Source organism: Aeromonas sp. QDB03, from assembly GCF_027707985.1.
In the GTDB taxonomy this organism is placed as follows: Bacteria; Pseudomonadota; Gammaproteobacteria; order Enterobacterales; family Aeromonadaceae; genus Aeromonas; species Aeromonas hydrophila.
The window spans coordinates 57,672-114,561 of the sequence record NZ_JAPCJG010000009.1 but is presented as its reverse complement, the minus strand read 5'-3'; the positions used below and the strand labels follow the sequence as shown (position 1 = coordinate 114,561).

Annotated in this window: 54 protein-coding genes and 1 pseudogene (2 of these 55 only partly in view); 24 read left to right on the top strand and 31 right to left on the bottom strand. The window is 61.9% G+C overall.

The window, feature by feature from the left end; translation table 11 throughout:
* Positions 1–475: the 3' portion of a DMT family transporter gene (locus PG900_RS18880; RefSeq protein WP_270832038.1), read on the top strand. Its footprint begins 440 nt before the window's first position; the window shows 475 of its 915 coding nt (coding positions 441–915); the start codon falls outside the window, past its left edge; the stop codon is at positions 473–475.
* A 35-nt stretch (positions 476–510) separates the two neighbouring features.
* Here PG900_RS18880 and envZ read toward each other — a convergent pair whose 3' ends face one another.
* Entirely contained in the window at positions 511–1,821 is a 1,311-nt protein-coding gene (envZ, locus tag PG900_RS18875; protein WP_043126612.1) for a two-component system sensor histidine kinase EnvZ, read from the bottom strand.
* A complete protein-coding gene (ompR, locus tag PG900_RS18870; RefSeq protein ID WP_005307934.1) occupies positions 1,818–2,537 on the bottom strand; it encodes an osmolarity response regulator transcription factor OmpR in 720 nt (239 codons plus the stop codon). The genes envZ and ompR overlap by 4 nt, the downstream gene beginning before the upstream one ends.
* Before the next feature lie 236 nt (positions 2,538–2,773).
* Here ompR and greB point away from each other — a divergent pair, with 236 nt between their 5' ends.
* The gene (gene greB, locus PG900_RS18865) at positions 2,774–3,247 is read left to right on the top strand and encodes a transcription elongation factor GreB (protein ID WP_011704309.1); all 474 of its coding nucleotides are present in this window, start codon (positions 2,774–2,776) and stop codon (positions 3,245–3,247) included.
* A 269-nt stretch (positions 3,248–3,516) separates the two neighbouring features.
* Positions 3,517–5,823: a Tex family protein gene (locus tag PG900_RS18860; protein ID WP_270832037.1), complete on the top strand. Its 2,307-nt coding sequence runs from the start codon at positions 3,517–3,519 to the stop codon at positions 5,821–5,823.
* A gap of 55 nt (positions 5,824–5,878) precedes the next feature.
* On the opposite strand, the gene PG900_RS18855 is transcribed toward PG900_RS18860, so the two are convergent.
* The 4 genes from PG900_RS18855 to bioH all read right to left on the bottom strand — a co-directional run bounded on the left by PG900_RS18855 (position 5,879) and on the right by bioH (position 8,121).
* Complete coding sequence (locus PG900_RS18855; protein WP_011704307.1) at positions 5,879–6,157, bottom strand: hypothetical protein; 279 nt, start codon at positions 6,155–6,157, stop codon at positions 5,879–5,881.
* 95 nt (positions 6,158–6,252) lie between these two features.
* Positions 6,253–7,050: a putative metalloprotease CJM1_0395 family protein gene (locus PG900_RS18850; protein ID WP_270832036.1), complete on the bottom strand. Its 798-nt coding sequence runs from the start codon at positions 7,048–7,050 to the stop codon at positions 6,253–6,255.
* A gap of 1 nt (position 7,051) precedes the next feature.
* Positions 7,052–7,285, bottom strand: coding sequence for a flagellar biosynthesis protein FlgE (locus tag PG900_RS18845; protein ID WP_270832034.1), 234 nt, complete (start codon positions 7,283–7,285; stop codon positions 7,052–7,054).
* A gap of 71 nt (positions 7,286–7,356) precedes the next feature.
* Positions 7,357–8,121, bottom strand: a complete 765-nt coding sequence (bioH, locus tag PG900_RS18840) for a pimeloyl-ACP methyl ester esterase BioH (protein ID WP_270832032.1) — start codon at positions 8,119–8,121, stop codon at positions 7,357–7,359.
* Positions 8,122–8,157: 36 nt separating this feature from the next.
* Here bioH and PG900_RS18835 point away from each other — a divergent pair, with 36 nt between their 5' ends.
* Together PG900_RS18835 and nfuA are read left to right on the top strand one after the other, a co-directional pair.
* A complete protein-coding gene (locus PG900_RS18835) occupies positions 8,158–8,886 on the top strand; it encodes a ComF family protein (protein ID WP_270832030.1) in 729 nt (242 codons plus the stop codon).
* An 80-nt stretch (positions 8,887–8,966) separates the two neighbouring features.
* Complete coding sequence (gene nfuA, locus PG900_RS18830; RefSeq protein WP_011704302.1) at positions 8,967–9,545, top strand: Fe-S biogenesis protein NfuA; 579 nt, start codon at positions 8,967–8,969, stop codon at positions 9,543–9,545.
* Between the two features lie 83 nt (positions 9,546–9,628).
* On the opposite strand, the gene gpsA is transcribed toward nfuA, so the two are convergent.
* From gpsA to PG900_RS18815, 3 genes are read right to left on the bottom strand one after another with little or no spacing between them, the layout of a single operon-like run.
* Positions 9,629–10,633, bottom strand: a complete 1,005-nt coding sequence (gene gpsA / locus PG900_RS18825) for an NAD(P)H-dependent glycerol-3-phosphate dehydrogenase (protein ID WP_039215255.1) — start codon at positions 10,631–10,633, stop codon at positions 9,629–9,631.
* A gap of 2 nt (positions 10,634–10,635) precedes the next feature.
* Positions 10,636–11,106, bottom strand: coding sequence for a protein-export chaperone SecB (gene secB, locus PG900_RS18820; RefSeq protein ID WP_011704300.1), 471 nt, complete (start codon positions 11,104–11,106; stop codon positions 10,636–10,638).
* Positions 11,107–11,153: 47 nt separating this feature from the next.
* Positions 11,154–11,585 (bottom strand): rhodanese-like domain-containing protein, encoded by a 432-nt coding sequence (locus tag PG900_RS18815; protein WP_005307875.1) that lies wholly within the window; start codon positions 11,583–11,585, stop codon positions 11,154–11,156.
* Between the two features lie 325 nt (positions 11,586–11,910).
* Here PG900_RS18815 and gpmM point away from each other — a divergent pair, with 325 nt between their 5' ends.
* Both gpmM and envC read left to right on the top strand, forming a co-directional pair.
* Positions 11,911–13,440, top strand: a complete 1,530-nt coding sequence (gene gpmM / locus PG900_RS18810) for a 2,3-bisphosphoglycerate-independent phosphoglycerate mutase (RefSeq protein ID WP_041217283.1) — start codon at positions 11,911–11,913, stop codon at positions 13,438–13,440.
* Positions 13,441–13,449: 9 nt separating this feature from the next.
* Complete coding sequence (gene envC, locus PG900_RS18805; protein WP_113995361.1) at positions 13,450–14,799, top strand: murein hydrolase activator EnvC; 1,350 nt, start codon at positions 13,450–13,452, stop codon at positions 14,797–14,799.
* A 121-nt stretch (positions 14,800–14,920) separates the two neighbouring features.
* Here envC and PG900_RS18800 read toward each other — a convergent pair whose 3' ends face one another.
* Positions 14,921–15,571, bottom strand: a complete 651-nt coding sequence (locus PG900_RS18800) for a Qnr family pentapeptide repeat protein (protein WP_077095830.1) — start codon at positions 15,569–15,571, stop codon at positions 14,921–14,923.
* 90 nt (positions 15,572–15,661) lie between these two features.
* Here PG900_RS18800 and PG900_RS18795 point away from each other — a divergent pair, with 90 nt between their 5' ends.
* Complete coding sequence (locus tag PG900_RS18795) at positions 15,662–16,669, top strand: substrate-binding domain-containing protein (protein WP_270832028.1); 1,008 nt, start codon at positions 15,662–15,664, stop codon at positions 16,667–16,669.
* A 97-nt stretch (positions 16,670–16,766) separates the two neighbouring features.
* Here PG900_RS18795 and PG900_RS18790 read toward each other — a convergent pair whose 3' ends face one another.
* The 3 genes from PG900_RS18790 to PG900_RS18780 are packed head-to-tail and all read right to left on the bottom strand — an operon-like array spanning position 16,767 to position 19,731.
* Positions 16,767–17,408: a bifunctional 4-hydroxy-2-oxoglutarate aldolase/2-dehydro-3-deoxy-phosphogluconate aldolase gene (locus tag PG900_RS18790; RefSeq protein ID WP_270832026.1), complete on the bottom strand. Its 642-nt coding sequence runs from the start codon at positions 17,406–17,408 to the stop codon at positions 16,767–16,769.
* A 20-nt stretch (positions 17,409–17,428) separates the two neighbouring features.
* Positions 17,429–19,225, bottom strand: coding sequence for a phosphogluconate dehydratase (gene edd / locus PG900_RS18785; RefSeq protein WP_270832024.1), 1,797 nt, complete (start codon positions 19,223–19,225; stop codon positions 17,429–17,431).
* The gene (locus PG900_RS18780; protein WP_270832023.1) at positions 19,222–19,731 is read right to left on the bottom strand and encodes a gluconokinase; all 510 of its coding nucleotides are present in this window, start codon (positions 19,729–19,731) and stop codon (positions 19,222–19,224) included. The genes edd and PG900_RS18780 overlap by 4 nt, the downstream gene beginning before the upstream one ends.
* 245 nt (positions 19,732–19,976) lie before the next feature.
* Here PG900_RS18780 and gntU point away from each other — a divergent pair, with 245 nt between their 5' ends.
* From gntU to PG900_RS18760, 4 genes are all read left to right on the top strand, one after another.
* Positions 19,977–21,317 carry a gluconate transporter gene (gene gntU / locus PG900_RS18775; RefSeq protein WP_045528700.1) on the top strand — a complete coding sequence of 447 codons (1,341 nt, stop codon included), beginning with the start codon at positions 19,977–19,979 and terminating at the stop codon, positions 21,315–21,317.
* 146 nt (positions 21,318–21,463) lie between these two features.
* A complete protein-coding gene (gene pssA, locus PG900_RS18770; RefSeq protein WP_016349097.1) occupies positions 21,464–22,813 on the top strand; it encodes a CDP-diacylglycerol--serine O-phosphatidyltransferase in 1,350 nt (449 codons plus the stop codon).
* A gap of 179 nt (positions 22,814–22,992) precedes the next feature.
* Positions 22,993–25,062 (top strand): ATP-dependent DNA helicase RecG, encoded by a 2,070-nt coding sequence (gene recG, locus PG900_RS18765; RefSeq protein ID WP_270832021.1) that lies wholly within the window; start codon positions 22,993–22,995, stop codon positions 25,060–25,062.
* Between the two features lie 142 nt (positions 25,063–25,204).
* Positions 25,205–27,271 (top strand): AsmA-like C-terminal region-containing protein, encoded by a 2,067-nt coding sequence (locus PG900_RS18760; protein WP_270832019.1) that lies wholly within the window; start codon positions 25,205–25,207, stop codon positions 27,269–27,271.
* Between the two features lie 62 nt (positions 27,272–27,333).
* On the opposite strand, the gene PG900_RS18755 is transcribed toward PG900_RS18760, so the two are convergent.
* Positions 27,334–28,242: a bifunctional GNAT family N-acetyltransferase/hotdog fold thioesterase gene (locus tag PG900_RS18755; RefSeq protein WP_011704289.1), complete on the bottom strand. Its 909-nt coding sequence runs from the start codon at positions 28,240–28,242 to the stop codon at positions 27,334–27,336.
* Between the two features lie 295 nt (positions 28,243–28,537).
* Between PG900_RS18755 and PG900_RS18750 the strand changes: the two genes are divergently transcribed.
* Positions 28,538–29,215, top strand: a complete 678-nt coding sequence (locus PG900_RS18750) for a spermidine synthase (protein WP_270832018.1) — start codon at positions 28,538–28,540, stop codon at positions 29,213–29,215.
* On the opposite strand, the gene dtd is transcribed toward PG900_RS18750, so the two are convergent.
* The 4 genes and pseudogenes from dtd to typA all read right to left on the bottom strand — a co-directional run bounded on the left by dtd (position 29,204) and on the right by typA (position 32,720).
* A complete protein-coding gene (dtd, locus tag PG900_RS18745; protein WP_270832016.1) occupies positions 29,204–29,641 on the bottom strand; it encodes a D-aminoacyl-tRNA deacylase in 438 nt (145 codons plus the stop codon). The genes PG900_RS18750 and dtd overlap by 12 nt on opposite strands.
* Before the next feature lie 80 nt (positions 29,642–29,721).
* Positions 29,722–29,853 (bottom strand): annotated as a pseudogene (locus PG900_RS18740) (virulence factor BrkB family protein); the annotation flags it as partial.
* A 9-nt stretch (positions 29,854–29,862) separates the two neighbouring features.
* Positions 29,863–30,735: a virulence factor BrkB family protein gene (locus tag PG900_RS18735; RefSeq protein WP_017410593.1), complete on the bottom strand. Its 873-nt coding sequence runs from the start codon at positions 30,733–30,735 to the stop codon at positions 29,863–29,865.
* Between the two features lie 173 nt (positions 30,736–30,908).
* Complete coding sequence (gene typA / locus PG900_RS18730) at positions 30,909–32,720, bottom strand: translational GTPase TypA (protein WP_011704285.1); 1,812 nt, start codon at positions 32,718–32,720, stop codon at positions 30,909–30,911.
* Between the two features lie 351 nt (positions 32,721–33,071).
* Here typA and glnA point away from each other — a divergent pair, with 351 nt between their 5' ends.
* The 5 genes from glnA (at position 33,072) to add (ending at position 38,861) form a co-directional block, all read left to right on the top strand.
* A complete protein-coding gene (glnA, locus tag PG900_RS18725) occupies positions 33,072–34,481 on the top strand; it encodes a glutamate--ammonia ligase (RefSeq protein WP_011704284.1) in 1,410 nt (469 codons plus the stop codon).
* A 91-nt stretch (positions 34,482–34,572) separates the two neighbouring features.
* Positions 34,573–35,154 (top strand): DUF4124 domain-containing protein, encoded by a 582-nt coding sequence (locus PG900_RS18720; protein ID WP_270832014.1) that lies wholly within the window; start codon positions 34,573–34,575, stop codon positions 35,152–35,154.
* Between the two features lie 80 nt (positions 35,155–35,234).
* Entirely contained in the window at positions 35,235–36,290 is a 1,056-nt protein-coding gene (gene glnL, locus PG900_RS18715) for a nitrogen regulation protein NR(II) (protein ID WP_011704282.1), read from the top strand.
* A gap of 9 nt (positions 36,291–36,299) precedes the next feature.
* Positions 36,300–37,718, top strand: coding sequence for a nitrogen regulation protein NR(I) (glnG, locus tag PG900_RS18710; protein ID WP_010635441.1), 1,419 nt, complete (start codon positions 36,300–36,302; stop codon positions 37,716–37,718).
* 141 nt (positions 37,719–37,859) lie between these two features.
* Positions 37,860–38,861 (top strand): adenosine deaminase, encoded by a 1,002-nt coding sequence (add, locus tag PG900_RS18705; protein ID WP_270832012.1) that lies wholly within the window; start codon positions 37,860–37,862, stop codon positions 38,859–38,861.
* 68 nt (positions 38,862–38,929) lie between these two features.
* Here the strand turns inward: add and hemN are convergent, their stop codons facing one another.
* The 4 genes from hemN to PG900_RS18685 all read right to left on the bottom strand — a co-directional run bounded on the left by hemN (position 38,930) and on the right by PG900_RS18685 (position 42,804).
* The gene (gene hemN / locus PG900_RS18700) at positions 38,930–40,303 is read right to left on the bottom strand and encodes an oxygen-independent coproporphyrinogen III oxidase (RefSeq protein WP_270832011.1); all 1,374 of its coding nucleotides are present in this window, start codon (positions 40,301–40,303) and stop codon (positions 38,930–38,932) included.
* A 26-nt stretch (positions 40,304–40,329) separates the two neighbouring features.
* Positions 40,330–40,770 (bottom strand): DUF2489 domain-containing protein, encoded by a 441-nt coding sequence (locus PG900_RS18695; RefSeq protein WP_016349087.1) that lies wholly within the window; start codon positions 40,768–40,770, stop codon positions 40,330–40,332.
* 11 nt (positions 40,771–40,781) lie between these two features.
* A complete protein-coding gene (gene yihI, locus PG900_RS18690) occupies positions 40,782–41,360 on the bottom strand; it encodes a Der GTPase-activating protein YihI (protein ID WP_270832010.1) in 579 nt (192 codons plus the stop codon).
* Positions 41,361–42,186: 826 nt separating this feature from the next.
* Entirely contained in the window at positions 42,187–42,804 is a 618-nt protein-coding gene (locus tag PG900_RS18685) for a c-type cytochrome (protein ID WP_016349084.1), read from the bottom strand.
* A gap of 142 nt (positions 42,805–42,946) precedes the next feature.
* On the opposite strand from PG900_RS18685, the gene yihA reads away from it, so the two are divergent.
* Positions 42,947–43,597 (top strand): ribosome biogenesis GTP-binding protein YihA/YsxC, encoded by a 651-nt coding sequence (gene yihA, locus PG900_RS18680; RefSeq protein ID WP_029302461.1) that lies wholly within the window; start codon positions 42,947–42,949, stop codon positions 43,595–43,597.
* A gap of 791 nt (positions 43,598–44,388) precedes the next feature.
* On the opposite strand, the gene PG900_RS18675 is transcribed toward yihA, so the two are convergent.
* The 9 genes from PG900_RS18675 to PG900_RS18635 form a co-directional block, all read right to left on the bottom strand.
* Positions 44,389–44,649: a DUF1488 domain-containing protein gene (locus PG900_RS18675; RefSeq protein ID WP_016349082.1), complete on the bottom strand. Its 261-nt coding sequence runs from the start codon at positions 44,647–44,649 to the stop codon at positions 44,389–44,391.
* Positions 44,646–45,467: a shikimate dehydrogenase gene (gene aroE, locus PG900_RS18670; RefSeq protein ID WP_139705519.1), complete on the bottom strand. Its 822-nt coding sequence runs from the start codon at positions 45,465–45,467 to the stop codon at positions 44,646–44,648. Before aroE ends, PG900_RS18675 begins: the two co-directional genes overlap by 4 nt.
* 108 nt (positions 45,468–45,575) lie before the next feature.
* The gene (gene hemF, locus PG900_RS18665) at positions 45,576–46,484 is read right to left on the bottom strand and encodes an oxygen-dependent coproporphyrinogen oxidase (RefSeq protein WP_270801306.1); all 909 of its coding nucleotides are present in this window, start codon (positions 46,482–46,484) and stop codon (positions 45,576–45,578) included.
* 94 nt (positions 46,485–46,578) lie between these two features.
* Positions 46,579–47,139: a Sua5/YciO/YrdC/YwlC family protein gene (locus PG900_RS18660; protein ID WP_270801304.1), complete on the bottom strand. Its 561-nt coding sequence runs from the start codon at positions 47,137–47,139 to the stop codon at positions 46,579–46,581.
* A 136-nt stretch (positions 47,140–47,275) separates the two neighbouring features.
* Complete coding sequence (gene purE / locus PG900_RS18655) at positions 47,276–47,779, bottom strand: 5-(carboxyamino)imidazole ribonucleotide mutase (RefSeq protein ID WP_016349078.1); 504 nt, start codon at positions 47,777–47,779, stop codon at positions 47,276–47,278.
* Between the two features lie 74 nt (positions 47,780–47,853).
* On the bottom strand, positions 47,854–48,411 hold the full coding sequence (locus PG900_RS18650) for a DNA topoisomerase family protein (RefSeq protein WP_017410581.1): 558 nt from the start codon (positions 48,409–48,411) through the stop codon (positions 47,854–47,856).
* Positions 48,412–48,466: 55 nt separating this feature from the next.
* A complete protein-coding gene (locus PG900_RS18645) occupies positions 48,467–48,940 on the bottom strand; it encodes a DUF494 family protein (RefSeq protein WP_011704269.1) in 474 nt (157 codons plus the stop codon).
* The gene (dprA, locus tag PG900_RS18640; RefSeq protein ID WP_270832009.1) at positions 48,933–50,048 is read right to left on the bottom strand and encodes a DNA-processing protein DprA; all 1,116 of its coding nucleotides are present in this window, start codon (positions 50,046–50,048) and stop codon (positions 48,933–48,935) included. Before dprA ends, PG900_RS18645 begins: the two co-directional genes overlap by 8 nt.
* 1 nt (position 50,049) lies before the next feature.
* The gene (locus PG900_RS18635; RefSeq protein ID WP_039214794.1) at positions 50,050–51,138 is read right to left on the bottom strand and encodes a LysM peptidoglycan-binding domain-containing protein; all 1,089 of its coding nucleotides are present in this window, start codon (positions 51,136–51,138) and stop codon (positions 50,050–50,052) included.
* A 108-nt stretch (positions 51,139–51,246) separates the two neighbouring features.
* On the opposite strand from PG900_RS18635, the gene def reads away from it, so the two are divergent.
* From def to PG900_RS18610, 5 genes are all read left to right on the top strand, one after another.
* A complete protein-coding gene (gene def / locus PG900_RS18630; protein WP_011704266.1) occupies positions 51,247–51,759 on the top strand; it encodes a peptide deformylase in 513 nt (170 codons plus the stop codon).
* Positions 51,760–51,771: 12 nt separating this feature from the next.
* Entirely contained in the window at positions 51,772–52,716 is a 945-nt protein-coding gene (gene fmt / locus PG900_RS18625) for a methionyl-tRNA formyltransferase (RefSeq protein WP_270801295.1), read from the top strand.
* 56 nt (positions 52,717–52,772) lie between these two features.
* Positions 52,773–54,065: a 16S rRNA (cytosine(967)-C(5))-methyltransferase RsmB gene (gene rsmB, locus PG900_RS18620; protein ID WP_124252680.1), complete on the top strand. Its 1,293-nt coding sequence runs from the start codon at positions 52,773–52,775 to the stop codon at positions 54,063–54,065.
* A gap of 147 nt (positions 54,066–54,212) precedes the next feature.
* On the top strand, positions 54,213–55,589 hold the full coding sequence (trkA, locus tag PG900_RS18615; protein WP_011704263.1) for a Trk system potassium transporter TrkA: 1,377 nt from the start codon (positions 54,213–54,215) through the stop codon (positions 55,587–55,589).
* Between the two features lie 96 nt (positions 55,590–55,685).
* On the top strand, positions 55,686–56,890 hold the 5' portion of the coding sequence (locus tag PG900_RS18610; protein ID WP_011704262.1) for a TrkH family potassium uptake protein. The gene runs 238 nt beyond the window's last position; the window shows 1,205 of its 1,443 coding nt (coding positions 1–1,205); the start codon lies at positions 55,686–55,688; its stop codon lies beyond the right edge, outside the window.

Here is a 56,890-nt window from a genome sequence, read left to right as displayed (position 1 = left end):
TGTATTCGGTCTGCAGTTCGACAGCCCCCTCGGCGTCACGCTGGCACTGGTGTCGACCCTGATCTGGGCCGGCTACTGGATCCTCAACACCCGCAACCAGGGTGACCCCATCGTCAGTCTGCTGCTCGGCTTCCTCATCAGCCTGCCCTTTATCGTCGCGGCAACCTGGCTGCTCTCGGACTTTGCCATGACCGCCTGGCAGGGCTGGGCCGGTGCCATCTACGTGGGGTTGTTTGAGATGGGCTTCGGCTTCGTGCTCTGGCTGATGGCCCTACGCCACGCCACCAACACGGCCCCCATCAGCAACCTCATCTTCATCTCGCCGTTTGCTTCGCTGGTGCTGCTCAACCTGCTGATCGGCGAGACCATCCACCCGGCCACCCCCATCGGGCTGGCGCTCATCGTCGCCGCCCTGCTGATCCAGCAGCTGAAATACGGCAGGCGCTACCGCAAGACCAGCGAGCCGCAAGCCTGACATGCGAAGGGCGTATCCACGGATACGCCCTTCGTTCAATCAATCCACTCCAGCGGCTGGTTCTTGGGCAGCCGGATCTCCACCAGCAAGCCCCCCAGCTCGGAGCGCCCCAACCTGATGGTGCCATGATGCTGGGACACGATCTTGGCGACGATGGCCAACCCCAGGCCGCTGCCGCTGCCGGTACGGGCCTCGTTGCCCTGAGTGAAGGGCTTGAGCACCCGGTAATAATCCTGCTCCGGAATGCCGGGGCCATCATCCGACAGACGCAGCCGCACCCAGTGGCCATCATCCTTGAGCTCGGCCTGCAGCCGGCTCGCACCGTAGCGCAGCGAATTGCCCGACAGGTTGTTGAGGATGCGGCGAATGCTGATGGGGTTGCAGGCCACCCGCACCGCCTCGGTCGGCAACTCGAGCTCCACCTCCAGTCCCTGATCGGTCTGCACCAGCAAGCTGTCGTGGATCAGCTGGGTCAGGTCGATCTGCTGGGTATCCAGCCCCTCGTCCGGCCGAATGTAGTCGATGAACTGATCGATGATGCCATTGGACTCGTCAATGTCCGCATTGATGCTCTCCTTGAGGTACTCATCGCCGGAGGACATCATCTCGGTCGCCAGCCGGATACGGGTCAAGGGGGTGCGCAGATCGTGGGAGACGCCCGCCATCATCAGATTGCGCTCCTCGATCAGGCCCTTGATGGAGCTCGACATGTGATTGAAGGTGCGAGTCAACCGACGCACCTCCCGTGAGCCCTGCTCCCCCAACGCATCGGGGAAATTGCCGCGCGCCACCGCCACGGCCCCCGCTTCCAGATCCTCCAGCGGCCGCACCAGCTGGCGGGCAAAGCGCCAGGCGGCGAACAGGGTCACCACCAGCAGCACGCTCATGTAGAGGATCAGCGGTTCAATATCGTCGTCCTCGATCTCGGTCAGCGGGATGCGCACCCACACCTTGTTGGCCTGGGGCGGCTGGATCCAGATGATGTAGTGATCCTGGATCTCGACCCTGACCTTGGTCTTGCCCCCCAGCTCGCGGCTGATGCTCTCCTCCAGATAGGTGTAGGGCTTGGACTCGTTGAGCCCGTGCTGCTCCGCCTCGGTCTGGGTATAGATATCGCTGCCGGTCGCCACATAGACCAGCGCCTCGGCGTCTTCACTCAGCGCCAGCTGGTTGCTCTCGACCGGGAAGATGAGCTTGACCTGGTTGGCCAGCAGGTGGCTGATCTGCTTGACGGTCGGCGCCAGCAGATAGTTGTAGAAGGTGGCATAGGAGACAAACTGATAGACCACCAGCACGGCGGCCAAAAACCAGAGCATGCGGGAGAACATGCTGCTCACTTTCTTCATTCGCCGTCACCGTCCGGCACGAACACATAGCCCAGACCCCAGACAGTCTGCAGATAACGGGGCTGCGCCGGGTCCTGCTCCAGCAGGCGACGCAGGCGGGAGACCTGCACGTCGATGCTGCGCTCGGTGGCGGTATATTCACGACCACGGGCCAGGTTCATCAGCTTGTCGCGGGAGAGAGGCTCGCGCGGATGGCTCACCAACACCTTGAGCACGGCGAATTCACCGCTGGTCAGCGCAACCGGGTCACCATCGCGGCTCAGCTCGCGGGTCGCCAGGTTGAGCTGGTAGCTGCCAAAGCTCACCACCTTCTCGGCGGTAGAGGGGGCCCCCGGCAACTCGACGGTGTGCCGACGCAGCACGGCGCGGATCCGGGCCAGCAGCTCACGGGGGTTGAACGGCTTGGGCAGGTAATCATCGGCCCCCATCTCGAGCCCGACGATGCGATCCACCTCATCCCCCTTGGCGGTCAGCATCAGCACCGGGATCTGGTTGCCAGCCTCGCGCAGGCGGCGGCAGATGGAGAGGCCGTCTTCCCCCGGCAGCATCAAATCCAGCACCATCAGGCTGAAGTTCTCACGGGTCAGCAGGCGGTCGGCCTGTTCGCCATTGGCGACGCCCCGAACCACGAACCCCTGTTCGGTCAGGTAGCGCTCCAGCAGGGAACGTAATTTCAAATCATCGTCGACGACCAGAACCTTGTATTGCTGACTCATTGCTTGCCTCTCCTCTCGATATGCTGCCAATACTAGAGCTCGGGCTCGTAACGGCCAAGCCTAAATATGTTACCGGTTATTGCCCATTCAGCCGATTTTACGCCCCTTCACCCCGCGTCTCATCACTCAGGCATCCCCTCAGACGCCCCAGTTTTTGCTCGACAGCAAGGCGACAACGGATAAGATCTGCCGAGCCATAAGAGGCTCATCAGCCCCACTGACACAGGTAACGACCGATGAAGACCAAGCTGATCACCCGTGAAGGCTACAACAAGCTCAAACAGGAGCTCGATTTCCTCTGGCGCGAGGAGCGCCCCGAGACCACCCGCAAAGTGGCCTGGGCGGCCAGCCTCGGTGATCGCAGCGAGAATGCCGACTACCAATACAACAAGAAACGGCTGCGAGAGATCGACCGGCGGGTCCGTTACCTGCGCAAGTGCCTCGAGGAGCTGGGGATCGTCGACTACTCCCCCGCCCAGGAGGGCAAGGTCTTTTTCGGTGCCTGGGTCGAGGTGGAAAACGAGGAGGGAGAGACCAAGCGCTTTCGCATCGTCGGCTATGACGAGATCTTCGAGCGCAAGGATTACATCTCCATCGACTCCCCCATGGCCCGCGCCCTGCTCAAGAAAGAGGTGGGGGACGAGGCCATAGTACGTACGCCAGTCGGTGACGCCTGCTGGTACATCAATGAGATCAGCTATCCCAAATAAGCCAGCGCCGGCCCAGACGGCCAAATCGGCTGACGAGGCCAGGATGGACCGAGCATGTCCGCCCACCGGGTATGACAAGCGTCGTTTTAGCCGGGGTGGCATCCCGCTGCCCGACCCCATATAGTGCTCACACCCGGCGCCTTGCGGCGCCAACCGGCCCGCGCGGCAGTGGTCCGGCTGGTACCTTGAGTACCGCCAGGACAGACCCCCTGCCCGGCGACATCGCCTCGCGCCTGCCCGTTGACCAGGACCCGACCAAGAGACCCTCGATGCAAAGCCACGTAATAGAACATCAGATTGCCGATGAGTTGAATGCCCGCCCGGAGCAGGTGCAGGCCGCCGTTCGCCTGCTGGACGAAGGCGCCACCGTCCCCTTCATCGCCCGTTACCGCAAAGAGGTGACCGGCGGTCTGGACGACAACCAGCTGCGTACCCTGGAGAGCCGCCTCGGCTACCTGCGTGAACTGGCGGATCGCCGCCAGGTGATCCTGCGCTCCATCGAAGAGCAGGGCAAACTGACCCCCGAGCTGGCCCGCGAGCTGAACGACGCCGACAGCAAGACCCGACTGGAAGACCTCTACCTCCCCTACAAGCCCAAGCGGCGCACCAAGGGGCAGATGGCCATCGAGGCGGGGTTGGAGCCTCTGGCCGGCCTGCTGCTGAGCGACCCGATGAAGGATCCCGAGCAGGAGGCGGTTCGCTTCCTCAATGCCGAGCAGGGGATCACCGACGGCAAGGCCGCCCTCGACGGTGCCCGCTACATCCTGATGGAGCGCTTCGCCGAGCAGGCCGACCTGCTGGAGAAGCTGCGCGACTACCTGTGGCACAACGCCACCCTGCGTGCTCGCGTGGTGGCCGGCAAGGAGCAGGAAGGGGCCAAGTTCAAGGATTACTTCGAACATGACGAACCGCTGCACAAGGCCCCCTCCCACCGGGTGCTGGCCATGCTGCGCGGTCGCAACGAGGGGATCCTCAACCTGGCGCTGGTCGCCGGCGACGATGAGGGTGCCAGCCCCTGCGAAGGGATCATCGCCCATCACCTCAGGCTCAACCTGCAACACCGTCCGGCCGACAAGTGGCTGCAGGGGGTGGTGAGCTGGACCTGGAAGATCAAGCTCTCCTTACAGATGGAGACCGAGCTGATCGGCCGCATCCGCGAGTCAGCAGAAGACGAGGCGATCAAGGTATTCGCCATGAACCTCAAGGATCTGCTGATGGCAGCGCCGGCCGGCATGCGCTGCACCATGGGGCTGGATCCGGGTATCCGCACCGGGGTCAAGGTGGCGGTGGTCGATGCCACCGGCAAGCTGGTCGATCACGCGACCATCTATCCGTTCGAACCCAAGCGCCAGGTTGACCAGAGTCTCAAGACCCTGAGCGAGCTGTGCCAGAAGCACAAGGTCGAGCTCATCAGCATCGGCAACGGTACCGCCTCGCGGGAAACCGACCGCCTGGTGAGCGATCTGTTCGAGCGCTACCCGGCGGCCAAGGCGCAGAAAATTGTAGTGAGCGAGGCGGGGGCCTCGGTCTATTCCGCCTCCGAGCTCGCCTCCCAGGAGTTCCCGGATCTCGATGTCTCCATTCGCGGCGCCGTCTCCATCGCCCGCCGGCTGCAGGATCCCCTGGCCGAGCTGGTCAAGATCGATCCCAAGAGCATAGGTGTCGGCCAGTACCAGCACGACGTCGGTCAGAGCCAGCTGGCCCGCCGACTCGATGCGGTGGTCGAGGATTGCGTGAACGCGGTCGGGGTGGATGTGAATACCGCCTCGGTCGCCCTGCTCAACCGGGTTTCCGGCCTCTCCCAGACCCTGGCCCAGAACATCGTCGCCTACCGGGACGAGAACGGCGCCTTCCAGCATCGTCAGCAGTTGCTGAAAGTGAGCCGACTCGGGCCCAAGGCATTCGAGCAGTGCGCCGGCTTCCTGCGCATTCGTGGCGGCAGCAATCCGCTGGACGGCTCGGCGGTGCACCCGGAATCCTACCCAGTGGTGGAGCGGATCCTCGCCAAGCTGGAGCAGACCGTGGACAGCCTGCTCGGCAACAGCAGCCTGCTGCGCACTCTCAAGCCCGCCGACTACACCGATGAGCAGTTCGGGGTGCCCACCGTCACCGACATCATCGGCGAGCTGGACAAGCCAGGCCGCGACCCGCGCCCCGAGTTCAAGACCGCCACCTTCAAGGACGGGGTGGAGAAAATCAGCGATCTGGTGCCCGAGATGGTGCTGGAGGGGGTGGTCACCAACGTCACCAACTTTGGCGCCTTCGTCGACATCGGCGTCCATCAGGACGGCCTAGTGCACATCTCCTCCCTGACCGATCGCTTCGTCAAGGATCCCCGCGAGGTGGTCAAGGCCGGCGACATCGTCCGGGTCAAGGTGCTGGAGGTCGACGTACCGCGCAAACGCATCAGTCTGACCATGCGTCTGGATGAAAAAGCCGGCCAGCCAGCCCGCAAACCGGCCGAGCCGCGCCACACCGGCAACGCCAAGCCGAAGCAGGCACCGCGTCAGAGTCCCCCGGCCGATGGCGCCATGGGCAACGCCTTCGCGGCCGCCCTGTCGAAGCTGAAGAAATAAGTCCCCAGAATGCAAAAAGCCCCGCGAGGGGCTTTTTTGTCGCTGTTGCTCGGCCTCATTGGGCCAGCGCAGCCAGAATGGCGTCAGCCTCCCGATGGGCTGCCAGCACTTCCCGCAGCCGGTTGAATGCCTTGCAGGCCTCTTGTGGATACTTGCCATAGGAAACCACGCCGGTATGGCTCCAGCCTGCCGCCAGCATCACTTTCTTCTTGAAATGGGTGCCTTCGGTGCCGCCCCCGCCAAGCTGCATCAAGAACTGCTCCATCTGGAGGTGCGGCGGCGGTACACGGGAGAAGGTGGCAAAATCTTCCGGTTTGACTTCATCAAAGTGCATGACAACTCCTGTGAGCGTGGATGGGATTACCCCTCAGATTAGTTGCAAATGCCTGCTCGCGAGGGAAAAAACCGGGCTGAAATACGCTGGAAACCTCAGACACTCAGGCTCAGGTTCTGCTGGGCCGCAGGCTTGACTGCCTGCTGATAACGCTGGGCGATGACCTGGTTGCGCTGCTCCATGTAGCCGTTCAGCACGCCCGTCTTGGCGCTGCCATCGGCAGCCAGGGCGGTATCAGGGTCGGATGAGAGCAGCGCCTTGCGGGCCTGTGCCTCCTTGGCCGCAGCACTTCTGGCTACGCTCAGATCCTGAGCGGAGGGCTCGGCAGGCGCCAGTGCGGCGGCCCGCACCTGTTGCATCTTGGCGATGGTGGCTCTGGGATCGCCGGGGATGGTCCCGATGTCGATGGAGACGCCACCGCCGGTCGCGTAACGCTTGCCATCCGGCCCCATGGCGAATTCATAGGTAGGGCTGCCGGCATACTGACCACCGGTGCTCTGGTGCGCCTGCTCGTGAGTGCGCACCTCCTGATCCCTGTCGGCCAGCTCCTTGACCTGCAACTCCTGCTTCTGCTGTTGCTCCTGCTGCTTGGGATCCTGCTGCTTGTTGCGCTGACCGTCCTCACCGGCGGCCTCGACGAAGCGATTGTCGATCGCCGCCTGCGGGTTGCCGGTCTGGGCACCGTCTCGCGCCTGCTGGGAAGTCTGATTGGGATTGGCCTGGCTGGCTCTGGACTTCTCTTTCTGGGAACCGACTTCGGACTCGGCGTTGAAAGCCTCGCTCTGACGGCTCTGGGGGATGAGTGCCGCGCGACGATTGTCAGTACGTGCCGATTCCGTCTGCGGTTGCAGCTGGTTGGGAATGATGGTCGGCAGACTGACATTGATGTTCATGTCACACCCGGATGTCGATCAGGGTTCCCACCATGTCGCTGGCGGTCTGGATCACCTTGGCAGAGGCGCCGGCCTGCACCTCGGCCACCTTGAGATTGACCAGCTCGTCGGGCAGCTGAACCTTGTCACCGCTCGGGGTGTTGAGCCTGGCGATCTGGCTGGACGCCTTGTCGGCGATCTGCTCCGCACGCTGAAAGCCTTGCACACCGCTGTTCAATGCTGAATCTATACGCATGACAACTCTCCTCTGACACTGGATTAATTATCCGTCACGCCAGAGGATTAATGAAGCAAATTGGCTATTTTTCAACCTACAAAATGTTCAATGATTTCAATGAACTGTTGTGGATGGGAAATAAAGGGTGCATGTGAGGCCTTTTCCAGCACCACACTGCAGCTGCTTGGGTAACGCTCGTCCAGCAGAGGGATGGACGCCTTGGGCACCAGCGAATCCAGCCGACCGTAGACTCGCAGCCAAGGCAGGCTCAATGGTGTCAGTTCATCGCGCAGATCGACCTCGGCCAGCAAACCGAGTCCGGCCTCCAGCGCGGCCAGCTGGGGAGCGGGCCGCTCCGCCAGCCAGTGGCGCAACTGACGGATGTCGTCCCTGGCATGTTCGCTACCCATAGCCTGGATCGCCAGGAAGCGTTCGATGGTCTGCTTGAAGTCCCCTGCCAGCATCTGGTTGAAACCGGTCAGCACCTTGGGGACGATCCCCGGCCATTCGTCACGGGCCATGAAACAGGGGGAGCTGGCCACCGTAATGAGGGAGAGCAGTCGCTCGGGATGGCTCAAGGCCAACTGGCTTGCCACCAGGCCACCGAGGGACCAGCCCAGCAAATGGCACCGCTCCGGCAGGATGGCTGCCACCTGTTCAGCCAGCCAGGGCAGACTGTACTCTACCTCGCCCGCCAGCGGACTGTTGCCAAAGCCGGGCAGATCCACCAGATGGACGCGATAGCGAGACGCCAGGGCCGGCACAATGCCATGCCAGACCGCGCCATTCATTCCCCATCCGTGCAACAGCACCAGATCGGGCCCCTGACCAAACCGCTCAACCGACACGCTCATCTAGACTCAGATCCTGTTCACTCTGTTGGGGTCAGCATGTTAAAGCGGCTGCTCGCCAAAGCAAGTCCGATCCTCGGCCGCCACGCCGACTGGCAGGGCAACTGCCTGCTCTGCCAGCAGCCTTGCGATGTTGACCCCTTGCTGTGCAGCTGGTGCCGGCAGGCCCTGCAGCAGGCTGACCACACCTGCAGCTTGTGTGCGGCCCCCTTGCCGACATTGCATGAAGAACGTCTGCCGATCTGCGGTCGCTGCCAGCGCAGGCCGCCGCCATGGGAGCGGCTGCAGGTCATCGGTGACTACCGGCCACCCTACCCCATGCTGCTCCCCCGGCTGAAGTATTCCGGCCAGATCCTGCTGGCCCCGCTGCTCGCCCGGCTGCTGGCCGATCATCTGGATCTCAGCGAGCCGCCAGAGACCATCATTCCGGTGCCCTTGCACTGGTGGCGCCAGTGGTGGCGCGGCTTCAATCAGGCGGAAGAGATAGCCCTCGCTCTCAGCGAGCTGACCGGCATTCCTTGTGACAACCGCCTGCTGCGCCGGCTCAGGGCAACCCCGCAGCAGGCCAAGCTCAGTGCCGGCCAGCGGCGGCGCAATCTGCGCGGCGCCTTCCAGATCAGGCCCCACGCCTACCAGCATGTGGCGCTGCTTGATGATGTGGTCACCACGGGCGCGACCGCCGGCCATCTCACCCGTTTGCTCCATGAGAGCGGAGTCACAAAGGTGGAAGTGTGGGCCGTCTGTCGTACCCTCAAGCATCTCAAGTAACCATCGGCATGCTACCCAAGCCTTGCCAAGAGAGTTATCATGAATACCCTAGTCGTACACTCAGGTTTATGAGGATAGTGATGATCAGCATTTCCGACACCGCCCAGGCCCATTTCCGTAAACTGCTGGAAAAACAGCCTGATGGCACCAATATCCGGGTGTTTGTGGTCAATCCGGGAACCCAGAATGCCGAGTGCGGCGTATCATATTGCCCACCCGACGCGGTCGATCCGGAAGATCAACACCTGCCCTTCAGCGGCTTCGACTGTCTGGTCGATCCCCTGAGCGCACCCTTCCTGGTGGATGCCACCATCGATTTCGTCACCGATCAGATGGGCTCCCAGCTCACCCTGAAAGCCCCGAACGCCAAGATGCGCAAAGTGGCTGACGACGCTCCGCTGATCGACCGTATCGAGTACGTGTTGATGTCCGAGGTGAACCCCATGCTGGCCGGTCACGGCGGCAAGGTCACCCTGGTCGAGCTGACCGAGGACAAGCTGGCCATCCTGCAGTTCGGCGGCGGTTGCAACGGTTGCTCCATGGTCGACTACACCCTGAAAGAGGGGATCGAGAAGCAGCTGCTGGAGAAATTCCCGGGCGAGCTCAACGGCGTCAAGGATGCCACCGAGCACCAGCGCGGCGATCACTCCTACTACTGATTTGCTGCCCTTGTCGCAAAGACATGCGGCAAAGAAAAGGCCCCGCCAGTTGGCGGGGCCTTTTGCATTCTGCGGCGAGCGGATCACTCGTCCTTCTTGTCTCGCGACAGCAGGGCGATGGCCGCCTCTTTCGGATTCTTGCCTTCGTACAGCACCTTGAAGATCTGCTCGCAGATGGGCATCTCGACGCCACAGCGGGCCGCCAGCAGATGCACCTCCTTGGTGTTGCGATAGCCTTCCACTACCTGACCGATCTCGGTCATGGCGGTGTTCACATCCTTGCCGGCCCCGAGGGCCAGCCCGAAGCGCCGGTTGCGCGACTGGTTGTCGGTACAGGTCAGCACCAGATCCCCGAGCCCCGCCATCCCCATGAAGGTCTTGGCGTCGGCCCCGAGCGCGGCGCCCAGGCGCTGCATCTCTACCAGGCCCCGGGTGATGAGCGCGGTCCTGGCATTGGCGCCAAAACCCAGCCCGTCGGAGAGACCCGCACCGATGGCGATGACGTTCTTGACCGCCCCGCCCAGTTGCAGACCGATGAAATCCGGATTGGTATAGACCCGGAACGAACGGCCACAGTGCAGCAGCAGGGAGAGATCGTCGGCGAAGTCGTCGTGGGTCGACGCCACCGAGATGGCGGTCGGCAGACCGGCGGCCAGCTCCTTGGCGAAGGTAGGGCCGGAGATGACCGCCAGCGGCATCTCGTCACCCAGCACCTCGCGCGCCACGTCTTGCAGCAGGCGGCCGCTGTCCGGCTCCAGCCCCTTGGTGGCCCAGGCGATACGGGTATCCGGGCGCAGGAAGGGTTTGACCTGGGCCAGCACCTGGCCGAACACATGGCTCGGCACCACCAGCAGCAGCACCGGGGCAGCTTGTACCGCCTGTTGCAGATCGGCGGTCAGCTGCAGATCGGCAGGGAAAGGGACATCAGGCAGAAAAGCCTTGTTGCAGCGGTCTTGTTCCAGCTCGGCGACATGGGCAGGGTCGTGACCCCACAGCAGGGTCGGATGACCGTTGCGCGCCAGAGAAATGGCAAGAGCGGAGCCATAAGACCCCGCCCCCAAGACCGAGATAGCGATCTGGTCGGCCATTATCAGGCTTCCGCAGTCGCCTGCTGGGCCTGTGCCTGCGCCATGTGCTGGGCAAACAGGGCATCGAAGTTGACCGGTGCCAGGTTCAGCTGCGGGAAGGAACCCTTGCTCACCAGGTTGGACACCGCTTCGCGAGCATACGGGAACAGGATGTTCGGGCAGAAGGCAGCCAGGCAGTGAGCCAGTTGCGGCTCCGGCAGGTTGCCGATGGTGAAGATACCGGCTTGCTGAACTTCACACAGGAAGGCAGTTTCGGTTTCCAGCTTGCAGGTCACGGTCAGGGTCAGCACCACTTCATAGACGCTGTCGGCCAGGATGTTGGTCTTGGTATCCATGTCCAGCTTGACGTCCGGCTGCCATTCTTTCTGGAAAATGTGCGGGGTATTCGGCGCTTCGAAGGAGACATCCTTGGTGTAGACGCGCTGGATGTGGAATTCCGGTTGTACTTCCTGGTTGTTGATCTCTTCAGCCATTTTGTTTGATTCCTTTTTATGAAAATAGGTGGGCGCAGGCCCTTAAATCAGCGTTTTTTGGTCACCGGCAGATTCTCTGCACGCCACTGGGCCATGCCACCGCTGAGCACATACACCTGCTTGAAGCCGGCTTTGCTCAATTGGCGACCCGCGCCACCAGCGGTCATCCCCGACTCGCACACCACTATGATGGGGGCATCTTTATGCTTTTCAACCGGGCCCAGATTATTGCTCTGGATCTGGCTGAGCGGCAGGTGCTGGGCACCGGCCAGATGGCCCTTGGCAAACTCTTCCTGACTGCGAATATCCACCACGGTGGCGTTTTCACGGTTGATCAGCAGGGTTGCGGTGTGGTTGTTCACCGACTTCACCGGAGAAAAACGAGCACGCACCGTGGTGTAAACCAGGGTGCCTGCCAGGCCGAACCAGGCTGCGGTCAGCAGCGGGTTGCGGGCCGCAAAATCCAAATACTCTTGCATCTTCTACTATCCAGGGACCAAGACAAGTGCCCGAGTATACATGGGGACCCAGCCAAGATCAGCCATCTTGGCGGCAAAGCGGGAGCGGGCTCCCACCAGACGGGGACGGGGGAAAGTGGCGGCATAAAAAGTGGCATTCGGCCCGCCAGGGGGAGGATTCGTCGAGTGGTGCGACAAGCCGGCGACAAAGAAGAAACAGCTCGGCAACAGCGTGTGGCCCCCGCCGGACGGGGCTTGGCTATCAGGTGACTATTTCGGCAGATGTAGTAATATTACGCTAGTTTCACTTCCCGCAATTCATTCCTATCCGAGAGGACATAGCCTTATGTCAACAGCTAAGAAACCTTTGGTTCTGGTCATCATGGACGGTTGGGGCTACAGCACCAAGCAAGAGCACAACGCCGTCGCTGCCGCCAAGACTCCCAACCTCGACCGTCTCGCCCGTGACTACACCAGCACCCTGATCTCCGGCTCCGGCCTGGACGTGGGTCTGCCTGATGGTCAGATGGGGAACTCCGAAGTGGGCCACGTCAACATCGGCGCCGGTCGCATCGTCTATCAGGAACTGACCCGCATCTCCAAAGACATCCAGGACGGCGACTTCTTCCAGAACGTCGAGCTGGCCAAGGCTGTCGATGCTGCCGTGACCAAGGGCAAGGCCGTACACATCATGGGTCTGATGTCTCCGGGTGGCGTGCACAGCCACGAAGAGCACATCATGGGCATGATCGAAATGGCCGCCAAGCGTGGCGCCGAGCAGATCTACTTCCACGCCTTCCTGGATGGCCGTGACGTGCCGCCGCGCTCCGCCCAGTCCTCCATCGAGCAGTTCGATGCCCTGTTCGCCCGTCTGGGCAAGGGTCGCTTCGCCTCCATGATCGGCCGTTACTACGCCATGGACCGCGACAACCGCTGGGATCGCGTGCAGCAAGCCTATGACCTGATGACCCAGGGCAAGGGTGAGTTCACCGCCGACAGCGCCAGCGAAGCCCTGGCCGCCGCCTACGCTCGCGACGAGAACGACGAATTCGTCAAAGCCACCCGCATCGGTGCCGCCGCTCCCATGCAGGATGGCGATGCATTGATCTTCATGAACTTCCGTGCCGACCGTGCCCGCGAGATCACCCGCGCCTTCGTCGACAGCGACTTCACCGGCTTCGCCCGCACCGCCACCCCGGCGCTGAACTTCGTGATGCTGACCGAGTACGCGGCCGACATCAAAACCGCCTGTGCCTACCCGCCGACCGCGCTGGTCAACACCCTGGGTGAATGGCTGGCCAAGCAGGGCAAGACCCAGCTGCGCATCTCCGAAACCGAGAAGTACGCCCACGTCACCTTCTTCTTCAACGGCGGCGAAGAGGCCTGCTTCACTGGTGAAGATCGCGAGATCGTCGCCAGCCCGAAAGTGGCCACCTATGACCTGCAACCGGAGATGAGCTCCGAAGAGCTGACCGACAAGCTGGTCGGCGCCATCAAGAGCGGCAAGTACGACGTCATCATCTGCAACTACCCGAACGGCGACATGGTCGGCCACACCGGCGTGTTCGACGCCGCGGTCAAGGCCTGTGAAGCGGTCGACCACTGCATCGGTCGCGTCACCGAGGCGCTGGCCGAAGTGGGTGGCGAGTGCCTGATCACCGCCGACCACGGCAACGCCGAGAAGATGATGGACGAAGAGACCGGTCAGGCCCACACCGCCCACACCAATCTGCCGGTTCCGCTCATCTATTTCGGTCGCAAGGCCGAAGTGGCTGAAGGCGGCAAATTGTCCGATCTGGCCCCCACCATGCTGACCCTGATGGGTCTGCCGGTACCGCCGGAAATGACTGGCAAGCCCCTGATGATTCTGAAATAATCCTTCCCCATGCGGGGATGCGAAGTTATTTCAACCAAAACCAGTCGCGTCGGCCTGTTGGCCGGCGCGCTGTTTTTTTGCCTGTCGTTCGGGCCGGCCACGGCCCGGGCTGCCAACCAGCAGCTCGGTGCCATGCAGTCCCAGATCAAGGAACAGCAGCAGACCATCAAGCTCAGCAAGCAGGAGCTTGCCAAGCTCAACACCCAGCTCAAGGCTGATGAGCAGGCCATCTCGGCCGCCGCCGCCAAGCTCGAGCAGACCAAGCAGCAGCTCAGAGAGAACCAGCAGAAACTGGTGGGGCTGCAGCAGGACAAGCTGGATCTGGAACAGCAGGCCAGCCATCAGAAGCAGTTGCTGGCCAAGCAGGCCGAGAGCGCCTTCACCGCCGGCAACCACGATTACCTCAAACTGCTGCTCAATCAGCAGGATCCGGCCAAACTGAGCCGCTCCCTCGACTACTACGACTACCTCAACAAGGCTCGCATCGAAGCCATCGAGGCGCTGCGTGCCACCCGCACCAAGCTGGCCAAAAACCAGCAGGCCACCAAAGAGACCGAAAGCCGGCTGCAAAGCCTGCTGAGCGAACAGCAGCAACATCACCAGAGCCTGCTGGCCAGCCAGCAGAGCCGCGCCAAGGTGCGCAACCAGCTGCAGCAATCGGTACAGGATGACGAGCAGAAGCTGAGCAAACTGGTCAAGGCGGAAAAAACCTTGAAGGCCCGGCTGGAAGAGCTGCGCCGCCAGCGGGAAGAGCAGGAACGGCGCGAACGGGCCGAGCGGGAACGCCTCGCCAAGCTGAAGGCGGAGCAGGAGCGGCAGCGCAAGCTGGCAGAGCAGCGCCGTGCTGAACAACAGCGGCTCGCCGCCCAACAGAACAAGGCGGCCCAGCAACAGCAACCGACCGAGGAAGTGGCCAGCAGCAAACCCGAGCGAGGCTCTGGGATCAGCAGCGCCGGCTATTACAGCGGACTCAAGACCAATGGCAGCCTGCGCTGGCCGGTGCAGGGCCCCATCCTCATCGCCTACGGCTCGCCGCGCACCGCCGAACTGAAGTGGAAAGGCACCCTGATAGGCGCCAGTGAAGGTACCCAGGTCAAGGCGGTGGCACCGGGCCAGGTGGTCTACGCCGACTGGCTCGACGGCTTCGGCATGCTGCTGGTGATCGATCACGGCCGCGGCTACATGAGCCTCTACGGTCACAACCAGTCGCTGCTGCGCCAGGTGGGCCAGAACGTGGAACAGGGTGAACCGGTGGCGCTGGTCGGCGACAGTGGCGGCCAGGACAGACCCGGCCTCTACTTCGAGATCCGCTATCAGGGCGAGGCGATCAACCCCACCAAGTGGCTGGCCAAGCGCTGATCACTGCCACCCGACCACCAACCTGTCATCCAGAAAAGCCTGCATCATGCAGGCTTTTTTGAGCGCCGCCGGCAGCGGGCAAGACGGCGGATGACGAAAACTTACCTCTTTTCCTGCCGGCTTAGGGGAAGACGATCAGCCCGATCTGCTCCAGCAAGGCCTGCTGCTGATCTTCGTTGATCTGTACCCCGTCCAGATTGACCCGCCGCAGATCCAGCCCCGGCAGATCGCACTGGCGCAGGTCACAACCCTGCAGGTTGACGCTGGCCCAGTCTATTTGGCCAAACTCGGATCCGCTGAGATCGGAGCCCGCCAGCGAGGCACCGAACAGGTTGGCCCCCTGCCAGCGATTGCCGCTCAATTCACATTGCTCCAGCAGGCACCCTTCGAAATTGGCGTAACTGAAGTTGTTGCCGGTCAGGTGCGCCTCGCAGAAGTAGCTCTTGACGGTGATCTGGTTGGCAAAGCTGGCGCGGGAGAAGTTGATCCCCAGCGCCTGACAGTCGCGCAGCTCCAGCCCCAGACATTGGCTTTGGCTGCAGTCGGCCATGGTGAGATCGCAGCGCAGAAAGCTGGCCTCGCGCAGATCGCAGCCCTGCAGCAGGCAGCTCTGCTCGCTCTCCCGGTCATAGAAGCTGCAGTCGACGAAGCGGCATTCGGCCAGATCGAGCCAGGAGAAGTTGCAGCCGATGAAACGGCAACCCTGGAACTGCTCCCCCTCCAGGTCTTGCTGCTCGAAGCGCACGCCCTCGAAGCACTTGTCCTTGATCATCCCGCGACTCCCCCTGTTGATGGCGTCATATGCTGACTTTGTTAAACAAAAACGGTAATGTTACGTGTAACATTTATGCCGGACCCCGAGATGAACGACACCCGCAAGCGCCGCCCCACCCTACAGGACATAGCCGACCTGACCGGGGTCACCAAGATGACCGTCAGCCGCTACCTGCGCGACCCGCAAGCCGTGGCCGAGGGCACCCGCGAGCGGATCGCCGCCGCGGTGGAGGAGCTCGGCTACATCCCCAACCGGGCGCCGGATATTCTCTCCAACGCCACCAGCAAGGCGATCGGCATCCTGATCCCCTCCCTCTCCAACCAGGTCTTCTCCGCCGTGGTGCACGGCATCGAATCGGTGACCCGGCCCGCCGGCTACCAGACCCTGCTGGCCCACTACGGCTACAGCCCGGAGCGGGAAGAGGAGCAGGTCGCCTCCCTGCTCTCCTATCACGTGGATGGGCTGATCCTCTCCGACAGCCAGCACACCGAACGCACCCGCAAGATGATTGCCACCGCCGGCATCCCGGTGGTGGAGACCATGGATCTGCCGCAGAGCCCCATCGACATGGTGGTCGGCATGGATCACCGGGCAGCCGCCCGGGCCATGGTAACAGAGATGCTGCGCCGGGGCCGACGCAAGCTGGTCTATCTCGGCGCGCGGCTCGACGTGCGCACCCAGCTGCGGATGGAAGGCTACTACCAGGCGATGCAGGATTTCGGCCTGAGCGGCCAGCACCTGCTGACCGAGCAATCCTCCAGCTTCACCCTCGGCGGCCAGCTGCTGGAGCAGGCGCTGGTGCGCTATCCCGACCTGGACGGCCTGTTCTGTACCAACGATGACCTGGCGGTGGGCGCCCTGCTGCAGTGTCAGGCCAAGTGGATACCCGTGCCCCAGCAGATCGCCATCGCTGGCAGCAACGCCCTCGACATCGGCCACGCCATGACCCCCAAGCTGGCCAGTATCGTCACGCCGCGCAAGGAGATCGGCCGCGCGGCCGCCACCATGCTGCTGGCCCGCCTCAACAGCCAGCCGCTGGCCGACACCCGGCTCGACATGGGCTTCTCCCTGTACGAGGGGGACAGTCTGGGCTGAGGGCCAGATCCCCGCCATTCAACCAAAACAGAGCAGGCCACCCGAGGGTGGCCTGCTTGCTTGGCAAACGGAAGGTCCGGCTCACGCCGGCGTCAAATCAGGATGCGACCAGAGCGACGGCTTCGCGGGAGAGGCGGGTCACCTCTTCCCAGTTACCGTTCTTGACGGCCTCGGCCGGCAGCATCCAGGAGCCGCCGACGGTGGCCACGCACTTGAGCGCCAGGTAATCGGCCACGTTTTTCGGGCCGATACCGCCGGTGGGGCAGAACTTCACCTGGGGCAGCGGCGCGGCGATGGCGGAGAGCGCCTTGGTGCCGCCGTTCGCCTCGGCCGGGAAGAATTTGAGGTGGTCGTAGCCCGCTTCCAGCGCCTGCATCACCTCGGACGGGGTGGCCACGCCCGGGATCAGCGGCGCCGTGCTGTTGGCCGCGTGGGCCAGCAGGGCCGGGGTCATCCCCGGGGAGATGACGAAGCGGGCACCGGCGGCCACGGCGGCATCAAACTGCGCGCAGTTGAGCACGGTACCGGCACCGACCATGGCATCCGGCATCGCCTTGGTGATGAGGGCGATGGCCTCCAGCGCCACCGGGGTGCGCAGGGTGATCTCGAACACCGAGATGCCGCCGTCCAGCAGCGCCTTGGCCATCGGCAGGGCCTGCTCCAGCTCGTTGATGACCATCACGGGTACCAGCGGGGAGGCGGCAAACACCTCGGCCGGAGTCACTTTCCAGTTCTGCATAGCTCTTCCTTAGTCAGCTCTTAATCAAAGATGGTGGCGCCGCACTCGGCGCTCGATACCGCGCGACGCATCACGCTGAACAGTTCACGGCCCCACCCCTCTTGTTCCAGAGTGAGGTCGATCTCGGCCTGGGTACGGCCACTCAAATCGGTCAGGCAGTCGAGGCTGCCGTTTACCGCGTCCACCCGCAGCAGGTCGCCATCGGCAAGCAGGCCGATGGCCCCGCCGTGCAGCGCTTCCGGGGTGACGTGGATGGCGGCCGGGATCTTGCCGGAGGCACCGGAGAGACGGCCATCGGTGACCAGCGCCACCTTGTAACCCGCCTTCTGCAGGTTACCGAGCACCGGCATCAGCTTGTGCAGCTCCGGCATGCCGTTGGCGGCCGGGCCATTGTGGCGCACCACGATCACGGCGTCCTGATTGAGATCGCCCGCCTTGTAGGCCGCCTCCACCGCATGCTGGGAGGAGAAGACCCGCGCCGGCGCCTCGATGACGCGATACTCGGGGGCCACGGCAGAGACCTTGACCACGGCGCGGCCCAGATTGCCGGCCAACAGCTTGGTGCCGCCAGTGGCCTGGAACCGGCTACCGGAAGGCGACAGCACGCTCGCATCGCCGCTCTCGCCCACCGGCTGCCATACCAGCCGGCCATCCACCAGTGCCGGACGGCTGAGATAATCCTGCATCTCGCCAAACACCGGGGTGGCATCCAGGTGGATCAGCCCTTCTTGCGCCAGCCGGCGCATCAGGCCGGGCACACCACCCGCCTGTTCGAAGGCGTTGACGTCGGCCGGGCCGTTCGGGTACATGCGCACCAACAGCGGCACCACGTCGGAGAGATCGCTGATGTCGTCCCAGGTCAGGTGCAGGCCGGCGGCGCGGGCCAGCGCCACCATGTGGATACTGTGGTTGGTGCTGCCGCCGGAGGCGAGCAGGGCCACCAGCCCGTTGACCAGCGAGCGCTCGTCGATCACCACACTCAGGGGGCGATAGGCCGGAGAACCCGGGATCATGGCGCTGATGCGGCGGGCGGCCTCCTCGGTGAGGGCGCGGCGCAGCTCGCTGTGCGGGTGAACGAAGGCGGAGCCCGGCAGCATCAGACCCATGGCCTCGAACACCAGCTGGTTGGTGTTGGCAGTGCCGTAGAAGGTACAGGTGCCTGCCGCGTGGTAGGCACCGCACTCCATCTGCAGCAGGGCGTCACGGCCCACTTCGCCGGCGGCGTACTGCTGGCGCACCTTCACCTTCTCGTCGTTGCTGATGCCGCTCGCCATCGGGCCGGCGGGCACGAAGGCGGTGGGCAGGTGAGCGTGGGAGAGCGCCCCCATGATCTGGCCCGGCGCTATCTTGTCGCAGATGCCGAGCAGCAGGGTGGCATCGAAGGTGTTGTGGGAGAGCGACAGCGCGGTCGCCTGGGCGATCAGATCGCGGGAGAACAGGGACATGTCCATCCCCGGCTGCCCCTGGGTCACGCCGTCGCACATGGCGGGCACGCCGCCGGCCACCTGGGCGCTGTGGCCCAGCTCGGCCAGCGCGGCCTTGATGATGTCCGGATAGCCCTGATAGGGCTGATGGGCGCTCAGCATGTCGTTGTAGGCGGTGACGATGCCGACGTTGGCGCGGGTCATGTCGAGGATACGCCCCTTCTCGTCACAGCTGGAGGCGGCCACGGCGTGGGCCAGGTTGCCGCAGGCCAGCGCGGCACGGGTCTTGCCCTGATCGGCCTGACGCTGGATGCGGGCCAGGAAGGCCTGGCGACGGGCGGCACTGCGCTCGCGAATGCGGGCGGTGACGCTGGAAATGACCTGATGGATCATTGGGATTGCTCCAATGCTGTGACGGCGCGATCAACCACCTGTTCGAAGGTGCCGTCGATATCGATGTGGAATACACCGGCTTCGCCGTCCGGGCGCTCCAGGGTATCGAACTGACTTTGTACCATGCTTTCGCGCATGAAGTGGCCCTTGCGGGCCCGCATCCGCTCGAGGATCAGCGGCTGGCTGCCGTCGAGGAAGAGGAAGCTGACAGACTCGTTACCTTCACGGATCTGGTCGCGGTACTGCTTCTTGAGGGCCGAGCAGACGATGACGCCCACCTCGTTTTTCTGCTCCAGGCTGTAGGCCGCGTCGCGGATCCGCTCCAGCCAGGGGGCGCGGTCCTCGTCGTTGAGCGGGTTGCCGCCGGCCATCTTCTGGATGTTGGCCCTGGGGTGCAGATCATCACCGTCGATGAACTTGGCGCCCAGCACGCTGGCCACCTTGAGGCCCACGCTGGACTTGCCGCTACCACATACACCCATCACGATAATGCTCTTACCCGCCATTGTTTGACCTCTATCTCATTTTTCAAAAAACGTGCTGCTGATGGGTTCTAACTTAGCACGTTACCGGTAACATGTTACCGGTAACAACAAGAATTGTGAAGTCTGCCACAGACTGAGCGCACTCATAGTCACCTGGGCAATCGAGTTTGAGCCCTGGCCATAAATCTAAATAAATCATAAAGATATGGTCTGCCGACGGATCGGCAGGGTGTCGACACTGAACTTGGAACAAGGAATGCACAACAATGTCTGACCTCTCCCTGATCATGACGGCCGCCGGCTCCATCGTGCTGCTGCTCTTTCTGGTGATGAAGGCCCGCCTGCACGCGGTCGTCTCCCTCATCCTGGTCTCCATGGTGGCGGGGCTCGCCGCCGGCATGAACCCGGCCGACATCGCCGCCACCATCCAGAAAGGGATGGGCGGCACCCTCGGCTTCGTCGCCGTGGTGGTGGCACTGGGCGCCATGTTCGGCAAGGTGATGGAAGTCACCGGCGCCCTCGACCGGGTGGCCCATACCCTGCTCGGCAAGTTCGGCGTCAAGCGCGCCAACTGGGCCATGGCGCTGACCGGCTTCGTCTGCGCACTGCCGCTGTTCTTCGACGTGGCCGTTGTGCTGCTGATCGGCGTCGCCTTCGCCATCGTCCGCCGTGGTGGCGGCAGCGTGGTGAAGATCGGCATCGCCCTGCTGGCGGGCATCGCCACCTGCCAGGCCTTCCTGATCCCGGCGCCGGGCCCCATCCTGGTGGCGTCCCAGCTGGGCGCCGACTTCGGCTACATGATCCTGTTCGGCCTGATCGCCGCCGTTCCGGCCCTGATCCTGGCCGGCCCGCTGTTTGGCGAGCTGATCAGCAAGGTGGTCGACGTGCCGCTGCCGGCCGACGCCCAGAGCAGCGCCCACGACGACGGCAAGAACCTGCCATCCTTCGGGCTGGCCATGGGCCTCATCGGTCTGCCGCTGCTGCTGATCGGTCTCAAGACCATCGTTGGCCGCTTCGTCGAGGCCGGCACACCCCTGCACGGCTGGCTGGAGTTCATCGGCCACCCCTTCACTGCCATCATGGTCGCCTGCCTGGCCGCCTTCTACCTGCTGGGGATCCGTCGCGGCATGTCCCGTGACGAAGTGATGAACGTCTGCAACAGCGCCATCCAGCCGGCCGGCGTCATCATCCTAGTGACCGGTGCCGGTGGCGTGTTCAAGCAGATCCTGGTGGATTCCGGCGTCGGTGCCGCCCTTGGCAACATGCTGGCTGACTCCGGCCTGCCCATCGTCGCGCTGGCCTTCATTCTGGCGGCCGCGGTGCGGGTCATTCAGGGTTCCGCCACCGTCGCCATGCTGACCGCCTGCGGTCTGGTGCTGCCGATGCTGGAGCCGCTCGGCCTGAACGGCGCCCAGCTGGCGGCGGTCACCATCGCCATCGGCGGCGGGGCCATCGTGCTCTCCCACGTCAATGACTCCGGCTTCTGGCTGGCCAACCGCTACCTCGGTCTCACCGAGAAGCAGACTCTGCAGACCTGGACCGTGATGGAGACCATCATCGGCACCACCGGCGGCGTGATGGCGATGATCATCTACAGCTTCCTCTGATCGCAACCGTGCGGAAAAAGGCCTCCAATGTGAGGCCTTTTTCATCTTTATGACGATTCTTTCTTTGGCTAACAGGGCGAGATTGCTAGAATCGCCTATCCATCGCTCCGAGTGGAACGCTTAACGCAGTGATTTCAGGTTTCTCTATGCATTCATCGGCACATTATCGACAGCTGCTGGCGCGCCTGCCCCAGATCGCCGTCGCCGCAGACCAGTTTGAAGTGCTCAACAGCGCCAAGGACTTCAAGAGCCGGATCCTTTCGCTCATCGCCAGCGCGCGTCAGCGTATCTATCTGGTGGCGCTCTATCTGCAGGATGACGAGGCGGGACGGGAGATCCTCTCCGCCCTCTACGCCGCCAAGCAGCGCAACCCGGCCCTCGACGTCAAGGTGTTCGTCGACTTCCACCGCGCCCAGCGCGGCCTGATCGGCAAGGGCAAGCAAGGCGGCAACCACCTGATGTATCAGGAGATGGCCGCCCGCCACGAGCACCAGATCGCCATCTACGGCGTGCCGGTGAAGGGGCGTGAGCTGCTCGGGGTACTGCACCTCAAGGGCTTCATCTTCGATGACACCCTGCTCTACTCCGGTGCCAGTCTCAACGACATCTACCTGCACCAGCAGGATCGCTACCGTTTCGACCGCTATCACCAGATCACCAGCCCGGAGCTGACCCGCAGCATGGTCAACTACGTGGATGACCTGTTCCTGCGCAGCGAGGCGGTGCAGCGGCTGGATCGCACCGACATCCCCAGCGCCAAGCAGCTGAAGGGGCCGATCCGCCGCTTCAAGCACAACCTGCGCCTCGGCCAGTACCGCTTCGACACCATGCCGGTCAATAGCCAGGAGGTGGCCATCACCCCGATGAGCGGCCTGGGCAAGCGCGGCAACCAGCTCAACAAGATGATCCGTACCCTGGTGCGGGCCACCGAGCGGGAGATCTTCATCTGCACCCCTTACTTCAACCCGCCCAAGGAGTTGAACAAGGATATCGAGGCCCTGCTCAAGCGCGGCTGCAAGGTAACGATCGTGGTGGGCGACAAGACCGCCAACGACTTCTTCATTCCGCCGGAGGAGAAATTCTCCACCATCGGCGGTCTGCCCTATCTGTACGAGACCAACCTGCGCAAGTTCGCCGAGCGCAACCAGCATCACATCGATGCCGGCCGTCTCAACCTGATGCTCTGGTGCTGCGAGCGCAACTCCTACCACCTCAAGGGGATCTTCGTGGATGACGAGTGGGCCCTGCTCACCGGCAACAACCTCAATCCCCGCGCCTGGGCGCTGGATCTGGAGAACGGCCTGCTGGTCTACGATCGCCGTCACCTGCTGCGCCCCCAGTTCAACGCCGAACGCGAAAACATCCTGGCCAACACCAAGCGCATCAGCCACTTCGATCAGATCGAGCAGATCCAGGACTACCCTGATCAGGTGCGCAAGCTGCTGGCCCGGATCCACAGGGTCAAGGCCCATATCCTGCTCAAGCGCATCATCTGACCGGCGCGCCTCACGCCATCGAGGATCCTCACAAGGGCCTGCCGTACATCGGCAGGCCCTTGTCATTGGGGGCCCCGCCCCCCACCAGCCGAGCCCCAACCGCACGACGCGGCTTGCGTCGAGACAGCAATAAACCCTATCATCTGGACATATTTACAGTGTTTTCGGGCATCTAATTGATGAAATTGGATAAAATCTCCCTCGACAGCCTCAAGGGCGTCGGCAGCAAGATGCAGGAAAAGCTCGAGCGGCTGGGGCTGGCCACGGTGCAGGATCTGCTGTTCCACCTCCCCCTGCGCTACGAGGACCGCACCCAGGTGTGGCCCATCGGCGATCTGCCGCCCGGCCTGCACGGCGCCGTCGAGGGGGAGATCCAGGACACTCAGCTGGTGATGAGGCGCCGTCGCATGCTGGTCTGCCGCATCAGCGACGGCACCGGCACCCTCACCCTGCGCTTCTTCAACTTCACCGCAGCCCAGAAGAACAGCCTGAGCCCGGGCCGGCTGATGCGCTGCTTCGGCGAGGTGCGTCCCGGCAAATACGGGCTGGAGATGGCCCACCCCGAGTACAAGCTGCTCGGTGAGGAGCAGGCCGGCCAGACCGAAGAGGCGCTCACCCCCGTCTACCCGACCACCGAAGGGCTGCGCCAGCTCACCCTGCGCAGCCTCACCGATCAGGCGCTGACCCAGCTCGACCTCTACGGGGTGGAGGAGCTGCTGCCCGCCGGTCTCTACCCCCAGCAGATCGATCTGGCCGCGGCCCTGAAGCTGCTGCATCGTCCGCCCCCCTCGGTGGCGCTGGTCCTGCTCGAGAGCGGCCAGCACCCGGCCCAGCAGCGGCTGGTGCTGGAGGAGCTGCTGGCCCACAACCTCTCGGTCTTGAAGGTACGGGCCCAGGCACAAACCCAACTGGCCCGCGCCCTCAAGCCGGCCCCGGCGCTGGTAGAACAGCTGCTCAGCGCCCTGCCGTTCACCCCCACCGGCGCCCAGAACCGGGTGGTGGCGGAGATCGGCCGGGATTTGCAACAGAGCCACCCCATGATGCGGCTGGTGCAGGGGGACGTGGGCTCAGGTAAAACGCTGGTCGCGGCGCTGGCCGCCCTGCAGGCCATCGGCAACGGCTGTCAGGTGGGGCTGATGGCGCCGACCGAACTGCTGGCCGAACAGCACGCCATCAACTTCGCCAAGTGGCTGGAACCGCTCGGCATCGGGGTCGGCTGGCTGGCGGGCAAGCAGAAGGGCAAGGCACGAGAAGAAGCGCTGGCCGCCATCGCCGACGGCAGCGTCAAGATGGTGGTGGGCACCCACGCCATCTTCCAGGAGCAGGTGGTGTTCCAGCGCCTCGCCCTGGTCATCATCGACGAACAACACAGATTCGGCGTGCATCAGCGCCTCGCCCTGCGGGAAAAAGGGGAGCGGGAAGGGGTACATCCCCATCAGCTGATCATGACCGCCACCCCCATTCCCCGCACCCTGGCGATGACCGCCTATGCCGACCTCGATACCTCCATCATCGACGAGCTGCCGCCGGGCCGCACCCCTATCACCACGGTGGCGCTGCCCGACAGCCGCCGCCAGGACGTGATCGAACGGGTCAGACTGGCCTGCGAGGAGGGCAAGCAGGCCTACTGGGTCTGCACCCTGATCGAGGAGTCGGAGGTGCTGGAGTGCCAGGCCGCCGAGGACACCGCCGCCGAGCTGCAGAACCTGCTGCCCGGCCTGCACATCGGGCTGGTGCACGGCCGGATGCGGCCGGTCGAGAAACAGCGGGTGATGGAAGAGTTCAAGGCGGGCATACTGCAACTGCTGGTCGCCACCACCGTCATCGAGGTGGGGGTGGACGTGCCCAACGCCAGCCTGATGATCATCGAAAACCCGGAGCGACTGGGGCTGGCGCAGCTGCACCAGCTGCGCGGCCGGGTCGGGCGTGGCTCGGTGGCCTCCCACTGCGTGCTGCTCTATCATGCCCCCTTGTCCAAGACGGCCCAGAGCCGGCTCGGGGTGCTGCGGGAGACCAACGACGGCTTCCTCATCGCCCAGCGGGATCTGGAGCTGCGCGGCCCGGGCGAGCTGCTCGGCACCCGCCAGACCGGCCTGGCCGATCTCAAGATCGCCGATCTGGTTCGAGATCAGCCGCTCATCCCGCAGGTGCAGAAGATGGCGCGCTTCCTGATGGACCGCCACCCAAACCATGTCGAACCCTTGATACGGCGCTGGCTCGGCCTACGGGATCACTATTCCAATGCTTGACCAAGGCAGATGCAGAAGATGGTCACCTTGCCTGATGGATAGGCACCCGAGCCATGTCGAACCCTTGATACGACGCTGGCTCGGCCTGCGGGATCACTACTCCAATGCCTGACCAAGCAACAGAAACAGGAGGAAAGCACTGATGAATTCCTGGCTGCGCGGCCTGCTCTACACCCTTGCCTTCCTGTTGCTCTTTGTCTGGGTCGGGCTCGGCCTGTTCGACGCCGAGCGGGCCAAGGGGCCCATCGCCGGCTGGCTCAGCCAGCAAACCGGTGTGCCCGTCACCATAGGCCGACTGGTATTCAACCCGCTTCACCCCTACACCCTGCTGGCAGAACAGGTGAGTTACGGCAACGCCGTGACCCTCGACAAGATTTATCTCGAGATAGAGAGCATCGACTGGCTGAACCGGGACGTGCGCATCGCCCATCTCGATCTCATCCGCCCGGCCATCAAGCTGCCGCTGCCCAACCAGCTGCCGAGCCTGCCGGTGCACTCCCTCACCATCGCCGACAGCACCATAGACCGGCTCAGCCTGGAGAGCGACGGGCTGACCCTGCGCGGCCTCAACGCCACCCTGAGCGACTGGCAGCTGCTCAATCCGGTGCGCCCGCCCCGAGCCAACCTGACCCTCAACATCAATGAGCTGGCGACCCCGGCCTGGGCACTCTCCCGCCTCAACCTGGCCGGCCGGCTGGAGGGGCAGGTGCTGAGCACCGACAAGCTGACCGCCAACCTGTTCGACGGTCTGCTCGAAACCGGCATGGTGCTCGACTGGCCCGCCCGCAGCCTGCGGCTGAACAACCTCAAGACCCAGGGCATGCGCATCGAGTGGGGCACCCTTGCCAAAGCCGAATCCCCCCTGCGCCAGGTCAGCCTGGATCTCGGCCAGATCAGAGATCTCAGCTTCAACGACATCGAGCAGGAGCTGGCCCTCAACAACCTCAACGGCCAGCTGACCGCCTTCAACTGGCAGGCCGGCAGCACGCCCAGCGGCTACTTCTCGGGAACCCTCGGCGATCTCGGCCGTGGCCTGTTCCAGCTGGAATCCATCCAGGGCAAGGTCGCCTTCTCGCCCCAGCAGCTGGATGCCGAGCTGCAGGGCAAGGCCTATGAAGGGGTGTTCAACCTGGAGCTCTCCCTCGATCCCCTACAGCAGAAGCTGACCCTCAAGGACATGGCGCTGAGCGGCATGGACATCAGCCTGCCGGAAGGGTGGTGGCAGGATTGGCAGCGCTGGCGCCCGCAGCAGATCGACATCCGCAAGCTGGCCTTCGACAAGCTCAAGGTGCTCTCCTTCGACGATACCCTGCCCCTGTCGCTGACCGGCTGGCAGTTCTATCTCACCGATCTCAGCCTGCGCGGCAACCAGCCGGGGCCGCTGCTGGGCCGGGCCCGCCTCGAGAGCGCCTGGTTCGAACTGGTGTGGGACGGCCTCAGCGCCCGCAACGGCGAGCTGGATGGCGAGCTGACGGCCGGCTCCTGGCAGCTCAACAAGCTCACCAGCTCGCTGCCGGATGAGGGCAGCCTCAGCCTGAGCGGCCAGTGGGGACGCGAGCCGGGCCAGACCAGCCGGTTGCAGCTCAAGGGCGAGAAACTGGATCTGGTGCAGTGGGGCAAGATCCTCCACTCCCCCGTCTCCTTCGCCGGCAAGATGGATCTGAGCGCCGATCTGCAGGCGCTGCACGGCGGCACCCCGGGCGCCTGGCGCAGCTCCCTGCAGGGGAACATTGCGCTCGATGCCACCGAGCCGTTCTGGGACAAGGTGAAGATAGATCCGCTGCTGGATCAGTGGTTCAAGCAGGCAGCGGCGCCAACCCTCAGCCCGGCCGAGCTCTGGCAGGCGATGCAGGAGGGCGACACCCCCTTCTATCGCATCAAGCTGCAAGGCAAGGTGGCGCAGGGCCAGCTGAAGATCGAGCAGGCCGGCGCCTCCACCATCACCCACCTGCTGGGGGTGCAGGGCAGCGTCGATCTGGTCAATGAGCAGTGGCAGCTGGATCTGGGCGTCCTCAACGGCCAGCACTGCGCCGAGCTGCTCGGCCAGTGGCGCGGGCCGCTCGCCGAGCCGACCCTCAGCTGGGGCTTCCAGCAAAAACCGGACGGCTGCGGCTGGGAGACCGGCGTGCGCTACCCGCCCCAGGGCAACAGCAGCCCGCTCTGGCGACCGGCGCCGAAGGCCCAGGCCGCACAGGCGGCCAACGGCTAGCCGACAGAAAACAACAAGGCCTCGTGATGAGGCCTTGTTGTTTGATGGGAACCAGCGCGGGGCTACTGGCCCGGCCGTTTCACCGGCTGCACCACGTAGTGCCCGAGGAACTCGGCCGCCAGCTTGTCTCCGCTGAACAGCTTGATCTTGAGGCTGAACTTGGCAGATTCACCGGCCTTGAGCGGTTCGAGCACGGCGGGCATGCCTTCGCGCGCCACCCGCGCTTCCGGCTCCTCTTTGACCGGCCGGTAGTACTTGATGTTGCCCTCCGCCAGCACCGTATCCCCTACCAACCCCGCCTCCTTGAGCTGCAGCCAGATCAGGCCCCAGCCCGCCAGCACGCACTGGCTGTAGATGCTGCCGGCGAACATGGTGTCGTGCACGTTGAGATTGGCCGCCAGATTGGCCTTGAGGTGGAAGGTCTGGCCGTCGTAGTGGGTGATGTGCACCCCCATCTTCTCGCTGATGGGAATGCCGCGCGACCAGCGGGTAGTGAGATCCTGGCACCACTCCGGCCGGTACTGGATGGTCTGCAGCGGGCTCAGGGACTTGATCATCTGGCGGTGCGGGATGCGGCCGAAGGAGACGGGGCCTTCCCCCACCTCCAGAAAGCCGCACTTGCGGTAGAACTCCACCGCCTCCTGGCGGGCATTCATCACCAGCCGTTTCACCTTCTCGCTGCGGGCCAGCTGTTCGAGATCTTCCACCATGCGGGCACCCAGCCCCTGACCACGAAATTCGGGGCGCAGCGCCATGAAGCGGATCTGGGCCTCGTCACCGCCGACAAACAGCCGCCCCACCGCAATGGGCGTGCCGTCGGGGGCCAGCATCAGCCGGTGAATGGCGACGGTATCGTATTCATCCCGCTCGGAACCGACGGGCAGATTGAAGGGTTTACGCAGTAGTTCCCAGCGCAACTGGTAGTAAGCGTCCAGCTCGGCGGCCGTTTGAGGAGTGACTACCCGGTACATAAAGCGATCCTTGAGTTAGCGCCGACGGGCACATTGAAGGGCTTGCGCACTCATGCCTCCCAACTCAGCTGGTAGTAAGAGTCCAACTCGGCAGCTGTTCGAGGAGTGGCTACCCGGTACATAAAGCGATCCTTGAGTTAGCGCCGACGGACAGACGGAAGGGCTTGCGTTCCCATGCCTCCCAGCTCAACTGATAATGGGCATCCGGTTCGGCTGCCGTCTGGGGGGTGACCACCCGGTACATAGTTCCATCCTTGAGTTACACTGGTCGAAAACCATCTTGCCGTGCAAATTCATGGACTTCAATCTGCAAGCGTACCAAGCCGACCACTTATTGCACCTCAGCGCCAAGCCCCAGCGCCGGCTCACCGTACAGGAAAATGCCCATCATCGCTGGCTGGAGATCGACGGCGTGGTGCAGTCGGCCATGTCCCTGGCCGAACCAGCCACCCTCTGCCTGCCGCACCAGCAGGTGATCGCCTGTCTGCTGCCCGAACAGGCCGGCAGCATCCTCGAACTGGGGCTGGGGGGCGGCGATCTCACCCGCCATCTGCACCGGCGCTGGCCCGATGCCCGTCACGAGTGCGTCGACCTCGACGAAGAGGTGATCACCCTCTATAAGCTGTTCTTTCAGCCCGACCACCATCCGCAGCGACCGCCAACCCTGCACCAGGCCGATGCCCTCGCCTTTCTGGAACAGAGCGAGGCGCAGTACGACCTCATCCTGCTCGACTTGTTCAGCCAGGACGGCAACCCGCCGCTGCTGTTTCAGGAGCGGATCTATCAGGCGCTAGCCCCCCGCCTGAACGGTGAGCTCATCATCAACCTGCTGCCGCGCACCCGCCTCGAGCTGACCCGGGTGCTGATGCTGCTGGAGCAGTGGGTCGGCCCCACCACCCCCTACCCGGTGCCGGGGCTGCGCAACGTCCTGCTGCACACGGCCCCCCGCTACGAGCTGGCGTCAGACCTGTAGCCAGAAGGTGACCGGACCGTCATTGACCAGCGCCACCTTCATGTCGGCGGCGAAGCGGCCGGTGGCGGTCGGGATGCCGCTGGCAGCGGCCTGCGCCACGAAGTAGTCGTACAGCCGCTCGGCCTCGACCGGATGGGCGCCGCCGGAGAAGCTGGGCCTCATCCCCTTGTTGGTATCCGCCGCCAAGGTGAACTGGGAGACCACCAGCAGGCTGCCGCCAGCCTGGCTCACGTTGAGGTTCATCTTGCCATTCTCGTCACAGAAGATGCGGTAACCGCTCACCTTGTGCAGCAGCTTGTCGGCCTTGGCCTCGTCATCTCCCTGCTCCACCCCGAGCAGCACCAGCAGACCCTGACCGATGGCCCCGGTCACCTCACCCTCTACCGTTACGCTGGCCTCGCTGACCCGCTGAATCAGTGCAATCACATCCCTCTCCTCTCAAAACGGAACGACCGCCCCCATCTGCTGATGGGGGCGGTCGTCGATGCTAACAGCAAGGGACCGGCTCAGGCCAACTCATCGGCACCCGGTCGCTCATATTCGCCGAGACAGGCGGTGGTCTCGGCCCCCAGCAGCACTACCAGCCAGCTCAGGCAGTTCACATAGGCCCAGACAAACAGCATGGTCGCCAATGCCAACAACAAGGTTCAAGCCAGCTCTTCTGAGGCAGGCCGCTCATATTCACCGAGGCAGGCAGTGGTCTCGGCGCCAAGCAACACCACCAACCAGCTCAGGTAGACCCATACAAACAGGATGGGGATGGTCGCCAGCGCGCCATAGATGGCCTGATAGGAGGGGAAGTTGGTGATGTAAATGGCAAAGCCGCGCTTGGCCAGCTCGAACAGGGTCGCCGCCACCAAGGCCCCGATGAAGGCGTGCATCAGCCGCACCTTGCAGTTGGGCACCACGGTATAGACCAGCAGGAAGGTCAGTACCGAGAACAGGAACGGCAGGCCGCGCAGCAACAGATAGCCGATGCCGAACAGGCTCTCGGCCCCGAACAGCCGCAGCGAGAAAATGTAGGAGGAGATGGCGATACTGGCCCCGATAAGCACGGGCCCCAGCGTCAGGATCATCCAGTACATGGCGAATGCCTGGGCCAACGGCCTGCTCTGGGTGGAGCGCCAGATGTAGTTGAGGTTCTTGTCGATGGCCGAGATCAGCATCAGCGCCACCACGATCAGGGCGCCGATGCCGACTGCTGTGGTGTTGGTGGCGTTGGCCACGAAGCCGTCGATGTACTCCTTGAGCATCTCGCCAGCGGTGGGCACGAAGTTGTGATAGACGAACTGCTCCATCGCCTGCTTCAGGCTCTGAAACACCGGAAAGGCCGACATCATGCCGAATACCACGGCGATCATGGGCACCAGAGAGAGCAGGGTCACATAGGCCAGATAGCCGGCGGTGACCGTCAGCCTGTCCTGCTGGAAACGGCCCCAGACGAACTGGGCAAAGTGGCCGCCATCGTGGCGTAAAAAAGAGAGGGCATGGCCAAGACGGCCACCGAATTTCTGCTGCATTGTCGCTCCCAACGTCTTCATAGTGCAGGCATTGTGTCAGATAGCATGGTCATTTGACCACCCATGGGCCGGCCGGATGCGACTCGCACCGGCACCTGCAGCCGCCTGCCTGCGGCGAACAGGCATAAAAAAAGAGGCCCGAAGGCCTCTCTCTGTCTGTCGATGAACAGATATCAAGCACGACCGGCGCGCTTGCGATCCATCTCGGTCAGCAGTTTCTTGCGGATACGGATGCTCTTCGGAGTGACTTCGACCAGTTCATCGTTGTCGATGAACTCCAGAGCCTGTTCCAGCGACATGCGGATCGGCGGAGTCAGCACCTGGGCTTCGTCGGTACCGGAGGCACGCATGTTGGTCAGCTGCTTGCCCTTCAGGCAGTTCACGGTCAGGTCGTTGGAACGGGAGTGAATACCGATCACCTGGCCTTCGTACACTTCGGTCGCGTGACCGATGAACAGACGACCGCGGTCTTGCAGACCGAACAGGGCATAAGTCAGCGCCTTGCCGGTAGCGTTGGAGATCAGCACGCCGTTCTGACGCTCGCCGATGCTGCCACCCTTGTGCGGACCGTAGTGGTCGAAGGTGTGGTACAGCAGACCGGTACCTGAGGTCAGGGTCATGAACTCGGTCTGGAAGCCGATCAGGCCACGGCTCGGGATCATGAAGTCAAGGCGAACACGGCCCTTGCCATCCGGGGTCATGTTGGTCATCTCGCCCTTACGCAGGCCGAGTTGCTCCATCACGGAACCCTGGTGTGCTTCTTCCACGTCCACAGTTACGGTTTCGAACGGTTCTTGAAGAACGCCATCTACGGTGCGCAGGATAACTTCCGGACGGGATACCGCCAGCTCGTAACCTTCGCGACGCATGTTTTCGATCAGGATGGACAGGTGCAGTTCACCACGGCCAGAGACACGGAACTTGTCCGGATCATCGGTCTCTTCCACGCGCAGGGCCACGTTATGGACCAGCTCCTGGTTCAGACGCTCCAGGATGTTGCGGGAGGTCACGAACTTGCCCTCTTTACCGGCGAACGGTGAGGTGTTGACCTGGAAGGTCATGTTCACGGTCGGTTCGTCAACGGAGAGCGGCGGCAGCGCTTCAACGGCGCCGTTGTCACAGATGGTGTCGGAGATCTTCAGCTCGCCCAGACCGGTGATGGCGATGATGTCGCCAGCTTGCGCATCGGCCACTTCGGTACGGGACAGACCCAGATAACCCAGCACCTGACCGACCTTGCCGGTACGGGACTTGCCGTCGGCACCGACGATGGTGACCTGCTGGTTGGTCTTCACGCGACCACGGGTGATGCGGCCGATGCCGATGACGCCAACATAGGAGTTGTAGTCCAGCTGGGAGATCTGCATCTGGAAACCACCATCGGCATCAGCCTTGGGCGCTTCCACGTTGTCGACGATGGCCTGGAACAGCGGTTCCATATTATCGGACTCAACGTCCTGATCCATGGTGGCCCAACCGTTCAGTGCAGAGGCGTAAACAACTTTGAAGTCCAGCTGTTCGTCGGTGGCACCCAGGTTGTCGAACAGATCGAATACCTGATCCATTACCCAGTCAGGACGAGCACCCGGACGGTCGATCTTGTTGATGACCACGATCGGCTTCAGACCCTGGGCGAATGCCTTCTGGGTCACGAAACGGGTTTGTGGCATCGGGCCGTCAACGGCATCAACCAGCAGCAGCACGGAGTCAACCATGGACAGTACGCGCTCTACCTCACCACCGAAGTCGGCGTGACCCGGGGTATCAACGATGTTGATGCGGTAGTCGTTCCAGCGGATCGCAGTGTTCTTGGCGAGAATGGTGATGCCACGTTCCCGTTCCAGATCATTGGAGTCCATGATCCGTTCCTGGCCTTCCGTGGAGCGGTCCAGGGTGCCGGACTGCTGCAGCAGCTTATCAACCAGAGTCGTTTTGCCGTGGTCAACGTGCGCAATAATCGCAATATTGCGTAAATTCTCTAACATTCTCGCCTCAATCACCGGGTAAAATTGGGCGCTAATTGTACTCTCGCCTTTGTGATCTGCCTAGCAGAATTGCAGTACATTCGCGCACAACAGGGGATCAGGATCATAGACCTTCCGATCAAAGCCTGCTTAGATGGGGGCTGACCGTATAACGCGCACCATTTTAGTGCACCAAAACGATCCATGGATGCACTACTTTGATGCGTAACGCGCTGAGATGGCGGGTCTCAGGGCTGGCTTATAGCCCCAAATGCCCTGAAATCAAGCTGTCACAAACTTGGCACGATACTGGCTTATGTGAATGTGATGACGCATTCACCCTAAGAGTTTTAACACCGGAGGTTACTTAGCATGTCAGCCCAGAACGTTTTGGCCCTGATCCAGGAACACGAAGTCAAGTTTGTCGACCTGCGCTTTACCGACACCAAGGGTAAAGAGCAGCACGTATCCATCCCTTCCCATCAGGTTGACGAAGATTTCTTCGAAGACGGCAAGATGTTCGATGGCTCCTCCATCGGCGGCTGGAAGGGCATCAACGAATCAGACATGGTGCTGATGCCGGATGCGGCCTCCGCCAAACTAGATCCGTTCACCGAAGAGACCACCCTGAACATCGTCTGTGACGTGCTGGAACCGGCCACCATGCAGGGCTACGACCGCGATCCGCGCTCCATCGCCAAGCGTGCCGAAGACTTCCTGAAGTCCAGCGGCATCGCCGACACCGTGCTGTTCGGGCCGGAGCCGGAATTCTTCATGTTCGACAACATCACCTTCTCGAACACCATGGGCCACAGCTTCGTGAAGATCGAATCCGAAGAAGCAGCCTGGAACTCCGGTACCGATTACGAGCACGGCAACAAGGGTCACCGTCCTTTCGTCAAGGGTGGCTACTTCCCGGTCGCGCCGGTTGACTCCTCTCAGGACATCCGTGCCGCCATGTGTCTGGTGCTGGAAGAGATGGGCCAGGTCGTTGAAGCTCACCACCACGAAGTGGCGACTGCCGGTCAGAACGAGATCGCGACCCGTTTCAACACCCTCACCCTGAAAGCGGATGAAGTGCAGGTACTGAAGTACGTGATCCACAACGTGGCCCACGCCTACAACAAGACCGTCACCTTCATGCCGAAACCCATGTTCGGTGACAACGGCTCCGGCATGCACTGCCACCAATCCCTGGCCAAGAACGGCGTCAACCTGTTCGCCGGTGACCTGTACGGCGGTCTGTCCGAGATGGCGCTGCACTACATCGGCGGCATCATCAAGCACGCCAAAGCCATCAACGCCTTCGCCAACCCGACCACCAACTCCTACAAGCGTCTGGTACCGGGTTATGAAGCACCGGTCATGCTGGCCTACTCTGCCCGCAACCGCTCTGCCTCCATCCGTATCCCGGTCGTGCCGAGCCCGAAAGCTCGCCGCATCGAAGTCCGCTTCCCGGATCCGGCTGCCAACCCGTACCTGGCCTTCGCAGCCCAGCTGATGGCCGGTCTGGACGGCATCATCAACAAGATCCATCCGGGCGATGCCATGGATAAGAACCTGTATGACCTGCCGCCGGAAGAAGCTGCCGAAGTGCCGACCGTGGCCGGCTCTCTGGACGAAGCCCTGGCCGCGCTGGATGCGGATCGCGAGTTCCTGACCCGCGGTGGCGTGTTCAGCGACGACTTCATCAACTCCTACCTGGAGCTGAAGCAGCAGGACGTTGACCGCGTGCGCATGACCCCGCACCCGCTGGAGTTCGAACTGTACTACTCCGTTTAATCCGGAAGCCAGCTCAGAACTTGACCAAACCCGCCGACAGGCGGGTTTTTTCTCTGATAGGATTAAGCAAAATCCCGTCAAGGAGAGATGGATGAAAAACGCCAACCCAGTATGGATGCTGAGCCTGTTGCTGCTGACCGCCACCGGCGCCCAGGCTGCCAAGGTATACTCCTGGACCGACAGCCAGGGGGTCGTTCACTACACGGATGCCCCTCCCCCCGGCCAGAAAGCCAAGGAGGTCGATCTGCGCGTCGCCCCCTTCATCGGCAGTTCACCCCGCTCGGTGCAAGTTGACAACTTCAACAGCCTCACCGGCGTCGATGCCAAGAAAGAGAAGGAAGCGGCCAAGCTGGTGATCGAGCTGCTCTCCCCGGAACAGGGCAGCACCCTGCGCGACAACACCGGCAACGTGGTGTTTCAGGGTCAGATCAGCCCCCAACCGCCGACCCAGTACGATGTGCGCCTGACCCTAGACGGCAAGGCGGCCCCCATCGTTAAAAACTCGCTCGCCATCCGGGTCGAAAACCTCGATCGCGGTGCCCATGAGGCCCAGCTCGAGCTGCTCGCCAAAGACGGTACGATCCTTGCTAAATCCAAGCCAGTCACCTTCTACCTGCACCGGGCCAGCATCAATCCTGCACCCAAAGTGACCCCCCTCAACAACAAGGGGTGATCCTGTGCCTCGATACGGGTAGACTAAATGCACCACATTGGTGCATTGCTGGTGTATAGCACCGTTTTAGGGAGAAACCTGTGCCAACCCGCCCGGATCAAGCCAAGATACTGCTCGATAACTTGCTGACCGCCGTCATCCTGATGGATGAACGGCTCTGCATTCAGTTCGTCAACCCGGCCGCCGAGCAGTTGCTCTCCCTCAGTCAGCGCCGGCTGATCGGTATCGAACTGCCCCACCTGCTGGAGCATATTTCCCTCGATCTGCAGCGGCTCAAGCAGTGCCTCAGCTCGGGACAAGGCTTCACCGACAGCGAAGTCACCCTGGTGGTGGAAGGAGAGCCCAGACTGGTGGAGATGAGCGTCAGCCCGCTGGCCGATCATGAGCAGCGGCTGATGGTGGTGGAGCTGCGCAAGATCGACCAGCAGAAGAAGATCAGCCAGGAGCTGCAGCAGCATGCCCAGCAGCAGGCGGCCAAGGAGCTGGTACGCGGCCTGGCCCACGAGATCAAGAATCCCTTAGGTGGTTTGCGCGGCGCGGCCCAGCTGCTGCAAAAGGAGCTGCCCGATCCCGCCCTGCGCGAATACACCGGCATCATCATCGAACAGGCCGACCGGCTGCGGGTGCTGGTCGACCGGCTGCTCGGCCCCCAGCGCCCGGGTCGCCACCAGATGCACAACGTGCACTCGGTGCTGGAGCAGGTGCGCCGACTGGTAGAGCTGGAGCTGCCACCGACGGTGCGCATCGAGCGGGATTACGATCCCAGCATCCCGGAGTTCGAGATGGAGCCGGACCAGCTGCAGCAGGCCTTCCTCAACATGGTGCGCAACGCCGCCGAGGCCATCGGCGAGCAGACCGGCCTCATCCGCATCAAGACCCGCACCGCGTTCCAGATCACCATCCACGGCCAGCGCTACCGGCTGGCTGCCGAGATCAAGATCATCGACAACGGCCCCGGCATCCCGGACGCCATCCGCGACACCCTCTTCTATCCGATGATCACCGGCAAGGAGGGGGGCACCGGGCTCGGCCTCTCCATCGCCCAGAACCTGATCGACCAGCACAAGGGGCGGATCGATTGCATCAGCTGGCCCGGCCACACCGAATTCACCATCTTTCTACCGCTTCGCAAATAAGGGAACGTCATGACAGCAAAAGTGTGGATCGTCGATGACGACAGTTCTATCCGCTGGGTGCTGGAGCGCACCCTCGGCAGTGAAGGTTTCGAGTGCGAGAGCTTCGCCGATGGCGAGGCGCTGCTGAGCTCGCTGGAGATGCGCTCGCCAGACGTGATCCTCTCCGACATCCGCATGCCCGGCATCGACGGCCTCAGCCTGCTTGAGCAGATCCATCGCCGCCAGGCCGATCTGCCCATCATCATCATGACCGCCCACTCGGATCTCGACAGCGCGGTCAACGCCTACCAGCGCGGCGCCTTCGAATACCTGCCCAAGCCATTCGACATCGACGAGGCGGTCACTCTGGTGCGTCGCGCCGAGAATCACCTCAAGGAGCAACGCACCAAACGCAAGGCACGCCAGCAGGATCCGGCCAGCAGCCCGGAGATCATTGGCGAGGCACCGGCGATGCAGGAGGTGTTCCGGGCCATCGGCCGGCTGTCGCGCTCCAGCATCTCGGTACTGATCAACGGCCAGAGCGGTACCGGCAAGGAGCTGGTTGCCCACGCCCTGCACAAGCACAGCCCGCGCGCCCACAAGAACTTCATCGCCCTCAACATGGCCGCCATCCCGAAAGATCTCATCGAATCGGAACTGTTCGGCCATGAGAAAGGGGCCTTCACCGGCGCCAACAACATTCGCCACGGCCGCTTCGAACAGGCCGACGGCGGCACCCTGTTTCTCGACGAGATCGGCGACATGCCGCTGGATGTGCAGACCCGGCTGCTGCGGGTACTGGCCGACGGCCAGTTCTACCGGGTCGGCGGCCATCAGCCGGTGCAGGTGGATGTGCGGATCATCGCTGCCACCCACCAGAATCTGGAGAAGCGGGTGGCCGACGGCGAATTTCGGGAAGACCTGTTCCACCGCCTCAATGTCATCCGGATCCACATTCCCGCCCTCAAGGAGCGGCGTGAGGACATTCCCCAGCTGGCCCAGCACTTCCTGCTGCGGGCAGCCAAGGAGCTGAACGTGGAGGCCAAGAGCCTGCATCCGGATACCCAGGCCTACATCAGCCGCCTGCCCTGGCCGGGCAACGTGCGCCAGCTGGAGAACGTCTGCCGCTGGCTCACCGTGATGGCCTCGGGCCAGGAGGTGCTGGTGAGCGATCTGCCCACCGAACTGCTGACCCCCATCACCAGCACCGCCGAACCGGGTCAGCCGGCCCTGTCCGGCGGCTGGCAGCAGCAGTTGCAGGACTGGGTCGCCGCCAAACTGGCGCTGGGGGAGACCGACATCCTGGCCGATGCCCTGCCCCAGTTCGAACGGATCATGCTGGAAACCGCGCTGGACCATACCCATGGTCACAAGCAGGAGGCGGCACGGCTGCTCGGTTGGGGGCGCAACACCCTCACCCGCAAGCTGAAGGAGCTCGACCTCTCCTGAGTCCTTGGGAAAAACGATTCCCATCACGCCTTGGCAAAACACCGACCAATAAGACCCCGTTTGATTTCAAACGGGGTATCTTTTTTGAGATCCCTGCCTAGAATGGCAGGCTTTCACACCCGACTCGAAGAAGGCGCCATCATGATTGACAGATCTCTTCCCCTGACCGACCTGCACCGCCATCTGGACGGCAACATCCGCCCGCAGACCATCCTCGAGCTGGGCCGTCAGCACAACATTCAACTGCCCGCCTTCGAGCTGGAGGCGCTGCGCCCTCATGTGCAGATCGTCGAGAATGAACCGAGCCTGGTCGCCTTCCTCAAGAAGCTGGACTGGGGCGTGGCCGTGCTGGCTGACTACGACGCCTGCCGCCGGGTCGCCTACGAAAACGTGGAAGACTTGCTGCGCGCCGGCATCGACTATGCCGAGCTGCGTTTCAGCCCGGCCTACATAGCGATGGCCCACAAGCTGCACCCGCAGGGCGTGGTCGAAGCCATCATCGACGGCGTGGCGGCTGGCAGCCGCGACTTCGGCATCAAGACCAACCTGATCGGCATCATGAGCCGCACCTTCGGCACCGAGCAGTGCAAACAAGAGCTGGATGCCTGCCTGGCCCATCGTGAGCGGCTGGTCGCCATCGATCTGGCCGGCGACGAGCTGGGCTTCCCGGGCGAGCTGTTCACCGACCACTTCCGCCGGGTGCGTGATGCGGGCATGCGCGTCACCGTACACGCCGGTGAAGCCGCCGGCCCCGAGAGCATGTGGCAGGCCATTCGCGAGCTGGGTGCCGAACGTATCGGCCACGGCGTCAAAGCCATTCAGGATCCGGCCCTGATGGCCTATCTGGCCGAGCACCGCATCGGCATCGAGTCCTGCCTCACCTCCAACGTTCAGACCACCACGGTGACGAGCCTGACCGAGCACCCGATCCGCCAGTTCCTGGCCGCCGGCGTGCTGGCTTGCCTCAACACCGACGACCCGGCGGTGGAAGGCATCGACCTGCCCCACGAATACGAGGTGGCGGCCCCGGCTGCCGGCATGACGGTGAGCGAGATCCGCACCGCCCAGCAAAACGGCCTGACCCTGGCCTTCCTGAGCGAGGCCGAGAAGGCCGAGCTGAGCGCCCGCGCAGCCCGCCGCTGAGTGAAGCCAAGCCCAATAAAAAAACCGCCGAGAGGCGGTTTTTTTATTTCCCAACGACATCGACCGGCTTAGATCACCCGGGAGAACTGCTGCTGGCGCGCCTTGCTCCGCAGGTAGACATCGAAGCACATGCAGATGTTGCGGATCAGCAGCTGACCGGTGGAGACCACCTCCAGCCCCTCTTCGGTCATCCGCACCAGGCCGTCATCGATGAAGGTCTGCAACAGCTTGAGATCCTCCGCGAAGTACTCCTTGAACACCAGGCCATGGGCCTGCTCGACGGCGGCAAAGTTCAGGCGAAAATCGCAGATGAGGCGCTTGATCACCTCCCGGCGGATCAGGTCGTCCTGATTGAGAGAGCACCCCTTCCACTGGGCATGCCCCAGCGTTTCCACCTGACCATAGTAGGCCTTGAGCTCTTTCTGGTTCTGGGAATAGGCATCACCGATCATGCTGATGGAGGAGACTCCCAGCCCCAGCAGATCGCAATCCCCCTGGGTGGTATAGCCCTGGAAGTTGCGGTGCAGCTTGCCCTCACGCTGGGCCACTGCCAGCTCGTCGTCCGGCTTGGCGAAGTGATCCATGCCGATGAACTGATAACCACGGCCGGTCAGGAAGGCGATGGTGTCCTGCAGCATGGCCAGTTTTTCCTGCGGCACCGGCATGTCCGCCTCTTTTAGCTTGTGCTGGGCGGCAAAACGGCTCGGCAGGTGGGCATAGTTGAAGATGGAGAGGCGGGCCGGGTCGGTCTTGAGCACCTCTTCCAGAGTGTGATGGAAGCTCTCCCGGTTCTGGTGCGGCAGACCGTAGATGAGATCCAGGTTGGTGGAACGAAAGCCCAGTTCGCGGGCCCGCTCCAGCATGGCGCGGATGAAGTCGTTGTCCTGCTCGCGGTTGACCGCGACCTGGACCTCCTTGTTGAAGTCCTGCACGCCGAGGCTGATACGGTTGAAGCCGATTTCCCGCAGCACATCCAGCATGGAGAGCTCGATCTCCCGCGGATCCACCTCGATGCTGATTTCGCCCTCTTCGGCGAAGTGAAAATGCTCCCGCAACATGGCCATCAGCCGGCGAGTCTGGGGTTCATCCAGATAGGTGGGCGTGCCGCCGCCCCAGTGCAGCTGGGTCACCAGCCGCTGCTTGAACAGCGGGGCCTGCGCCTTGATCTCCTGCTCGAGGAAATCGAGGTACTGATCGGCCTTGTGACGGTGACGGGTGATCACCTTGTTGCAGCCGCAGTAGTAGCAGAGCTTGTGACAGAAGGGGATATGCACGTAGAGCGACAGGTTGCGCGCCGGATACTGGCTCGCGGCCTGGACGAAGTCCGGATAACCGAAACGCTCGTTGAACTCCAGCGCGGTGGGATAGGAGGTATAACGCGGACCGCTGTAGTTATATTTCTCGATCAGGGCCTGATCCCACACAATCTGTTCTGCTTGCACGCTTGCTTCCTCTTTTTGTTATCGGCTCACCGGCTTAACTGAAAATCCTTCAGTCTGGCCACATCCTCGAGGATCTGCGCCTCCAGCTCGGCCTCATAGCCACTGCGTTCGAGATCCATCTTCATGACTTCATTGCGTTTGAGGGCCCGTCTCGCCTCATGAGTCGGCATCTCCTTCACCTTCTCGTAGAGACCGTACAAACCCGGAAACTCGCCGGCAAAGGCGCGACCGCCCTTGATCTGCAACGCATCCAGCAGATTGGTCAACCGGATGGCGCCCTCGGAGTAGTCGCACTGACCATCCCGTACCGCATGGGCAATCACCCTGACACTCTCGAGGATCCGCTCATTGCGGGCCGCGATAGCCTGCTGCTGGCTGTCGTGCTGGCGCTTGAGACGCGCCAGCAGGGTACCGGCATACCAGGCCAGTCCCAACAAAATCAGGCCGCCCAACAAGGCGGCCAGCATCCATCCACTCATCACTTTTTCTTCGGCTCAGGCTTGGGCTCTGGCTGATAGTCGACCTGGGTGAAACGATCCCACAGCTCCTCTTCGGAGGCTGGCTGGCTCGGCTCGTCAAAGTCGGCCTCATCAAAATCAGCCTCGTCTTCGTCATCATCGGTGTCGATGATGCCAAGCTCGTCCATCAGCTCCTGATAGCGGTCAACCCGCTGATCGACCCAGGCCTGCTCGGTTGCTTCCAGGGTCTCACCGGCATCGAGCCGATCCAGCAGGTCATTCAGGCGATCATCATTCTCGATGGAGGCCAGTTCCTGCTCCGGCGTCATCACCAGCTTCTTCTCTTTGATCTGCTTGGGTGCGACCGGCTTGCTGCTCTTCTCTTCCACGATCAGGGCAACCGGCTTGCGGGAGCCGATGCGCGGATCCTTGGCCTGTTTGGTTCCACTATTCTTGCCGGCCTGCTCGACCTGCTGGCGGGATCCTGCCTTCAAGCCCTTGCGCTTGGCGGCGCGTTTGCGCTCACGGCCTTCCTGGGCACTGGCATCTGATTCTTTGCGCTTACCGGCAGGTTTGCGATTGGGTTGTTTAGCCGACATGAATGAATGACTCCGACAAATAACTGGATTGAAACCCGTTTCCGGTTCGAAAAGGTCCGGAAGAGGATGCTGACACGGGGGACGATGGATTAGAAACAGAGCGGGATCCCGCACCAATCCGGCCATAAATGGCCTTCGAATACCGCAGGATCGGCATCCTCTGGGCATGTTGCTGGTATTTTGACACAGAATGACCAAGCGGGTTAATGACCCAAAAGAAAAAAGGCAGCCGAAGCTGCCTTGATATGTTTATGCGAGTCCCATCCCTGGCTGCAAATCACCCTGTCCGTGGTGATACTTCTGCGCATCATATCTTGTGTATGGTCATCCTGACCTTAATTGGTCGATCCTGAATGTGCGTGTGCTTGCCTGACCCATGCAGACGACGTCCGGTCATCTTCTGGGGTGGTTGCTTCCCGCAGCCCCGCTCTTCCTGAACGGTCACCATCCTGGTCTTTCAATCCATTGCCTGCCACTCGCGTGGCCCTTGGCATCCAGCCTCATCGACATCCTGTCTTCACGACATCCCGGTCGTGAACCGCCGCGTGGGTCATTCCATGCATCCACTGTATCAATTTAATAATGTGACTCAATCCATCAGGAACGTTTTCAAACGGAGATAAACGACTTATTGTCATTTAACATATTGAAATTAATGAATTACTAAGCATTTTTCTAAAAATGTTTAAGCCCTGGCCAGGCTGATGAATGGGAGATCTCTTACAACAATGCGAGAAAAAATTGGCCAAATGGTGTTAAAGGCCGAAAAGAAACGAGGAGCCGGCGGCTCCTCGTCAATATCAATGAGATAATATCATCGGCTTGATCAGTGCAGACCTGCCACATATTTGGACAGTACTTCGATATCCTGATCGGTCAGCTTCTTGGCAACGTCCCGCATCATGCTGTTCGGGTCGTTGTCACGGGCAGCGGCCCTGAAAGCCGTGAGCTGGGCCTTGATGTAGGCAGGATGCTGGCCGGACAGGCTCGGATACTTGGCCTGCTCGACGCCCGAGCCGCGCGGACCATGGCAGGCAGTACAAGCAGCCAGACCACGGCTCATGTCCCCTCCCATGTAAAGCGCCTTGCCTGCAGCGACGGCGTCATCGGGTACTGCGAGCGGCGTCACCTTCTGACTGGAGAAGTAGGCTGCCAGGTCTTCCATGTCCTGTTCAGACAGAGGAAGCGCCATCGGCCCCATGATGGGTGCAACCCGGCCAGTTTGACCAGAAGCTGCAGCCTTCAGTTCAACTAACTGCTTTTTGATATATGATGCGTGCTGACCAGCAATCTTGGGATACATATCGACTAGGCTGTTGCCGTCCGGTCCATGACAAGCCGCGCAAACGGCAGCCTTGGTTTGTCCCGCAGCGGCATCGCCCTTGGCTTGTGCCATCCCCGTTACGCCAACCATCAGAGCAAGAGTAATGACTAGGTTCTTCATGGCGTTCCAACTTCTCGTTATTAGGCTTCCAGATCCCATGCCGCTGAAGGCATGTTAAAATAAACGCGTTTAAGCGACGCCATTTTACACGATTTCACAAAAAAGTAACTCTATAACCCTCTATCTCTATGGGGAATTTACGTTGGATACACAAACTCTGAATTTCAATAAGGTGCATTTTGTGACCAGCGCACCCGACATCCGTCACCTGCCAAATGATGGGGGTGTCGAGATTGCGTTTGCCGGCCGTTCCAATGCCGGTAAGTCATCTGCATTGAATACCTTGACCAAGCACAAGAACCTGGCTCGCACCAGTAAGACGCCGGGACGCACCCAGCTGATCAACCTGTTTGAGCTGGAACCGGGCAAGCGTCTGGTCGACCTGCCGGGCTACGGTTATGCGCAGGTTCCGCTGGAAATGAAGCTCAAGTGGCAAAAGTCGCTGGCGGAATATCTGCAGCGTCGTGAGTCATTGAAAGGTCTGGTGATCCTGATGGACATCCGCCATCCGCTCAAAGATACCGATATGAATATGCTGGAGTGGAGCTCTCACCGCAAACTGCCGGTCATGCTGCTGCTGACCAAGGCCGACAAGCTGAGCCCAGGTCCGCGCAACAATCAGGTCATCAAGGTACGCCAGGCCGTAGCCGAGCTGGGTCCGCAGATCCAGGTGGAAGCCTTCTCTTCCCTGACCCAGATCGGGGTCGAAAAACTGGCACAGACGCTGACTGGCTGGTATCTCGCAGGCGCCGATGAAATGGCTGACGATGAGCAAGCACCGCTCGAGGAGTAAGCTACGTCCTGTATACACCACAACCAAACCCTGCAATTGGCGGAGCAGCTCCTCCGCTGATTGAAAGGCTTTCAGTCTGCTTGCCATAACCCCCTCTCGCCAGTGACATCGCCCACTCCCTACGATGAGCTCTTGAAACACTATTTTTATCAATGGGATAAACAGTTAATTCTATATAACAATTAACTTTTCATCCCATTGGCAACGTTTTCAAAAATAGACGCCGGCGGAGGCGTTCCATCACCAAATAAGTACCAAAGTGAAATTTTATTACAAAGCAGTCAATGGAAAGGATAAAAATGAGGCCGGTTCTGCAAGCGCAGTACCGGCCTTAAACAATCAGTTCAAAAATTGGGAAGAAGCTAAATCTTGAGAACAAAGACGACTGGTTTTCCTCAAGAAGCCCCTTCATTCTAACAAACATTCGCCAACATTAAAGCATTTACTCTAAACGCAACCCATAAAAAAACACCCCGATGATGACTCACCGGGGCCGCTATTCAGCCACATTCAATTACGTGAAATAAAAGGTCTGAAAGATAGAACATCTTACCTCTGTACCCTACGTTGCTAACTGTATAGCAAAGCAGCAGAAAGTGAAAGTAATTTATGTAATTAAGTTTCACGAAAAATGAATTACATAAATTATGTTATTTTTCATATAGATAAAAAAATCCCCAGTACGAATACCGGGGAGTTATAAAGGTGACTAGCTAGCACTTCCTCAACTATCTAGTTAGTCAGCACAACTTGGCGCAAGTTCCGCTGCTTTGAGAAAAAACTTGAAAAAATCAGAGATAGATGGCGCCATCCTCTGCAAACTCTTGTTCCTCAATGAGTTTTTCAGCAATCTCTTCGATGTCAAAACGCACGCTTTCGAAAGCTCGCAGGATGTCTTCCTCTCTGGCGAGGGAGAGCCCGGTCATTTTCTCTAAACGCCTGCGACTGATGTAGCAATCCACCAGCGCCCCCATCTGCTGGGCAGGGAAGTGGATCCGCTGTTCATGCGCTTGCCAGTCGGCCAGCTCGGGAAACAAGATGCCTTGATTCATAAGGTCCCCAGATTTCGTTTCAGTTCTCTCAATACCTGTTTAGTCCCTGGCCGGATTCCGCGCCACACGGTAAAGGCTTCTGCCGCCTGTTCCACCAGCATACCGAGGCCATCTACGGTCTGGCGAGCCCCTTGCCCTTTGGCCCAGGCGATAAAGGGGGTATCGGTCGCGCCATACATCATGTCGTAGATGGCGATATCGGCGTGGATCAGCACCGGAGGGAGCGGCGGCAACTCTCCCTGCAGGCTGGCGGAGGTGGAGTTGATGATCAGATCGAAATGGCCGCCCAGCTGCTCATAGGTCTGGGCACTTACCGCCCCCAGATCACGAAACTCGGCAGCCAGCTGTTCTGCCCTGGCGTGAGTACGGTTGGCGATAACCAATGCCTCGGGTTGCTCGGCCAGCAGCGGTGCCAGCGCACCGCGCGCCGCGCCACCCGCCCCCAGCAGCAGAATCCTGCTGCCAGCAAGTGCCACACCATGCGCCTTGAGATCGGCCACCAACCCGGCACCATCTGTGTTGTCACCCAGCAGTACGCCATCATCGGTCAGCTTGATGGTGTTGACGGCCCCCGCCCGCCGGGCACGAGGACTCAGTCGATCGACCAGGGCGAATGCCTGCTCCTTGAAGGGGACGGTGACATTGCATCCCTTGCCACCTTGGGCAAAGAAGTCTCTCAGACTGGTGGCGAACTCTTCGACGGCCGGCTCGGCCAGACCATATTCCAGCTCCTGCTGGGTTTGCCTGGCAAACAGGGTATGAATAAAGGGAGATTTGCTGTGGCGCACCGGGTGGCCAAAAACCAGATAACGATCCATCAAAGAGTTCCTTCAGAGGGCAATCTCCCGATTTAACGGGTTTTCGCACTCAGGAACAAGCCGAATATCGGCCAATAAGAAGGGGCCATCATGGCCCCTCTCCTCTGGTCACAACCACTCGCGCGGTTTTAGGTAGTCACTGTAGAGCAATGCTTCCGGGCTGCCCGCTGACGGCTGCCAGTCATATTCCCAGCGCGCCAGCGGCGGCATCGACATCAGGATCGACTCGGTGCGCCCGCCAGTCTGCAAACCGAACAGGGTGCCACGGTCATACACCAGATTGAACTCCACATAGCGGCCACGACGATAGAGCTGGAATTCCCGCTCCCGTTCGCCATAAGCCAGCGCCTTGCGGCGCTCGACAATCGGTAGATAGGCATCGAGATAGCCCTTGCCAACCGCCTGCATAAAGGCGAAACAGTCGGCAAACGGCCAGCGATTAAGATCATCGAAGAAGAGGCCGCCAACGCCACGTGTCTCGTCCCGGTGCTTGAGGAAGAAGTAGCGATCACACCAGGATTTGAACTCGGGATAAATATCGGTGCCGAACGGCTGACAAAGATCGCGGGAGACCTGATGCCAATGCCGCACGTCCTCTTCGAACGGATAAAACGGGGTGAGATCGAAGCCGCCACCAAACCACCAGATCGGCTCCTCCCCCTCTTTCTCGGCGATGAAGAAGCGCACATTGGCGTGGCTGGTCGGCACATACGGATTGTGTGGGTGGATCACCAGCGACACCCCCATGGCCTCAAACCGGCGGCCCGCCAGTTCCGGCCGATGGGCCGTTGCCGAGGCCGGCATGGCATCGCCATGAACGTGGGAGAAGTTGACCCCTCCCTGCTCGATCACCGCACCGTGACGCAGCACGCGAGTGCGGCCACCGCCACCTCCTTCACGACGCCAGGCATCTTCCACAAAGTGTCCGACGCCATCGGCCAGTTCCAGACCACGGCAGATCTCGTCCTGCAACTGCAGCAGGAAGGCCTTGACCTGGGCCACATCCGGTTTGCTCATCTTGTCTCCAGTCAGCCAGGATCGTCGCCTGACCCTATTATTGTGATGTCGCCGGATGGGCTAAGCCGATCCGCATTGCTGCTCTCCGAGCGGTTCAAGAGGGGCGGATGATGGCGCCGGTTCTGGCATCCTTGATCTCGGACGGATTGGCCTGCCCCCCCACTTCGCCGGGCAGGATATAGGCCAGCTGACTCGCCAGCAATTCGCCGATATCCGCCACCCTGCGGGCAGGCTCTTCACCGGTCAGGTTGGCGCTGGTAGAGACCAGTGGCTTGCCAAAGGCACGACACAGCCCTTGTACCTGCGGATGGGCCGTCACACGCACCGCCAGGGTAGTGAACTGACCGGTCAGCCAGGCCGGGGTATTGCTGCGCGCCGGCATGATCCAGGTGAAGGGACCAGGCCAGCTCGCTTCCACCCAGGCCAGCTGCTCGCTGGTGAGCTGGTCCAGATCGATGTAATCCTGCAACTGAGCCAGATCGGCGGCGATCAGGATCAGTCCCTTCTCCACCGGGCGTTGCTTGATCGCCAGCAGACGGTGTACCGCCGACTCGGAGTCAGGATCACAACCCAGGCCAAATACCGCCTCGGTCGCATAGGCAATCACCCCATCGCGCTGGAGGGCGGCAACTGCAAGTTCAAATTCATTGGGCATAAAAAATGCGACAGCCGGGCTGTCGCCTCATCATTGATTAACATTGAGCCTACGAAACGGCGACCCTGGCGCCCCTCCCTTCATCGACCAGCGAGAGGCCGGTGGCGAACGGGGGGGGGGGTTGCCGTCTCGGAGCTTACTTGAGCAGGGCCTGCAAGGCGGCGTCCTTGGCCAGTACCTCGTCGGCATTTTTCTGGCGTTCGGCCTGCACCTTGGCCGCCAGTTCATCATCCGCCACTGCCAGCATCTGCGCTGCCAGATAGCCTGCATTCTTGGCACCGGCCTTGCCGATCGCCACGGTCGCCACCGGCACCCCGCCCGGCATCTGCACGGTGGAAAGCAGCGCATCCAGCCCCTTGAGCGGGCCGCCATCGATGGGCACACCGATCACAGGACGAGTCGTGATACCCGCCACGGCACCTGCCAGGTGAGCGGCGAGACCGGCGGCACAGATAAAGACCTTGCAGCCACGGGTTTCGGCGTCGGTCACGTACTGATGAGTCGCAGCCGGGGTACGGTGTGCGGAGGTCACTTTCACTTCTACCGCGATATCGAATGACTTGAGCACCTCGAGGGTGGTCTGCATCACCGGAAAATCAGAATCAGAGCCCATCAATACGGCAACAAAGGGTTTATTCATGGTGGGAATTTCCTTACTCCAAGTGGGGGGTTGAAGTTAGCCGAAAACGTTTCAATTCGCTTGTGGCGGCCGGATTATACCTGCTCGCTCTGGTGGCCGCATTTCTTTTGCGGACAGATCCAGCGCAGTGCTCCCCTCACCTTTTTCTCGACCATGATACCCCAGCCACATTGCGGGCAAGGCATGGGGACCGGCTTGTCATTCACCACATATTTGCAATGGGGGTAACCGTCGCAAGAGTAGAACTGCTTGCCATAGCGAGAGGTTCGGCTGATGAGGTGTCCCTTGCCACACTCCGGGCAGAGGATCTGGGTATCGTCGCTCTCCTGCAGGGATTCGATGTGCTGGCAGGCCGGGTACTGGGTGCAGCCGACAAACAGGCCATAACGCCCCTTCTTGATCGCCAGCGGCTGGCCGCAGTCCGGGCAGGCCGAGCCCTCAAGCACCTTCTCGATGTCACGACCGGACGGGGTCAGGGAGCGGATGTAATCACAGGCAGGATAGGCAGAACAACCGAGGAAGGGACCATGCTTGCCCTGGCGGATCACCAGCTCGGCCCCACACTGCGGGCACGGTTCGCGCTCGAAGGCATGTTCGTGGGCTGAAAAGAGGTGATGATCGATTTTTGACATGGGCCGCGCCTTGAAATCCAGATGACCTGAATTCTACCAGCGCGGCACCGGGCTGTCAGTGGATGACACCGTCTGACTCGTCAAACACCAGCTCTTCCATCTGCTGGTAGGCATTTTCACTGCCCGGTACGTTGAACAGCACCATCATGACGACCCACTTCAGATCGTCCAGCTCGATATCCGGTTTATCAAGCTCGAGCAGGCGCTCGATGCAGATTTCGCGGGTTTCGGCATTGAGTACCTGGGCTTGTTCCAGAAACAGCAGGAAACCACGGCACTCGGTACTGAGGCGTGCCAGTTCTTGTGGAGCATAAATACGCATAGAGCCTTGCGCGCTGGCGGCCACGTAGACCTCCCGCTCGCTGTCATGCAGGTTGGCCAGTCGCTCCAGCCAGTTGAGCGCCTTCTCGATCTCGTCTTTGTCGAAACCTGCCCGGCTCAGTTCGTCGGTGAGTTCATTCTGCTCGACCATCACATCTGCATCGCTGTGGATGTAGGTCTCGAAAAGGTACATCAATACATCAAACATGATTCGCCCTCCTCGCTCTGACGTATCCACCGGCTACCGCCATCACTGCACCGGCCAGCTCCAGCTCTACCAACCTGCCCAATACCACTTCGACAGGAAGCTGGGACCGTTCGGCAACGGTATCCACGCTCGTGGTCTCATAATCTACGTTATCCAACAAATCGGCATAAGGCAATTCGCTATTATTCGAATGCTCAGACAAGTCAGACACTTGCTGCAGCAGACCGACAAATCCGGGCAGCTCTTCCACTATATCGGCCGCGCTCAATACAAGTTTGGCCCCCTGCTGGATTAATTTGTTGCAACCTAGTGCCTGCACATTTTGCGGGGCACCAGGGACGGCAAAGACCTCTCGCCCCTGTTCCAATGCATAACGGGCCGTGATGAGCGAACCGCTCTGCTCGGCCGCCTCTACCACCAGGGTACCCAGCGACAAGCCACTGATGATGCGATTGCGCCGTGGAAAGTGCTCGGCCAGCGGTCCCTTGTCGGGGGCCAGCTCGGAGATAAGCAAGCCGCCTTGCGCCAGGATTTCCATGGCCAACCCCTGATGGCGCTTCGGATAGAGGCAGTCGAGCCCTGAGCCCAGCACGGCCAGGGTAGTCCCCCCTGTCGCCAACGCCTGCTGATGACAGACTCCATCGATGCCAATAGCCAGTCCGGAGGTGATGGCCAGCCCACAGGCGACCAGCTCAGCGCAGAGGCGGACAGCATTGTCCTTGCCGGCATAGGTGGGATGGCGCGTGCCGACCATCGCCAGCTGAGGAGCAGACAGGGCAGCCAGGTTGCCACGACAGTAGAGCAACAGCGGGGCGGCGGGGATCTCTTTGAGCAAAGTGGGATAGGCGGGGTCATCCGGACACAGGAGGTGATTGCCGGGCTCGGCGGCCCAGCTCAGCGCCTGCTCGACAACCGGCTGGGGCCACCTCATCTGCTGGATTTGAGCGCTCTGCAGACCAAGAGCTCGCAGGGTGCCGTCATCGGCGTCGAACAGGGTGACGATGTCACCGCCAAAATGGGCCAGCAGGCGAGCAGCGGTGACCGGACCGATACCAGTGACGGCATCCAGCGTCAACCACAGCGCGAGTCGCCCGGATGGAAGAGGCACGTCAGAAATTGCTGACCTGATAACCGGTGCTGACCATGTCCTGACTCTGCAGGATCAGGCCATAACTCAGCTTGTCGTACACCTTGAACAACATGACTCGAGCCACGGCCTCCGACGGCAGGGGTGGCTTGCCGGCCGAATAGAAGGCCTTGTCATAGACGGAGGAGTACTCCCGATAGGCGACCTTGCCATTCTTGCTCACCAGCCGGGCGCCGGGCCGCAGTATCTCCAGCACATCACCGGGTGCCACCTGATCACGTATGCCCTTGTTGATGAGCACGACGTCGAACTTGCCACCGCCGCGGGCCTTGCTCGGCAAATCGACGATATAGCCGGGCGAGATGACGGGGGCAGCCTTGGGAGTGAACACGGCGGAGAGGCTCTCCTGCGGCGGGAACGGCATCAGCTTGTCGCCCTGATACACCTCGCGCTGGTTGTGGCTGAGGGTTACCCGGGTGCGGCCGTCCGGCAGCAGGGCTTCCGCTCTGGCCGTGCCGACGAAGACCGCCTCTTGCCCCAGCTGTTCGCCACTCTTCTTGTCTTTGTAGATGGTCCCCGGATGATAGATGCCATAGTCCTGACCCGGGATCAGCGAGCCCTGTACGTAAAGGGTATCCCCCTCCAGCATGCCGATGTGTGCCTCATCATTGCCCAGCACATAAGGCAGCTGCTTTGCCTGCTGGCTGTCAGCCAGAATATGGTCGGTTTGCAGGAAAGGGCCGATCTCGCTGAGCGGCAGGGTTGGAATGGGGTTGGCCTTGTTCTCGTAACGACTCTTGGGAGAGAGGTGAACAACCTGCTTGCCGCCCTGCATCGCCTTGCCAAGCCGCGGCTCGCCGTTGACCCAACTCAGGTGCAGCACATCGCCTGGGTAGATCCAGTGTGGATTGGCGATCTGCGGGTTAATATTCCAGAGCCTTGGCCATAGCCAAGGCTCCGCCAGATACTGGCCGGAAATATCCCAGAGGGTATCGCCTTTTTGCACCACATAGGTCTCGGGATAACCCGCTTTCAGTTTCAGCTGGTCGGCCAGCACGCCCTGGCTCAGGGTGGCCAACAGACAGGCGAGGATGGTTTGCTTCAGATACATAACACTCCCTGTTACTTCTGCGCGCAAAGTGTTGCTGTTTTTTGTCGGCGTAAATGACTAGAATTACGCCAATATTGACTGCATTTATACGAAACTAAAGAAAAAACTATGGCCATTCTAGATGTATTGCGTTTCCCCGATGAGCGTCTGCGTACCGTCGCAGCCCCTGTCGAGACCTTTACACCCGAGTTACAACACATTGTAGATGATATGTTCGAAACCATGTACGCGGAGGAAGGCATCGGCCTCGCCGCCACTCAGGTCGACATTCATCAGCGCATCATAGTGATCGATGTCTCTGAAAACCGTGAAGATCCTCTGGTATTGATCAACCCCGAGATCATCGAACAGGCCGGCAGCACCGGCATCGAGGAAGGGTGCCTCTCCGTGCCCGGCAGCCGTGCCCTGGTACCCCGCGCCGAGTGGGTCAAGGTGCGCGCCCTGGATCGCCACGGCAAGGCATTCGAGCTGGAAGCAGACGATCTGCTCGCCATCTGCATCCAGCATGAGATGGACCATCTGGTCGGCAAGCTGTTTGTGGATTACCTGTCCCCGCTCAAGCGCCAGCGCATTCGCCAGAAGCTGGAAAAGATGGCCCGTGAAGATCGTAAAGTCCTCTGAGGATCTGCCCCATTGAATAAGCTGAAACTGATTTTTGCCGGTACTCCCGACTTCGCCGCCCGTCACCTGGCGGCGTTGTTGTCTTCCGACCACGAGGTCGTCGCCGTTTATACCCAGCCCGACAAACCTGCCGGCCGCGGCCAGAAGCTCACCGCCAGCCCGGTCAAGGAGCTGGCGTTGGCCCACGATCTGCCGGTCTATCAACCCGCCTCCCTGCGCAAGGAAGAGGCCCAGGCCGAACTGGCCGCCCTTGGCGCCGACCTGATGGTAGTGGTCGCCTACGGCCTGATCCTGCCCAAGGCCGTGCTCGACACTCCGCGTCTGGGCTGTATCAACGTGCACGGCTCCCTGCTGCCGCGCTGGCGCGGTGCCGCGCCGATCCAGCGCTCCATCTGGGCGGGCGATGCCGAAACCGGTGTCACCATCATGCAGATGGATGTGGGGCTGGATACCGGTGCCATGATCCGCAAGGTGAGCTGCCCCATCGTCGCCGACGAAACCTCCGCCAGCCTGTACGACAAGCTGGCCGGACTGGGCCCGCAGGCGTTGGTCGACACCGTCAATGCCATGGCTGCCGGCAACACCGCCGCCGAAGCGCAGGACGATGCGCTCGCCAACTACGCCGAGAAGCTCTCCAAGGAGGAGGCCCGCATCGACTGGTCGATGGAAGCCATCGCCATCGAGCGCTGCATCCGCGCTTTCAACCCCTGGCCCATCAGCTGGTTTGAAGTCGCCGGCCAGACCGTCAAGGTATGGCAGGCCGAGGTCGTCGCACAGGATCACGGCCAGGCGGCCGGTACCCTGCTCAAGGCTGACAAACAGGGGATCGACATCGCCACCGGCAAGGGTGTGCTGCGCCTGCTGACCCTGCAGCCGCCCGGCAAGAAGGCCATGTCCGTGACGGACCTGCTCAACTCTCGCCGCGACTGGTTTGAACCCGGCACGCAATTGAATTGAACTGAATTGACACAAGGCGGGGCCCAGGCCCCGACTTGCGCATCTAAGGTAACACTATGAAAACACGCGCACAGGCTGCTCTCGTCATTCAACAGGTGCTGGATCAGGGCCAGTCCCTCTCCGCCGTTCTGCCTGCTGCCCAGGAGAAGGTTGCGCCCCGCGATCGCGCCCTCCTGCAAGAACTCTGCTACGGCACCCTGCGCTGGCTGCCCCGCCTCGATGCGGCGGTCGGCGAGATGATGGACAAGCCGCTCAAGAACAAGAGCCGCATCTTCCACTACCTGATCCTGGTCGGTCTCTATCAGCTCATCTACACCCGCATTCCGGCTCACGCCGCGGTGGCCGAGACCGTCAACGCCGTCAAGCTGCTCAAGGGCACCTCCTTGCGCGGCCTCATCAACGGTGTGCTGCGCAACTTCCAGCGCAGCGCCGAAGTCATTCTGCTGCGCATCGACCGTGTCCCCAGCATCCGTCTCGGCCACCCGGAGTGGCTCACCAAGCGGCTGCGCCAGGCCTATCCGGATGAGTGGGAATTCATCATGGAGGCCAACAACCAGCGCCCGCCCATGTGGATCCGCAACAACAGCCAGCGCCAGAGCCGCGAGCAGATGCTGGCCCGCATGGCCGAGGCCGGCATCAATGCGATGGCCGGTGAAGAGGGTGAAGATTGCATCCTGCTGGAACGTCCCTGCGACGTGACCAAGCTGCCCGGCTTCGAGGTCGGCGACTGCTCGGTACAGGATGGCGCAGCACAACAAGCCGCCGCGTTGCTCGACCCGCAACCGGGCGAGTGGGTGTTGGATGCCTGCGCCGCCCCCGGTGGCAAGACCGCCCACCTGCTGGAGCGCCAGCCCGCGCTGGCCGGCGTGGTGGCGGTCGATGCCGACGACAACCGCCTCAAGCGGGTGCAGGAGAACCTGGATCGCATCGGCCTCACCGCCAAGGTGATCCACGGCGATGCCAGCACCCCGGATCTGTGGTGGCCGGAGGGTCAGTTCGACCGCATCCTGCTGGATGCCCCCTGCTCCGCCACCGGCGTCATCCGCCGTCACCCCGACATCAAGTGGCTGCGTCGGGATCAGGACATCCGCGAGCTGGCCGAGCTGCAACACCGCATCCTCGGCGCCCTCTGGTCGAAACTGAAAAGCGGCGGTACTCTGCTGTATGCCACCTGCTCCGTGCTGCCGGAAGAGAACCGCGACCAGATCCGCGCCTTCCTCGCGGCCACCCCGGACGCCATCCTGGTACCGCTGCATGCGCAGGACACCCCGGAGTGCCCGGGTCGCCAGTTTCTGCCGGGCGAGGCCGAGATGGACGGCTTCTACTATGCCAAGCTGATCAAGCGGTAAGCAGGGCCATCATCACGGCGGGTGCCGCTTGCGGCACCCATTACTGCCCAACATCGAGCGCGCTTTCCCTATGAGATTCATCCTGTTGATGACCGTCCCCACGCACCCTGGCCGCCGTTGCAACGGCGACGCTCATGAGGCCGTCCTATGAAGATCATCATTCTGGGCGCCGGCCAGGTCGGCGGCACCCTGGCCGAGAACCTGGCCGGCGAGAACAACGACATCACCATCGTCGACACCGACAGCGACCGGCTGCGCGAGCTGCAGGACAAGTTCGACCTGCGGGTGGTGAACGGCCACGGCGCCCATCCCAAGGTGCTGCGTGAAGCGGGTGCCCAGGATGCCGACATGCTGGTCGCGGTCACCAACAGCGACGAGACCAACATGGTCGCCTGCCAGGTGGCCTACTCCCTGTTCAACACCCCCAACAAGGTGGCGCGGATCCGCTCGCCGGCCTATCTGGTGGAGCGTGATCGGCTGTTCCTGCCCGAATCCGTGCCGGTGGATCACCTGATCGCCCCCGAGCAGCTGGTGACCGACTACGTGCGCCGCCTGATCGAGTACCCGGGTGCCCTGCAGGTGGTGGACTTCGCCGGCGGCAAGGTGGGACTGGTGGCGGTCAAGGCCTACTACGGCGGCCCGCTGGTGGGCAACGCCCTCTCCACCCTGCGGGATCACATGCCCAACATCGAGACCCGGGTAGCGGCGATCTTCCGTCAGGGCCGCTCCATCCGCCCGCAGGGCACCACCATCATCGAGGCCGATGACGAGGTGTTCTTCGTGGCGGCGGCGGGCCATATCCGCGCCGTGATGTCGGAGCTGCAGCGGCTCGAGAGCCCCTACCGGCGCATCATGATCGTCGGCGGCGGCAACATCGGTGCCGGCCTCGCCCGCCAGCTGGAGAAGCGCTACAGCGTGAAGCTGATCGAGCGCAACCAGAAGCGGGCGGAGCAGCTCTCCGAGGTGCTGGAAAACACCATCGTCTTCTGCGGCGACGCGGCGGATCAGGAGCTGCTGGCGGAGGAGCACATCGACCAGATCGACGTCTTCATCGCGGTGACCAACGAGGACGAGGCCAACATCATGTCGGCCCTGCTCGCCAAGAAGATGGGCGCCAAGAAGACCATGGTGCTGATCCAGCGCAGCGCCTACGTGGATCTGGTGCAGGGCGGTTCCATCGACATCGCCATCTCGCCGCAGCAGGCCACCATCTCGGCCCTGCTGACCCACGTGCGCCGGGCCGACATCGCCAACGTCTACAGCCTGCGCCGCGGTGCGGCCGAGGCCATCGAGGCGATCGCCCACGGGGACGAGAACACCTCCAAGGTGGTCGGCAAGACGGTAGGCGAGCTCAAGCTGCCGCCCGGCACCACCATCGGCGCCATCGTGCGCGGTGACGAGGTGCTGATCGCCCACGACCGGACCCAGATCCAGCAGGATGACCACGTGGTGATGTTCCTGGTGGACAAGAAGTACATTCCGGAAGTGGAACGTCTGTTCCAGCCAAGTCCCTTCTTCCTGTAATCTGCCCATGCACCCAGGCAGCACAACCCAGACCCGGCACAGCCTCTACCAGGGATTGTCCGGGTCTTTTGTCAATCAACGACCAGGTTATCTTGCATGATCAAGCTGCGTCCCATCATCTTCACCCTCGGGCTGGTGCTCTCCAAGCTGGCCCTGTTCATGTGGCTGCCCACCCTGCTGGCCCTGCTGACCGGCTCCGAGGGGTTCGTCGAGTTTCTCAAGTCGGTGCTGATCACCCACGGCGCGGCTCTGCTCTGCCTGCATTACGGCCGCAAGGCGGTGTTCCATCTCGGCGTGCGGGAGATGTTCCTGCTCACCACCTCGGTCTGGGTGGTGGCCTGCATCTTCGGCGCCCTGCCCTTCTTCTTCATCAATCACATCGACTTCACCGACGCCTACTTCGAGACCATGTCGGGGGTCACCACCACCGGCTCCACCGTGCTGTCGGGGCTCGACGGCATGGCCCACAGCATACTGCTGTGGCGCTCCATCCTGCAGTGGCTGGGCGGGGTGGGCTTCATCGTGATGGCGGTGGCGGTGCTGCCCTACCTCAACGTAGGCGGCATGAAGCTGTTCCAGACCGAGAGCTCGGATTGGTCCGACAAGAGTGCGCCGCGCGCCAAGACAGTGGCCAACAACATAGTGCTGGTCTACCTGGTGCTCTCCATGCTCTGCTTCCTCGCCTACTGGGTGAGCGGCATGACCCTGTTCGAGGCGGTCAACCACTCGATGACCACCCTCAGCACCGGCGGCTACTCCACCTCCGATCAATCCATGTCCCACTTCTCCAACTCGGCGCACTGGATCGGTACCGTCTTCATGTTCCTCGGCGGCCTGCCCTTCCTGCTCTATGTGCAGAGCCTGAGCCGGCGTGACAACAGCCTGCTCAAGGATGCCCAGGTACAGGGTTTCTTCTGGCTGGTGGTCTGGGTCACCGTGGTGGTCACCTTCTACCTGTGGCTAAGGGACATCTACGGCTTCATGGATGCCCTGCGCATCAGCTGCTTCAACATCGTCTCCGTGCTCACCACCACCGGCTTCGGGCTCGGTGACTTCGGCACCTGGGGCCCGCTCACCAGCATCATCTTCATCATTTTGCTGGCCCTCGGCGCCTGCTCCGGCTCCACCGCTGGCGGCCTCAAGATCTTCCGGGTGCAGGTGGCGTTCGCCCTGTTCAAGAAGCAGATGCGCCAGCTGATGCACCCCTCCGGCGTCTTCCCGCAGAAGTACAACGGCCGCCCGGTCAACGACGCCATCATCCGCTCGATGATCTCGTTCGTGCTGGCCTACTTCGCTGTCAT

Bases quoted from the DNA above. Each gene is read 5' to 3' on its own strand.
- gpsA (WP_039215255.1), bottom strand. From the start codon at position 10,633: ATGGCCGACCAGATCGCTATCTCGGTCTTGGGGGCGGGGTCTTATGGC.
- PG900_RS18645 (WP_011704269.1), bottom strand. From the start codon at position 48,940: ATGTTTGATGTATTGATGTACCTTTTCGAGACCTACATCCACAGCGAT.
- envZ (WP_043126612.1), bottom strand. From the start codon at position 1,821: ATGAAGAAAGTGAGCAGCATGTTCTCCCGCATGCTCTGGTTTTTGGCC.
- gpmM (WP_041217283.1), top strand. From the start codon at position 11,911: ATGTCAACAGCTAAGAAACCTTTGGTTCTGGTCATCATGGACGGTTGG.
- PG900_RS18860 (WP_270832037.1), top strand. From the start codon at position 3,517: ATGCAAAGCCACGTAATAGAACATCAGATTGCCGATGAGTTGAATGCC.
- glnG (WP_010635441.1), top strand. From the start codon at position 36,300: ATGACAGCAAAAGTGTGGATCGTCGATGACGACAGTTCTATCCGCTGG.
- PG900_RS18800 (WP_077095830.1), bottom strand. From the start codon at position 15,571: ATGATCAAGGACAAGTGCTTCGAGGGCGTGCGCTTCGAGCAGCAAGAC.
- PG900_RS18790 (WP_270832026.1), bottom strand. From the start codon at position 17,408: ATGCAGAACTGGAAAGTGACTCCGGCCGAGGTGTTTGCCGCCTCCCCG.
- PG900_RS18855 (WP_011704307.1), bottom strand. From the start codon at position 6,157: ATGCACTTTGATGAAGTCAAACCGGAAGATTTTGCCACCTTCTCCCGT.
- PG900_RS18815 (WP_005307875.1), bottom strand. From the start codon at position 11,585: ATGCAAGAGTATTTGGATTTTGCGGCCCGCAACCCGCTGCTGACCGCA.
- ompR (WP_005307934.1), bottom strand. From the start codon at position 2,537: ATGAGTCAGCAATACAAGGTTCTGGTCGTCGACGATGATTTGAAATTA.
- edd (WP_270832024.1), bottom strand. From the start codon at position 19,225: ATGATCCATCAGGTCATTTCCAGCGTCACCGCCCGCATTCGCGAGCGC.
- PG900_RS18755 (WP_011704289.1), bottom strand. From the start codon at position 28,242: ATGTACCGGGTAGTCACTCCTCAAACGGCCGCCGAGCTGGACGCTTAC.
- PG900_RS18720 (WP_270832014.1), top strand. From the start codon at position 34,573: ATGAAAAACGCCAACCCAGTATGGATGCTGAGCCTGTTGCTGCTGACC.
- PG900_RS18735 (WP_017410593.1), bottom strand. From the start codon at position 30,735: ATGCAGCAGAAATTCGGTGGCCGTCTTGGCCATGCCCTCTCTTTTTTA.
- aroE (WP_139705519.1), bottom strand. From the start codon at position 45,467: ATGGATCGTTATCTGGTTTTTGGCCACCCGGTGCGCCACAGCAAATCT.
- bioH (WP_270832032.1), bottom strand. From the start codon at position 8,121: ATGAGCGTGTCGGTTGAGCGGTTTGGTCAGGGGCCCGATCTGGTGCTG.
- nfuA (WP_011704302.1), top strand. From the start codon at position 8,967: ATGATCAGCATTTCCGACACCGCCCAGGCCCATTTCCGTAAACTGCTG.
- PG900_RS18650 (WP_017410581.1), bottom strand. From the start codon at position 48,411: ATGTCAAAAATCGATCATCACCTCTTTTCAGCCCACGAACATGCCTTC.
- PG900_RS18780 (WP_270832023.1), bottom strand. From the start codon at position 19,731: ATGGCGGGTAAGAGCATTATCGTGATGGGTGTATGTGGTAGCGGCAAG.
- PG900_RS18695 (WP_016349087.1), bottom strand. From the start codon at position 40,770: ATGCTGGCCGCCTTGTTGGGCGGCCTGATTTTGTTGGGACTGGCCTGG.
- PG900_RS18675 (WP_016349082.1), bottom strand. From the start codon at position 44,649: ATGAATCAAGGCATCTTGTTTCCCGAGCTGGCCGACTGGCAAGCGCAT.
- add (WP_270832012.1), top strand. From the start codon at position 37,860: ATGATTGACAGATCTCTTCCCCTGACCGACCTGCACCGCCATCTGGAC.
- gntU (WP_045528700.1), top strand. From the start codon at position 19,977: ATGTCTGACCTCTCCCTGATCATGACGGCCGCCGGCTCCATCGTGCTG.
- recG (WP_270832021.1), top strand. From the start codon at position 22,993: ATGAAATTGGATAAAATCTCCCTCGACAGCCTCAAGGGCGTCGGCAGC.
- greB (WP_011704309.1), top strand. From the start codon at position 2,774: ATGAAGACCAAGCTGATCACCCGTGAAGGCTACAACAAGCTCAAACAG.
- secB (WP_011704300.1), bottom strand. From the start codon at position 11,106: ATGGCTGAAGAGATCAACAACCAGGAAGTACAACCGGAATTCCACATC.
- PG900_RS18660 (WP_270801304.1), bottom strand. From the start codon at position 47,139: ATGCCCAATGAATTTGAACTTGCAGTTGCCGCCCTCCAGCGCGATGGG.
- PG900_RS18835 (WP_270832030.1), top strand. From the start codon at position 8,158: ATGTTAAAGCGGCTGCTCGCCAAAGCAAGTCCGATCCTCGGCCGCCAC.
- PG900_RS18750 (WP_270832018.1), top strand. From the start codon at position 28,538: ATGGACTTCAATCTGCAAGCGTACCAAGCCGACCACTTATTGCACCTC.
- glnA (WP_011704284.1), top strand. From the start codon at position 33,072: ATGTCAGCCCAGAACGTTTTGGCCCTGATCCAGGAACACGAAGTCAAG.
- pssA (WP_016349097.1), top strand. From the start codon at position 21,464: ATGCATTCATCGGCACATTATCGACAGCTGCTGGCGCGCCTGCCCCAG.
- envC (WP_113995361.1), top strand. From the start codon at position 13,450: ATGCGGGGATGCGAAGTTATTTCAACCAAAACCAGTCGCGTCGGCCTG.
- hemF (WP_270801306.1), bottom strand. From the start codon at position 46,484: ATGAGCAAACCGGATGTGGCCCAGGTCAAGGCCTTCCTGCTGCAGTTG.
- purE (WP_016349078.1), bottom strand. From the start codon at position 47,779: ATGAATAAACCCTTTGTTGCCGTATTGATGGGCTCTGATTCTGATTTT.
- def (WP_011704266.1), top strand. From the start codon at position 51,247: ATGGCCATTCTAGATGTATTGCGTTTCCCCGATGAGCGTCTGCGTACC.
- PG900_RS18850 (WP_270832036.1), bottom strand. From the start codon at position 7,050: ATGAACATCAATGTCAGTCTGCCGACCATCATTCCCAACCAGCTGCAA.
- yihI (WP_270832010.1), bottom strand. From the start codon at position 41,360: ATGTCGGCTAAACAACCCAATCGCAAACCTGCCGGTAAGCGCAAAGAA.
- typA (WP_011704285.1), bottom strand. From the start codon at position 32,720: ATGTTAGAGAATTTACGCAATATTGCGATTATTGCGCACGTTGACCAC.
- PG900_RS18635 (WP_039214794.1), bottom strand. From the start codon at position 51,138: ATGTATCTGAAGCAAACCATCCTCGCCTGTCTGTTGGCCACCCTGAGC.
- PG900_RS18685 (WP_016349084.1), bottom strand. From the start codon at position 42,804: ATGAAGAACCTAGTCATTACTCTTGCTCTGATGGTTGGCGTAACGGGG.
- PG900_RS18845 (WP_270832034.1), bottom strand. From the start codon at position 7,285: ATGCGTATAGATTCAGCATTGAACAGCGGTGTGCAAGGCTTTCAGCGT.
- PG900_RS18760 (WP_270832019.1), top strand. From the start codon at position 25,205: ATGAATTCCTGGCTGCGCGGCCTGCTCTACACCCTTGCCTTCCTGTTG.
- PG900_RS18795 (WP_270832028.1), top strand. From the start codon at position 15,662: ATGAACGACACCCGCAAGCGCCGCCCCACCCTACAGGACATAGCCGAC.
- rsmB (WP_124252680.1), top strand. From the start codon at position 52,773: ATGAAAACACGCGCACAGGCTGCTCTCGTCATTCAACAGGTGCTGGAT.
- trkA (WP_011704263.1), top strand. From the start codon at position 54,213: ATGAAGATCATCATTCTGGGCGCCGGCCAGGTCGGCGGCACCCTGGCC.